Annotated in this window: 45 protein-coding genes and 1 pseudogene (1 of these 46 running past the window's edge); 10 read left to right on the top strand and 36 right to left on the bottom strand. The window is 72.5% G+C overall.

Features of this window, described 5'->3' with window-relative positions; all coding sequences use genetic code 11:
- A pseudogene (locus ACIRQY_RS26375) lies at positions 1-102 on the top strand (ATP-binding protein); the annotation flags it as partial.
- A gap of 172 nt (positions 103-274) precedes the next feature.
- Here the strand turns inward: ACIRQY_RS26375 and ACIRQY_RS26380 are convergent.
- From ACIRQY_RS26380 to ACIRQY_RS26395, 4 genes are all read right to left on the bottom strand, one after another.
- Positions 275-478: an acyl-CoA carboxylase subunit epsilon gene (locus ACIRQY_RS26380; RefSeq protein WP_351788685.1), complete on the bottom strand. Its 204-nt coding sequence runs from the start codon at positions 476-478 to the stop codon at positions 275-277.
- A gap of 14 nt (positions 479-492) precedes the next feature.
- Positions 493-2,076 carry an acyl-CoA carboxylase subunit beta gene (locus tag ACIRQY_RS26385; RefSeq protein WP_351788683.1) on the bottom strand — a complete coding sequence of 528 codons (1,584 nt, stop codon included), beginning with the start codon at positions 2,074-2,076 and terminating at the stop codon, positions 493-495.
- Between the two features lie 311 nt (positions 2,077-2,387).
- A complete protein-coding gene (locus ACIRQY_RS26390) occupies positions 2,388-6,245 on the bottom strand; it encodes an endo-alpha-N-acetylgalactosaminidase family protein (RefSeq protein WP_403929994.1) in 3,858 nt (1,285 codons plus the stop codon).
- 153 nt (positions 6,246-6,398) lie between these two features.
- A complete protein-coding gene (locus tag ACIRQY_RS26395; RefSeq protein ID WP_403929996.1) occupies positions 6,399-6,908 on the bottom strand; it encodes a hypothetical protein in 510 nt (169 codons plus the stop codon).
- Positions 6,909-7,184: 276 nt separating this feature from the next.
- Here ACIRQY_RS26395 and ACIRQY_RS26400 point away from each other — a divergent pair, with 276 nt between their 5' ends.
- The gene (locus tag ACIRQY_RS26400) at positions 7,185-7,793 is read left to right on the top strand and encodes a YceI family protein (RefSeq protein ID WP_403929999.1); all 609 of its coding nucleotides are present in this window, start codon (positions 7,185-7,187) and stop codon (positions 7,791-7,793) included.
- A 478-nt stretch (positions 7,794-8,271) separates the two neighbouring features.
- On the opposite strand, the gene ACIRQY_RS26405 is transcribed toward ACIRQY_RS26400, so the two are convergent.
- On the bottom strand, positions 8,272-9,423 hold the full coding sequence (locus tag ACIRQY_RS26405; RefSeq protein WP_403930002.1) for a serine hydrolase domain-containing protein: 1,152 nt from the start codon (positions 9,421-9,423) through the stop codon (positions 8,272-8,274).
- A gap of 219 nt (positions 9,424-9,642) precedes the next feature.
- Between ACIRQY_RS26405 and dnaN the strand changes: the two genes are divergently transcribed.
- Positions 9,643-10,746, top strand: coding sequence for a DNA polymerase III subunit beta (gene dnaN / locus ACIRQY_RS26410; RefSeq protein WP_403930005.1), 1,104 nt, complete (start codon positions 9,643-9,645; stop codon positions 10,744-10,746).
- A 66-nt stretch (positions 10,747-10,812) separates the two neighbouring features.
- Here dnaN and ACIRQY_RS26415 read toward each other — a convergent pair whose 3' ends face one another.
- The 11 genes from ACIRQY_RS26415 to ACIRQY_RS26465 all read right to left on the bottom strand — a co-directional run bounded on the left by ACIRQY_RS26415 (position 10,813) and on the right by ACIRQY_RS26465 (position 24,214).
- Positions 10,813-12,174, bottom strand: coding sequence for a hypothetical protein (locus ACIRQY_RS26415; protein WP_403930008.1), 1,362 nt, complete (start codon positions 12,172-12,174; stop codon positions 10,813-10,815).
- Positions 12,175-12,264: 90 nt separating this feature from the next.
- On the bottom strand, positions 12,265-13,881 hold the full coding sequence (gene cimA / locus ACIRQY_RS26420) for a citramalate synthase (protein WP_403930011.1): 1,617 nt from the start codon (positions 13,879-13,881) through the stop codon (positions 12,265-12,267).
- A 281-nt stretch (positions 13,882-14,162) separates the two neighbouring features.
- Complete coding sequence (locus ACIRQY_RS26425; RefSeq protein WP_403930014.1) at positions 14,163-15,491, bottom strand: MFS transporter; 1,329 nt, start codon at positions 15,489-15,491, stop codon at positions 14,163-14,165.
- Between the two features lie 66 nt (positions 15,492-15,557).
- Positions 15,558-16,112: a TetR/AcrR family transcriptional regulator gene (locus ACIRQY_RS26430; RefSeq protein ID WP_351788696.1), complete on the bottom strand. Its 555-nt coding sequence runs from the start codon at positions 16,110-16,112 to the stop codon at positions 15,558-15,560.
- A gap of 187 nt (positions 16,113-16,299) precedes the next feature.
- Complete coding sequence (locus tag ACIRQY_RS26435) at positions 16,300-17,316, bottom strand: agmatine/peptidylarginine deiminase (protein ID WP_403930017.1); 1,017 nt, start codon at positions 17,314-17,316, stop codon at positions 16,300-16,302.
- A 192-nt stretch (positions 17,317-17,508) separates the two neighbouring features.
- On the bottom strand, positions 17,509-19,191 hold the full coding sequence (locus ACIRQY_RS26440) for an urease subunit alpha (protein WP_403930019.1): 1,683 nt from the start codon (positions 19,189-19,191) through the stop codon (positions 17,509-17,511).
- Positions 19,191-19,877, bottom strand: coding sequence for an urease subunit gamma (ureA, locus tag ACIRQY_RS26445; RefSeq protein ID WP_403930022.1), 687 nt, complete (start codon positions 19,875-19,877; stop codon positions 19,191-19,193). Before ureA ends, ACIRQY_RS26440 begins: the two co-directional genes overlap by 1 nt.
- A 315-nt stretch (positions 19,878-20,192) precedes the next feature.
- A complete protein-coding gene (locus ACIRQY_RS26450) occupies positions 20,193-21,284 on the bottom strand; it encodes a branched-chain amino acid aminotransferase (protein WP_351788649.1) in 1,092 nt (363 codons plus the stop codon).
- 256 nt (positions 21,285-21,540) lie between these two features.
- On the bottom strand, positions 21,541-22,581 hold the full coding sequence (locus ACIRQY_RS26455) for a 3-isopropylmalate dehydrogenase (RefSeq protein ID WP_351788646.1): 1,041 nt from the start codon (positions 22,579-22,581) through the stop codon (positions 21,541-21,543).
- Positions 22,582-22,879: 298 nt separating this feature from the next.
- Positions 22,880-23,011 (bottom strand): hypothetical protein, encoded by a 132-nt coding sequence (locus ACIRQY_RS26460; protein WP_351788643.1) that lies wholly within the window; start codon positions 23,009-23,011, stop codon positions 22,880-22,882.
- A 318-nt stretch (positions 23,012-23,329) separates the two neighbouring features.
- Entirely contained in the window at positions 23,330-24,214 is an 885-nt protein-coding gene (locus ACIRQY_RS26465; protein WP_403930026.1) for a LysR family transcriptional regulator, read from the bottom strand.
- Positions 24,215-24,314: 100 nt separating this feature from the next.
- On the opposite strand from ACIRQY_RS26465, the gene ACIRQY_RS26470 reads away from it, so the two are divergent.
- On the top strand, positions 24,315-25,319 hold the full coding sequence (locus ACIRQY_RS26470; RefSeq protein WP_403930028.1) for a zinc-binding dehydrogenase: 1,005 nt from the start codon (positions 24,315-24,317) through the stop codon (positions 25,317-25,319).
- A 74-nt stretch (positions 25,320-25,393) separates the two neighbouring features.
- On the opposite strand, the gene ACIRQY_RS26475 is transcribed toward ACIRQY_RS26470, so the two are convergent.
- The 3 genes from ACIRQY_RS26475 to ACIRQY_RS26485 form a co-directional block, all read right to left on the bottom strand.
- Positions 25,394-25,933 carry a GNAT family N-acetyltransferase gene (locus tag ACIRQY_RS26475; protein ID WP_403930031.1) on the bottom strand — a complete coding sequence of 180 codons (540 nt, stop codon included), beginning with the start codon at positions 25,931-25,933 and terminating at the stop codon, positions 25,394-25,396.
- A gap of 217 nt (positions 25,934-26,150) precedes the next feature.
- Positions 26,151-27,791 carry an L-glutamate gamma-semialdehyde dehydrogenase gene (gene pruA / locus ACIRQY_RS26480; RefSeq protein ID WP_403930033.1) on the bottom strand — a complete coding sequence of 547 codons (1,641 nt, stop codon included), beginning with the start codon at positions 27,789-27,791 and terminating at the stop codon, positions 26,151-26,153.
- A gap of 32 nt (positions 27,792-27,823) precedes the next feature.
- Complete coding sequence (locus tag ACIRQY_RS26485; RefSeq protein WP_403930036.1) at positions 27,824-28,750, bottom strand: proline dehydrogenase family protein; 927 nt, start codon at positions 28,748-28,750, stop codon at positions 27,824-27,826.
- Positions 28,751-28,946: 196 nt separating this feature from the next.
- Here ACIRQY_RS26485 and ACIRQY_RS26490 point away from each other — a divergent pair, with 196 nt between their 5' ends.
- On the top strand, positions 28,947-30,059 hold the full coding sequence (locus tag ACIRQY_RS26490; RefSeq protein ID WP_403930039.1) for a PucR family transcriptional regulator: 1,113 nt from the start codon (positions 28,947-28,949) through the stop codon (positions 30,057-30,059).
- A gap of 37 nt (positions 30,060-30,096) precedes the next feature.
- On the opposite strand, the gene ACIRQY_RS26495 is transcribed toward ACIRQY_RS26490, so the two are convergent.
- From ACIRQY_RS26495 to ACIRQY_RS26525, 7 genes are all read right to left on the bottom strand, one after another.
- Positions 30,097-30,246, bottom strand: a complete 150-nt coding sequence (locus ACIRQY_RS26495; RefSeq protein WP_351788625.1) for a hypothetical protein — start codon at positions 30,244-30,246, stop codon at positions 30,097-30,099.
- Positions 30,247-30,477: 231 nt separating this feature from the next.
- On the bottom strand, positions 30,478-32,067 hold the full coding sequence (gene serA, locus ACIRQY_RS26500; RefSeq protein ID WP_351788623.1) for a phosphoglycerate dehydrogenase: 1,590 nt from the start codon (positions 32,065-32,067) through the stop codon (positions 30,478-30,480).
- Positions 32,068-32,305: 238 nt separating this feature from the next.
- Positions 32,306-33,307: a ketol-acid reductoisomerase gene (ilvC, locus tag ACIRQY_RS26505; RefSeq protein ID WP_351788620.1), complete on the bottom strand. Its 1,002-nt coding sequence runs from the start codon at positions 33,305-33,307 to the stop codon at positions 32,306-32,308.
- A gap of 120 nt (positions 33,308-33,427) precedes the next feature.
- Positions 33,428-33,955, bottom strand: a complete 528-nt coding sequence (gene ilvN, locus ACIRQY_RS26510; protein WP_148006298.1) for an acetolactate synthase small subunit — start codon at positions 33,953-33,955, stop codon at positions 33,428-33,430.
- Between the two features lie 41 nt (positions 33,956-33,996).
- A complete protein-coding gene (locus ACIRQY_RS26515) occupies positions 33,997-35,847 on the bottom strand; it encodes an acetolactate synthase large subunit (RefSeq protein ID WP_351788616.1) in 1,851 nt (616 codons plus the stop codon).
- Between the two features lie 228 nt (positions 35,848-36,075).
- The gene (locus tag ACIRQY_RS26520) at positions 36,076-38,916 is read right to left on the bottom strand and encodes a putative bifunctional diguanylate cyclase/phosphodiesterase (protein WP_403930217.1); all 2,841 of its coding nucleotides are present in this window, start codon (positions 38,914-38,916) and stop codon (positions 36,076-36,078) included.
- A 993-nt stretch (positions 38,917-39,909) separates the two neighbouring features.
- Complete coding sequence (locus tag ACIRQY_RS26525) at positions 39,910-40,875, bottom strand: 2-hydroxyacid dehydrogenase (RefSeq protein WP_403930044.1); 966 nt, start codon at positions 40,873-40,875, stop codon at positions 39,910-39,912.
- Positions 40,876-40,950: 75 nt separating this feature from the next.
- On the opposite strand from ACIRQY_RS26525, the gene ACIRQY_RS26530 reads away from it, so the two are divergent.
- The 3 genes from ACIRQY_RS26530 (at position 40,951) to ACIRQY_RS26540 (ending at position 43,772) form a co-directional block, all read left to right on the top strand.
- Positions 40,951-41,964 (top strand): aldo/keto reductase, encoded by a 1,014-nt coding sequence (locus tag ACIRQY_RS26530; RefSeq protein WP_351788611.1) that lies wholly within the window; start codon positions 40,951-40,953, stop codon positions 41,962-41,964.
- Positions 41,965-42,282: 318 nt separating this feature from the next.
- Complete coding sequence (locus ACIRQY_RS26535; RefSeq protein ID WP_403930047.1) at positions 42,283-43,437, top strand: PQQ-dependent sugar dehydrogenase; 1,155 nt, start codon at positions 42,283-42,285, stop codon at positions 43,435-43,437.
- A gap of 26 nt (positions 43,438-43,463) precedes the next feature.
- Positions 43,464-43,772 (top strand): DUF6191 domain-containing protein, encoded by a 309-nt coding sequence (locus ACIRQY_RS26540; protein WP_403930219.1) that lies wholly within the window; start codon positions 43,464-43,466, stop codon positions 43,770-43,772.
- On the opposite strand, the gene ACIRQY_RS26545 is transcribed toward ACIRQY_RS26540, so the two are convergent.
- Positions 43,656-46,709: an AAA family ATPase gene (locus tag ACIRQY_RS26545; protein ID WP_403930049.1), complete on the bottom strand. Its 3,054-nt coding sequence runs from the start codon at positions 46,707-46,709 to the stop codon at positions 43,656-43,658. The two genes, ACIRQY_RS26540 and ACIRQY_RS26545, sit on opposite strands and share 117 nt — an antisense overlap.
- 7 nt (positions 46,710-46,716) lie before the next feature.
- A complete protein-coding gene (locus ACIRQY_RS26550; protein ID WP_403930052.1) occupies positions 46,717-46,908 on the bottom strand; it encodes a hypothetical protein in 192 nt (63 codons plus the stop codon).
- Between the two features lie 365 nt (positions 46,909-47,273).
- Here ACIRQY_RS26550 and ACIRQY_RS26555 point away from each other — a divergent pair, with 365 nt between their 5' ends.
- Positions 47,274-47,660, top strand: coding sequence for a VOC family protein (locus ACIRQY_RS26555; protein ID WP_403930055.1), 387 nt, complete (start codon positions 47,274-47,276; stop codon positions 47,658-47,660).
- 202 nt (positions 47,661-47,862) lie between these two features.
- Here the strand turns inward: ACIRQY_RS26555 and ACIRQY_RS26560 are convergent, their stop codons facing one another.
- The 8 genes from ACIRQY_RS26560 to ACIRQY_RS26595 all read right to left on the bottom strand — a co-directional run bounded on the left by ACIRQY_RS26560 (position 47,863) and on the right by ACIRQY_RS26595 (position 57,008).
- The gene (locus ACIRQY_RS26560; RefSeq protein WP_403930057.1) at positions 47,863-48,456 is read right to left on the bottom strand and encodes a hypothetical protein; all 594 of its coding nucleotides are present in this window, start codon (positions 48,454-48,456) and stop codon (positions 47,863-47,865) included.
- A 10-nt stretch (positions 48,457-48,466) separates the two neighbouring features.
- Positions 48,467-48,604, bottom strand: a complete 138-nt coding sequence (locus tag ACIRQY_RS26565) for a hypothetical protein (protein ID WP_403930060.1) — start codon at positions 48,602-48,604, stop codon at positions 48,467-48,469.
- Positions 48,601-50,919, bottom strand: coding sequence for an MMPL family transporter (locus ACIRQY_RS26570; protein WP_403930062.1), 2,319 nt, complete (start codon positions 50,917-50,919; stop codon positions 48,601-48,603). Before ACIRQY_RS26570 ends, ACIRQY_RS26565 begins: the two co-directional genes overlap by 4 nt.
- 300 nt (positions 50,920-51,219) lie before the next feature.
- The gene (locus ACIRQY_RS26575) at positions 51,220-53,310 is read right to left on the bottom strand and encodes a phosphocholine-specific phospholipase C (protein ID WP_403930065.1); all 2,091 of its coding nucleotides are present in this window, start codon (positions 53,308-53,310) and stop codon (positions 51,220-51,222) included.
- Between the two features lie 316 nt (positions 53,311-53,626).
- On the bottom strand, positions 53,627-54,193 hold the full coding sequence (locus ACIRQY_RS26580) for an SMI1/KNR4 family protein (RefSeq protein ID WP_403930068.1): 567 nt from the start codon (positions 54,191-54,193) through the stop codon (positions 53,627-53,629).
- 296 nt (positions 54,194-54,489) lie between these two features.
- Positions 54,490-55,125, bottom strand: a complete 636-nt coding sequence (locus ACIRQY_RS26585) for a hypothetical protein (protein ID WP_403930071.1) — start codon at positions 55,123-55,125, stop codon at positions 54,490-54,492.
- The gene (locus ACIRQY_RS26590) at positions 55,122-56,417 is read right to left on the bottom strand and encodes an AAA family ATPase (RefSeq protein ID WP_403930074.1); all 1,296 of its coding nucleotides are present in this window, start codon (positions 56,415-56,417) and stop codon (positions 55,122-55,124) included. Before ACIRQY_RS26590 ends, ACIRQY_RS26585 begins: the two co-directional genes overlap by 4 nt.
- Before the next feature lie 186 nt (positions 56,418-56,603).
- Positions 56,604-57,008: an ATP-binding protein gene (locus ACIRQY_RS26595; RefSeq protein WP_351788584.1), complete on the bottom strand. Its 405-nt coding sequence runs from the start codon at positions 57,006-57,008 to the stop codon at positions 56,604-56,606.
- Between the two features lie 113 nt (positions 57,009-57,121).
- Here ACIRQY_RS26595 and ACIRQY_RS26600 point away from each other — a divergent pair, with 113 nt between their 5' ends.
- A protein-coding gene (locus ACIRQY_RS26600) for a helix-turn-helix transcriptional regulator (RefSeq protein WP_351788581.1) crosses the window boundary here: on the top strand, positions 57,122-57,671 show its 5' portion. 278 nt of this gene lie beyond the right edge of the window; 550 of the gene's 828 nt are visible here — the first part of the coding sequence; its start codon is at positions 57,122-57,124; the stop codon falls past the right edge of the window.

Here is a 57,671-nt window from a genome sequence, read left to right on the forward strand (position 1 = left end):
CCCGACACCCCCATCATCACCACCGACGCCCGCCACCGCGGCGACGCCAAGAGCGCCCTCATCACCCTCGTCGAACACGCCCTCATGGCACGACTGCGGTAACGCGGTCCCCGACGCGCCGAAGGCCGCGTTCCCCCACTCGGGGGAACGCGGCCTTCGGTGTCCGTCGTGCCCCACGGCCAGGGGAACGCGAAAGGGCCGGGTCCTGGTGGTCACCGGGGCCCGGCCCTTCGTCGTACGGGGTCCGTACGGCCCGTGAAGGGGTCCGTACGGGTCAGCGCCAGCTGTGCGGGGCGCGGAAGCCGTGCTCGCGCTCCAGGCGGCGCCAGCCGGCCGCGGTGCTGTCCCGGTGGCCCTCGGCGGGGGTTTCGTCGGCGCGGGTGGCGGCCCGGGCGAGCAGCACCGCGGTGATCGCGGCGAGCTCCTCGGGGTCGGCTTGGCCCTTCTCGACACGGAGAAGGTTGGCGGGGGTGCTCACGTGGATGACTCCTCCTACTGAGGCGGGTTGCCGTGCTTGCGGGACGGCAGGTCGGCGTGCTTGGTCCGCAGCATCGAGAGGGACCTGATGAGCACCTGGCGGGTGTCGGCCGGGTCGATGACGTCGTCGACGAGGCCGCGTTCCGCCGCGTAGTACGGGTGCATCAGCTCGGCCTTGTACTCCTTGACCATCCGCATGCGCATGGCCTCGGAGTCGTCCGCCTCGGCGATCTGCTTGCGGAAGATCACGTTGGCGGCGCCCTCGGCACCCATGACCGCGATTTCGTTGGTGGGCCAGGCGTACGTCAGGTCGGCACCGATGGACTGGGAGTCCATGACGATGTAAGCACCGCCGTACGCCTTCCGCAGGATGAGCGAGATCCGGGGCACCGTCGCGTTGCAGTACGCGTAGAGCAGCTTCGCGCCGTGCCGGATGATTCCACCGTGCTCCTGGTCGACGCCGGGAAGGAAGCCGGGTACGTCCAGAAGGGTGATGATCGGGATGTTGAACGCATCGCACATCTGTACGAAGCGGGCCGCCTTCTCGGAGGCCTCGATGTCCAGGACACCGGCCAGCGTCTGCGGCTGGTTGGCGACGATGCCGACGACCTGGCCGTCGAGGCGGGCCAGGGCGCAGATGATGTTGCGGGCCCAGCGCTCGTGGATCTCCAGGTAGTCGCCGTCGTCGACGAGCTCCTCGATGACCTTGTGCATGTCGTACGGGCGGTTGCCGTCGGCGGGCACGAGGTCGAGGAGGACCTCGGAGCGGCGGTCGGCCGGGTCCTCGCTGGGCACGGCCGGGGGGTTCTCGCGGTTGTTCTGCGGGAGCATCGACAGGAGGTAGCGCACCTCGGCGATGCAGGTCTCCTCGTCGTCGTAGGCGAAGTGGGAGACTCCGGAGACGCCCGCGTGGACGTCGGCGCCGCCGAGTCCGTTCTGGGTGATCTCCTCGCCGGTGACCGCCTTGACGACGTCGGGTCCGGTGATGAACATCTGCGAGGTCTCGCGGACCATGAACACGAAGTCCGTGAGCGCCGGGCTGTAGGCCGCGCCACCGGCACAGGGGCCGAGCATCACGGAGATCTGCGGGATGACGCCCGAGGCCCGGGTGTTGCGCTGGAAGATGCCGCCGTACCCGGCGAGGGCGGAGACGCCCTCCTGGATGCGGGCGCCCGCGCCGTCGTTCAGGGAGACCAGCGGGGCACCGGCCGCGATGGCCATGTCCATGATCTTGTGGATCTTCGTGGCGTGCGCCTCGCCGAGCGCGCCGCCGAAGATGCGGAAGTCGTGCGCGTAGACGAAGACCGTCCGGCCCTCCACCGTGCCCCAGCCGGTGATGACACCGTCGGTGTACGGCTTCCTGGCCTCCAGTCCGAATCCTTGTGCGCGGTGCCTGCGCAGCTGCTCGACCTCGTTGAAGGAACCCGGGTCGACGAGCAGCTCGATGCGCTCGCGCGCCGTCAGCTTGCCCTTCGCGTGCTGCGCCTCGGTCGCTCGCTCGCTCGGCCCCGCGAGTGCCTGCTCGCGCAGCACACGCAGTTCGGCCACCCGGCCTCGGGCGTCAACGGGCTCGCTCGGGATCTGGTCCACAACGGTCATGTCTCGACCCTACGAAGCCGGACAAGAAATCTCCGCCGTCGAGTCCGTACAGTCTCGCGTGTCGAATCCTGGTGGGGCTGGACAGAACTACCCCCCTACCGGTCCGAGTCAACAGTCGGGCACCCCCCGCGTTTGTAGGGTCTCCATAATCGCCCGGTGAAGCGGGGCGCGACTGCGGGTGGTGCCCCGCGCACCCGGCGTGATCCGTCGGCGGGTGCGCGGGGCGGGGTCGGGGGCCGTTCGGGGCCCGGACAGGGGGTCCTTTCGGGGGCCCGTCCGGGCGGTCCTTTCGGGGGCCCGTCCGGGGACGGTCAGCCGCCGCAGTGGAAGCGGGCGTTCCCCCAGTCCGCGTGGTCGTTGCCGTTGCCGTCGCCGCCGTCGTCGACCACCAGGTCCACGTAGGAGGCTCCGGTGACGTCGGCGGTCAGGGACCAGGCCGGGTCCGTGGCCCGCAGGACCGGGGACTTCGCCTTCTGCGTACCGTCCGCGAGCACCGTGAACCGGACGCTGCCCCGGCTGGTCTGGACGTCGTCGACGCCGACCTCGGCGGTGAGGGAGGCGCAGCGGCCGCCCAGGTAGTAGCGGACCGTGGCGGGGGCGTGGCTGCCCAGGCCCTTGGCGTAGGTCACTCCCCCGATCCGCAGCGGGGAGCCGTCGCCGGTGCCGGTCTCGCCGTTGGAGAGGTCGCGCTCGACGGGGCCCCAGCCGTTGGTGGCGGAGGTCCAGTCGTGGTCGCTGGCCCAGGTGTCGGCGGTGGGCGGCGGGGGCAGGGTGCGGACGGTGGTGGCGGCGGTGAGCCCGCGCCCGTCCCCGCCGAGGGTGTAGGTCAGGGAGGCGGTCAGCGGGTAGGGCCGGTAGGCGGCGTCCACGGGCGGTGTCACCTGCCAGGTCGCGGTGGTCCTCCCACCGGCCGGGACGGTGCCGAGGGCGACCGGTGCGGCCGGTTCGGCGGTCCACCCGGCGGGCAGGGCCAGGGTGGCGGTGGCGTCGGCGACGGCGCCCGTCTCGTCGTTGCCGAAGGTGGCGGTGATCCGGTTCGGGCGGCCGGGCTCCAGGGTCTCGGGCGCGGTGACGGTGAGCGTGCCGCAGGCGGCGCGTTCGGGGGCCGGTCCGAGGTCGGTGACGGTGAAGTCGTCGAGGACGAAGTCGGCGCCGTCGGGTGCGTCGGCGCGCTTGCGCAGGCCGGTCCAGGTGTCGCCACAGCCCGCGGTGACGGTCTCGGAGAACCGTGCGTCGGTGCGCTGCTGTCCGATCGGGGTCCTGCGGGTCTCGACCGGGGTGCCGTCGGCGCGGTCGTAGCCGGTGATCCACTCGTAGGCGCCCGCGTGGCTGGACTGGTAGGCGTACTCGACGCGGTAGCGGTGGCCGTCCTTCATGGGCACGGTCCAGGGGGCGGTGCGGTAGACGAGTCCGCTGTTCTCGTCGTGGGACTTGAGGCTCTCGGCGCCGCCGAGGACGTCGTCGGTCGGCTTTCCGTTCCAGCCCGCCTGGGTGTAGGGGGCGTTCAGCTGGGCGATGTGGGTGCGCGGGTCGGTGGTGCCGCCCGAGTCGCCCTTGAGGAAGGGGCCCCAGCCCTGGTCGACGGCCTCGAAGTCCTCGTACACGAGGGTTCCGGGCTTGGTGGCGGGGTCGTTGGCGACGATCCGGACGTCGTCGACGCGGACGGTGGCGGCGCTGCCGCCCGCGGCCTCGATCCTGAGCGGGGTGCTGCCGCCCCGGGGTGCGGTGAAGGTGACCTTGGCGCGCTGGAAGCGGGTGCCGTTCCAGTCGGAGGCGGCGACCCGGTCCTGGAGCGCGGAGCGTTCGACGGTGACGGAGCGGCCGCCGATGGAGAGGGTGGTGGGGCGGGTGGCGCCGGGGGCGACCTCGATCAGGGCCGAGGCGGTGTAGCGGGCGCCGGGGGTGAGGCGGGTGATCCGCTGGCCGAGGGAGGCGGTGGCGGTGCCGGAGAGCTTCGCGCTGTTGCGGCCCTTGGCGTCGGTGTCGCGGGTGACGGTGCCGGTCCTGGTCCAGTCGGTGAGTCCGGCGTCGTTGAAGCCGGGGTCCGCGACGGGGGTGCCCTGGCCCCAGCGGGGCGCGGGCTGCGCCGGGGCGCGGTCCGGGTGGAGGACGTAGGGCTGTCCGGCGGCGGCGTCGAGGGTGATCTTCCCGGCGGCGGGCCGGACGGTGCCGGTCTTCACCCGCCCGTTGTCGGTGAGCTTGTAGACCGTGTACGAGCGGGGGCCCTCGGGGACGGCCCAACTGCTCGTGCCGCCGGTCTTGTTGTAGTGGTAGAGCTTCTCGCCGTCGTCCCAGGGGAGCAGGTAGGCGTCGCCGTCGAGAACCTTGCGGCCGTGGTCGTAGAAGGTGCGCCGGCCGTCCTCGACGGTGCCGCGGACGTCTCCGGTGAAGGTGATGTCGTCGCCGTTCCAGCGGGTGATCTTCTGCTGCTGGAGGTACTTGGCGGGCAGGTTGCGCTGCCAGATGTTGGCGGTGAAGGCGTTCCAGTCGGTCTCGCCGGTCCAGCCCTCGAAGTCGACGAGGGCGGTCTGGCCGAGGACCGGGTGGTTGTTCCAGACGTCCTTCTCGCCGTTGCGGATGAAGCGGACGATCTGCGAGTTGAGGCCCTTGTTGGTGGCGCCGCCGTAGTCGAGGTCGTTGGCCCAGTGGGACCAGAGGGAGGCCCGTTCGAACTTCTCGGACCACTCGGTGGCGATGTTCCAGCCCTGCGCCTGGACGGCCCGCACGGTCTCGTCTGCGATCCAGCCGTGGGTGTAATAAACGTCCACGTAGAGGGTGGAGAGGTTGCGGTCGGTCTCGTCGCGCAGCTGCTGGAAGCGGCGGGCGAGGTCACCGCTGTTGAGGTCGCGGCGCTGGTCGATGTAGTAGCTCTGGTTGAGCCAGTTCCAGCCGGGCTTGGTCTTGTCGACGAGGGTCTCGCTGAAGTTCTTCGCCTCGGGGTACGACTCGGTGGCGTTGACGTGGACCCCGAAGTCCGCGCCCCACTCGCGGCCCTTCCTGAGGAGGGTGTTGAGGTCCTTCAGGCCGCCCGCGCGCTTGTTGTAGTTGCCGCCGTAGTCCGGGTGGGCGGAGTCGTGGCCCTCGGAGCCGTACCCCTTGAGCAGGGCGAACTGGCCGAGGCCGTCGGTGGCGAGCGAGATCCGCTTGACGTCGTCGAGGGTGCGCAGGAAGGGGTGGGTGGCCTGCGAGGCGAAGTTGAACGGGATGTGGGCGACGACCCGGTCCGGGGTCCGGTCACTGCCGGGGGCCTTGGTGCCGATGGTGCGGAAGGCGACGGCTCCGTCCTGCCAGTCGGTGGCGCCGTCGCCGTTGGCGTCGGGGGTGACGACGACCTTCGCCCAGGGCAGGGCGTCGCCGGTCGCGGGCTTCGGGGCGCCCTCGCCCCGGTAGGTCCACTGGCCGGACCAGACGCCGACGCGGGTCTCGGTGCCCGCCTTGCGCGCCTGGTGCCAGAAGCGTGCGCCGTCGCGGGCGGAGGATCCGGTGGGCTTGTCGTAGCTGGAGTTGGACTCGACGGCGGCGGCGAGGCGGCCGGTGCTGACGATCGCGTAGCTCGCGCCGACCGGGGCGGTGTCGGCGGCGGTCCCCTCGGTGACCTGCGCGAAGACGTCGGCGGTACGGGTGGAGTCGGGGTCCAGCCGGGTGAAGGCGGTGGCCGCCCCGGCGTCCGACGAGCCGACGGAGACCAGGTCGTGGCCGGGTATGTCGAGGGTGCCGACCCGGAAGGCCTCGGTGTCGCGGACGGCGGTGACCTTGAAGGTGGTGGTCCGCCCCTCGACGCTCAGGCGCGCGTCGATCTCGACGCCCGGCAGTTCGGGGAAGGTCAGGGTGTACGTGGCGGAGGAGGCCCGCAGCACGGGGGCGGCCTTGGCGCGGACCTCGCGGGCCGTGCCGTTGAGGACGATCCGGGTCACCGGGGCCGTACTGCCCAGGAGCCGGGCGCCGGTCGCGCGGTCGGTGTACGACAGGACGCGGGGGAAGTCCTCGGCGACGGCGACGGAGAGCCGGGACGAGGTGAGGACGGGGGTGGCCGCCGTGACGGCCCCGGCGGCCGGGACCGGGCTCGCCGGGCCCTCCGCGAGGGCGGGCCCGGCCAGGGCGAACACGGCGGACGAGGCGGTGGCGAGCGCACAGGCCGCACGGACTCTTCGCGAGTGGGGGAGGGACATGCGCTCTAGTTGGCCCCGCCCGCGCGGCACCGTCAACGAGATGGTGCCGAGCGGAGGCCGCCAGTCCAAGCATCCCCGTCGGTTAGTCCAAGTGGGGTCCGGAGGGAGCGACTCGGGACGGAGCCCGGAGGGCGCCGCCCTGGGCGGCGTGGGTCAGCAGCCGCCGCAGTTGTAGAAGGTCACGTCCCAGTGGTTGCCCTCGTCGGCGTAGACGTTGCCCGCGCCGGACTTCCACTGCGGGGCTCCGTCCGCGCGCACCCCGATGTAGCTGAAGGTGTTCTTCACGTAGTTGGTGACGCAGGTGGCCTTGCCGAAGTCGAGCTTGTAGCCGTTCCAGTGGGAGTACGTGCCGCTGGCATGGCCGGTCTCGGTGCCGCCGGTGATGTTGAGGGCGCAGCCGCTGGCGCTCCTGAGGGTCTGGGCGCCCTGGGCGGTGGCCAGGTTGAGCTGGTCGAAGGACGTACAGGTGGCGACGTTCCGGTTGGAGCAGTTGCCGGAGGAGGACCAGGTGATCCCCCAGGAGCTGAACATCGAGGTCGCGGTGGCGTGGCTGATCTTGCCGGCCGCGTGGGCCTCGCCCGTGGCGGCGAGGACGCCGACGCCGGGCGCGAAGAGCGCGCCGAGGACGAGGCCGAGGGCGGTGAGGACGGAGCGGAGCTTCATCGGGATGTGCCTCCTGCTGGTGACCGTGATGGCTGGGGACGGCGGTGCAGGTGGTGCCGGGGGCCCTCGCGGGGCGGGGGCCGCAGGGAGATGGTGCCGCAGCTCTACGCGCGTCCGGAAGGGGTCCCGCGCACCCCCTTTCGGGTGAACCGCGTCCCGGGATGTTGAAAGTTGAACGGGATGGGGTTACAGTCATTCTCGTTGAAGGTTCAACAAGCGAGTCCGACAAGCGCCGATCTGATCGGCACCGGAACACCGATCAAGGAGCAGTCAGTCATGGGTCTCTTCCACCGCAAGAGCAACGAGTCCACCGCCACCGCCACCCTCCCCGTGGACCCGGCGCTCGCCGCCCTGACCGGCGACTACACGATCGACCCGGCGCACAGCAGCATCGGGTTCACCGTCCGGCACGCGATGGTCACCAACGTCCGGGGCACCTTCGCCGAGCACGAGGGCTCGCTGAAGCTGGACGGTTCGGACCCCGGCGCCTCCACCGCCTCGATCGACGTGCGGATCGCCTCCGTCGACACCGGCATCGGCGACCGCGACGGCCACCTGCGGAGCGGCGACTTCTTCGACGCCGAGCAGTTCCCGCTGATGACCTTCCGCTCGACCACCGCCGAGCAGCTGGGCGGCGACACGTACCGGATCACCGGCGACCTGACGATCAAGGACGTCACCAAGCCGCTCTCCATCGACCTGGAGTTCAACGGCTCCGCCACCGACGTCTACGGCAACGAGCGCGTCGGCTTCGAGGGCTCCGCCGAGATCCTCCGCTCCGCCTGGGGCCTGACGTGGAACGCGGCCCTGGAGACCGGCGGCGTGATGGTCAGCGACAAGGTCAAGCTGAACTTCGACATCTCCGCGATCAAGAACGGCGGCTGACCGGGAGGATCCGGCGCCCGGACGGGGCTGGCCCGGCTGGCTCTCCGGCCGCCCATCCAGCCCTCCCTCTGGCCCTCTCGGGTCGGACTCCGACCGGACCCGGACCGGATTCCTACCGCCTTGATCACCCCGGCCGTATCGGCCACCCCCGGTGTCTCGGCCGCCCCCCGCCGTCTCGGCTGGACCCGTCGCCGGTTCACCGCACGAGCGCGCCCGCCCTCCGCAGCAGCGGAAGGCGGGCGCTCGGCGTTTCCCAAGGGCCAAGGGCTGGGGGCTGGGGGCTCGGGGCGGGGTGGCCGGGGGCTCTTGGCCGGGTGGGAGGGTTCCGGACTCGGCAGCCCCTGAGCCCCCGGGGGCGGCGGCTTCCTGACGGGACCGGCCCCAAGGACATGCCTCCGGGGAGGGAGGCCCCTCCGGGGAGGGACATGCCTCCGGAGGGCGCCCTCCGGAGGCTCGCCTGCCGGGCGGCTCGCTCCCGTCAGTCCCGGGTGGCCGCCGCCGTGGCGACCGCCGTGACCAGCCGGGCGTTCTCGGGGGCGCCGGGCCCCCCGGCGAAGGCGAAGCGGCGCCGGGTGTAGCTGTACGCGAGACCGGACGCCGGGTCCGCGAACGCCTGCGAGCCGGGCGCGCCGCTGTGGCCGACAGCCGTGGGGCCGAGCTCCGGATAGCGCGAGGCGAGCGGGACGAAGCCGAGGCCGAAGACGTTGTCGTTGCCCGTCACCAGATCCGTACCGGAGGAGTGGACCCGGGCGAACTCGGCCAGGACGTCCGGCTTCAGGAGCGGACCGCGCCCGTCGAGTTCACCGGCGACCGCCGCGTACATCCGGGAGAGACCGCGCGCGGAGCCGACACCACCGCCCGAGAGCGGTCCCAGCTCCCGGACCCTACGGGAGTTCCCGTAGGCGACGAGGTCGAACGACGGATCGGCCCTGATGTTGAACGCGAGGGCCGTCAGGCTGTCCGGGTCGATCGGGTGCTCCGCGAGGAACGCCTGCTCGGCGGGGGTGGGCAGGGCGGGCAGGGCCGTGCGGAAGCGGGGTTCGAGCGCCTCGGGCAGCCCCAGGTGGTAGTCCAGGGCGTACGGCGCCCGGACGCGCTCCTCGAACAGATCCCGCAGGGTCCGTCCGGTGGCCCGCAGGACCACCTCCCCGACGAGGGCGCCGATCACGAGGGCGTGGTAGCCGTGGCCCGCGCCCGGCTCCCAGGCGGGCCGTCGGCCGGCGAGGCGCGCGGCGACCAACCGGTCGTCGGCCAGTTCGTCGAGGGTGAAGCCCTCTTCGGCGCCGATCACACCGGACCGGTGGGCGAGCAGCTGGCGCAGGGTCAGCGACTCCTTGCCCCCTGCGGCGAACTCCGGCCACCAGGAGGCGACCTCACGGTCGAGTTCGAGCGTGCCGTCCTGGACGAGGAGGGCGGTGACCAGGGCCATCGCGCCCTTGGAGGAGGAGTAGAGGGCGAGGAGCGAGTCGCCGTCCACTCCGTCCCCGCCCCAGAGGTCCACCACGAGGCGGCCCCGGTGGTGGACGGCGAGCTGGGCGCCGCCGTCCCGCGCCTCGTCCGCCACGACTGTGGCGAACTCCTCCCGTACGGCCTCGAATCCGGGCTCGACCGTGCCGTGGACGTCGCTCATCACACTGCTCCCCTGTACGTCGTCGTCTGTGCGTCGGGTACGTCCGCGCATGCCTGCGAGAGGTGGAACGATCAAGGGCGGGCGCCTCTTCCCGGATCGGCGTCCCGGATACGTCCTGGGACACCCGCCCGACCGGCCGAACCGGCTGCACGAGGACGTATCCGCAGGCCAGCGGCGTGGTCAGCGGCATTGTCAGTGGCGGCGGTTAGCGTCGGCGGCATGGAATTCCGTATCGACACCGGTGTGTTCACCGACGCCGTGGCCTGGGCCGCGCGCGTCCTCCCGGCCCGTTCTCCCCTGCCCGTGCTCGGTGGGCTGCTCCTGGAGGCGGCGGACGGACGGCTGCGGGTCTCCGGCCTCGACCACGACGCCTCGGCCCGGATCGAGGTGGTGGCCGACACCGGCGTCGAGGGGCGGGCCCTGGTCCTCGGGCGGCGGCTGCTCGACATCTGCAAGGTGCTCCCCCGGGGGCGGGCCGAACTGGCCGTGGAGGGCTCGCGGCTCTCCGTGACGTCCGGCGACGCCCGCTTCGGGCTCTCCCTGCTGCCGCTGGAGGACCATCCCGCCCCGCCCGCACTGCCCGAGGTGCGCGGTGTGGTCGACGGCGACGCCTTCGCCGCCGCGGTCGGCCAGGTCGCGGTGGCGGCGGGCCGGGACGACTCGCTGCCGGTCCTGACCGGGATACGGCTCGCGCTGGACGGCCCGGTCATGACGCTGGCCGCCACCGACCGCTACCGGTACGCCGTTCGCACCCTGGAGTGGCGGCCGGGGCCCGGCGCGCCCGCCGCCGGGACCGATGTGGTCGTCCCGGCCCGACGGCTGACCGAGATCGCCCGCTCCCTCACGGGCGGCGGCCCCGCGACGCTGGCCCTCGACGAGGGCTCGATCGGCTTCGAGAGCGCCGGGCTGCGCACCACCACCCGACTGCTCGACGGACGGCTGCCCCGCCACGACAAGCTCTTCGCCCTGGACGCCCCCGCCCTCGCCACCACCGGACGGGTCCCGCTCACCGAGGCGGTCAGAAGGGTCGCGGTCGTCGCCGAGGGCGACAGCCCTGTCCAGCTGACCTTCACCCCCACGTCGGTCGCGCTCCGGGCGGGCTACGAGGACGACGTGGCCTCCCAGCGGCTCCCGGCCGTCCTCACCGGCCACGACGATCTGACGATGGCCTTCAACCCGGCCTATCTGCTGGACGCCCTGACCACCCTGGACACCGAGGAGGTCCACTTCCACCTCCTGGGCCCCGGCCAACGAGCCCTCCTCACCAACGGCCCGACCCCCACCCACCGCCACCTCCTGATGTCGGTGAGACCGCTGGTCTGAACGGCGCCAGGACCCACGGGGGCCCGTCCCTTCCGGGCCCGGCCTGAAAGGCCCGGAAAGGACGGTCTAGAACCCGCCCCCGCCGTCGAAGCCGCCGCCTCCGCCGATGTCGCCGCCTCCGAAGCCTCCGCCGTCGCCGCCGAAGCCGTCGCCGCCGAAGTCGGACGGGGAGAAGTCGCCGCCCGAGAAGTCGCCGCCCTGGAAGTCCGTGCCGCCGTACTCGGCGGCGTAGGCCGGGGTGGCGAGCATCGAGCCGAGGAGGGTGCCGGTCAGGAGGACGGGGAGGACGCCGCCGCCGAAGTAGCCGCCCGCCCAGGGGCCGTACGCGGGGCCGGCCTCCCAGTAGGGGCGGCGGCCGCCGTCCGTCTCGACCTCACGGGCCAGCGGGGCGCGGCCGTCGTCGAGGCGGGCCGCGTCGGCGGCGCAGACGGGGACTTCGCGGGCGGCGCCGCCGGACGGGGTCCAGGCGCGGTCCGTCACGGAGGGGCCGTGGCGCGGGTCGAAGAAGCAGGGGGCGCGGCGCTCGGGCGGTGGCCGGTGCTCGCGGCGGGCGGCGAGGACGGCGAGGGAGTAGCGGCCGTCCTCCAGTGCCTGGGTGACGCCCCGGACGTCGTGCGGCCGGGTGGCGGCGGCCATCAGGGACTTCGCCCGGTCGTAGGAGTCGAGGGCGCGTTCGTAGTCGCCGCGCATGGCGTCGTCGGCACCGGCTTCGGCGGGGTGGAAGTCGAGCCGTTCCAGTTCCTCGCCGAAGGCGGTGATGTCCTCGTCGACGACGACACGGAGCTTGTCGAGGGCGGCCCGCCGCTCGGCCTCCTCGCGCAGCCGTCGGCGCCGGACGACCGCGTAGGCGCCCGCGCCGCCCGCGACGACGACTCCGCCGAGGACGGCGAGCCCGGCGACCGGCACCCCGGAGTCCCCGCCGGAGCCGGTGGCGCCCCAGCCCGCGGGGGCGGAACCGCGCATCGCGGGCAGGGCCTGGGTGACGAAGTCGTCGAGCTCGGTGGCCGCGTCGACGCCGGGGGCGCGCACGGCGGTGACCAGGTTGCGTACCGCCCTCGGGGCGAGGACGGAGGCGTCGGCGCCCGCGTCGAAGCCGGTACCGAGACGGACGGCGTACAGGCCGGTGATGCCGGTCCGGGTCCGCAGGTTCGCGAGGAGGCCGTCCGCCGGGAACCGCGCGTCCGCCGGGAGGACCGCCACGAACAGCGGCTTGTCCGCGTCCTTGATCTTCTTCGCCAGGGCGTCGGCGTCGGCCTTCGGCAACTGGTCGGCGGCGCCCGGATCGACGTACACCGGGCCCCGCTTCAGCGCGGCGGCCACGTCGGGGACGCCCGTGGTCCCGGCCCCCGCGACGGGAGCCAGGACCAGGAGCAGCAGCAGGGTCAGCCCCGCGAGGGCCGACGGTACGGTGAGCGGCCTGGTCCTCATGGTTCGACGCTACCCGAACAGCATCGAACAGGACATGGCGGACGTCCCGCCCTTCTCCGGCGTCGCTTCCCTCCCGTCGCCCCTCCCCCGTTACTCGGCCGGTTCGATCCCCGCCCTGAGCAGCCCGTAGGTGAAGGCGTCCTCCAGGGCCTGCCAGGAGGCGGCGATCACGTTCTCGGCGACGCCGACCGTGGACCACTCGGTGTTGCCGTCGCTGGTGGTGACCAGGACCCGGGTGGTGGACTCGGTGCCGTGGCGGCCCTCCAGGATGCGGACCTTGTAGTCGGTCAGCTCGAACTTGGCCAGCTGCGGGTAGATCCGCTCCAGGGCGACCCGCATCGCCCGGTCGAGGGCGTTGACCGGGCCGTTGCCCTCGGCGGTGGCGACGATCCGCTCGCCCTTGGCCCAGAGCTTCACGGTGGCCTCGTTGGCGTGGGTGCCGTCGGGGCGGTTCTCGACGATCGCGCGCCAGGACTCCGTACGGAAGTAGCGGCGGGCGCGGCCCTCGGCCTCGGCGCGCAGGAGCAGCTCGAAGGAGGCGTCGGCGGCCTCGTACGTGTAGCCCTTGAGTTCGCGTTCCTTGACCCGTGCGACGACCCGGCCGACGAGCTCGCGGTCGCCGCCGAGGTCGACGCCGAGCTCCTTGCCCTTGAGCTCGATGGAGGCGCGGCCCGCCATGTCGGAGACCAGCATCCGCATGGTGTTGCCGACCCGCTCGGGGTCGATGTGCTGGTAGAGGTCGGGGTCGATCTTGATGGCGGAGGCGTGGAGTCCGGCCTTGTGGGCGAAGGCGGAGACGCCGACGTACGGCTGGTGGGTGGAGGGGGTGAGGTTGACGACCTCGGCGATGGCGTGCGAGATCCGGGTCATCTCGGCGAGGGCGCCGTCGGGCAGCACCTTCCTGCCGTACTTGATCTCCAGGGCGGCGACGACGGGGAACAGGTTGGCGTTGCCGACGCGCTCGCCGTAGCCGTTGGCGGTGCACTGGACGTGGGTGGCCCCGGCGTCGACGGCGGCGAGGGTGTTGGCGACGGCGCAGCCGGTGTCGTCCTGGGCGTGGATGCCGAGACGGGCGCCGGTGTCGGCGAGGACGGTGGCGACGACGGCCTGGATCTGGGCGGGGAGCATCCCGCCGTTGGTGTCGCAGAGGACGACGACGTCGGCGCCCGCCTCGTGCGCGGCGCGGACGACGGCCTTGGCGTAGTCGGGGTTGGCCTTGTAGCCGTCGAAGAAGTGCTCGCAGTCGACGAAGACGCGGCGGCCCTGGGAGCGCAGGTGAGAGACGGTGTCGCGGACCATCTCCAGGTTCTCTTCGAGGGTGGTGCGCAGGGCCAGTTCGACGTGCCGGTCGTGGGACTTGGCGACCAGGGTGACGACCGGGGCGCCGGAGTCGAGGAGGGCCTTGACCTGGGGGTCCTCGGCGGCCTTGCCGCCCGCCCTGCGGGTGGCTCCGAAGGCGACGAGCTGCGCGTTCTGGAACGCGATCTCCTGTCGGGCGCGGGCGAAGAACTCCGTGTCGCGCGGGTTGGCACCGGGCCAGCCGCCCTCGATGAAGCCGACGCCGAACTCGTCGAGGTGGCGGGCGATGGTCAGCTTGTCCGCGACGGTGAGGTTGATGCCTTCACGCTGCGCCCCGTCGCGCAGCGTCGTGTCGAAGACGTGGAAGCTGTCGTCGAGGGGCGATTCCCCGGCGTTCTCCGTGGTCATGGCTGTGATGGCTCCTGTCGGATGTGGCTCCGGTAGGTCTGGATCCACTTGCCCCCATTCTCACGCGCCGTCCGTCTCCGGCCGGGGTGGGGCCGGAAAACGAAAAAACCCCTCGCGGGTGCGAGAGGTCTGCGCGCGGGTCTGGGGCACGGTGTCCACTGCCGCGGGGGTCGTGCCGCGGTCAGTGGCCACTGCGGACCGGCGCGCCGCTGCCGATAATCATCGTGGTAGCAAGCACGCCGGAAGTCTGACACAGCCCGCGCCCGGGGGCGACGGCGGTCTCACGATACGGGCAGCTCGTCCCGCTTCCGGCCGGGCTCGGCCGCGTCGCCCTTCCCGACCCGCCCCAGGTCGATGTCGCGGGTCTCCCGCATCGTGAGGTAGACGATCAGCGAGACGGCCGCGCAGCCCGCCACGTACCAGAAGAAGCCCGATTCGATGCCCGCGTCCTTGAACCAGAGGGCCACGTACTCGGCGGTGCCGCCGAAGAGGGCGTTGGCGACGGCGTACGGCAGGGCGACGCCGAGGGCGCGGATGCCGGTGGGGAACAGTTCGGCCTTCACACAGGCGTTGATCGAGGTGTAGCCGGTGACGACGACCAGGGCGAGGAGGGAGAGGCCGAGGGCGGGCCAGAAGGAGCCCGCCTGCTTCATGAGGGTCATGATCGGGACGGTGAGGAGGGTGGAGCCGACCGCGAAGGTGATGAGGAGGGGACGGCGGCCGATCCGGTCGGACAGCCGTCCGGCGAGCGGCTGGAGGCAGGCGAAGACGGTGAGGGCGCAGAGGGAGACCAGGGTGGCGGTCTGCTTGGGGAGTCCGGCGGAGTTCGAGAGGTACTTGGTGAGGTAGGTGGTGTACGTGTAGTAGGCCACCGTGCCGCCCATGGTGAGGGCGACGACGAGGAACGCCTCGCGCCGGTGGGCCCAGAGGGCGGTGAGGGTGCCCTTGCGGTCGTCGGCGACGACGTCGTCGGAGGTCTCCGCGTACACCTCGGTCTCCAGCATGGTGCGCCGCAGGTAGAAGACGACGGCCGCGCCGAGGGCGCCGATGACGAAGGGGATGCGCCAGCCCCAGCCGTGCAGGGCCTCGCTGCTCAGGGTGTGCTGGAGGACGAGCAGCAGCCCGAGGCCGAGGATCTGTCCTGCGGTCATCGAGACGTACTGGAAGCTGGAGGCGAAGCCCCGGTGGCCGGGGGCGGAGGCTTCGGTGAGGTAGGTGGCGCTGGCGGCGTACTCGCCGCCGACGGAGAGCCCCTGGAGGAGCCGGGCGACCAGGAGGACGGCGGCGCCGCCGTACCCGGCGACGGCGTAGGTGGGGGCGACGGCGATGAGGAGCGCGGAGGCCGACATCAGGGTGACGGTGAGGGTGAGGGCGGTCTTGCGGCCCTTGCGGTCGGCGACCCGGCCCAGGAGCCAGCCGCCGACGGGCCGCATGAAGAAGCCGACGGCGAAGATGCCCGCGGTGTTCATGAGTTTGGCGGTGTCGTTGCCCTCGGGGAAGAACGCTCCCGCGAAGTAGGTGGCGAAGCTCGCGTAGACGAACCAGTCGAACCACTCGACCATGTTGCCCGCGGAACCGACCCAGATCTTCTTCCAGTGCTCTCGTCCCATGGGCAGGAACCGTGCCGGAGAGGGCGCGGGGACAACAAGGGCGCGGCCCGCAACGATCCTGTGTACTTACGTGCCTTGCGGTCGCGCGAGCAGTTCCTGCTCGATGAACTCCCTTACGTGGCACAGGACTTGCTCCCGCCCCGTACCGGGGAGGCCGACGGCGACATGGACGCTGAAGCCGTCGAGGAGGGCCCTGGTACGGGTGGCGAGGCGGTCGGCGTCGACCGGCCGGAACTCGCCGCGCGAGACCCCTTCGGCGAGGAGCGCGACGAGGTCCCGGTGCCAGGCCCCCTCGATGGCCGCCTGGCGCGCGCGGGCGTCGGCGTCGGCGTTCTGCGAGCGGTTCCAGACCTCCAGCCAGAGGGTCCAGTGCGGGTCGCGCGGGCCCTTGGGCAGGTACACGTCGACATAGCCGTCGAGCCGTTCCCGGACGGTCCCCGGCCGGGACAGCAGGGCGCCTCGCTCGGCCCCGAGCCGCCCCTCGCTCCACTCCAGGGTCTGGAGCAGCAGCTCGTCCTTGGTGCGGAAGTAGTAGAGGAGGTGGCCGCTGCTCATCCCGACCTGCCGCCCCAGCCCGGCCATGGTGAGCCCGTCGAGCCCGCGCGCCGCGATGGTGTCCATGGCGGCGGCGAGGACGTCCTCGCGGGGCGGGGCGGCCTGGTTGCGCCTGCGGGAAGGGCTGCTGCTCTGACTCACTCGTACGTTCTACAGGATGGGGGCGACGGGGCTCCGGACCGCTCTCCCGGCCGGGGCACGGCCCGGCCCGCCGCCGCCCACGCCCCCGGCGATCCCGTCGCCCGCCCAGGCCTCACGGCTTCGGCTGCTGCTGGGTGATGCAGTGGATGCCGCCGCCGGCCGCGAAGATCGTACGGGCGTCGACGAGGACGACCTCACGGTCGGGGAAGAGCTCGCGGAAGATCCCGGCGGCGACCTCGTCGTGGGGGTCGTCGAAGGCGCAGAGGATCACGGCGCCGTTGCACAGGTAGTGGTTGATGTACGAGTAGTCGACCCAGTCGCCCTCCTCGTCCTTGAGGACGGTCGGGGCGGGGACCTCGACGACCTCCAGCGGGCGCCCCCGCGCGTCGGTCCGGCCGCGCAGCAGCTCCACGTAGGTGCGGGAGCGCTCGAAGTCGGGGTGGGCGGGGTCCTGCTGGCTGTGTACGAGGACCGTGCCGGGGCGGGCGAAGGCGGCGACGATGTCGACGTGGCCCTGGGTGCCGTACAGGCCGTAGTCGGCGGCGAGGCCGTGCGGGAGCCAGATCGCCTCGGTGGTGCCGAGCCGGGCGTGGATCTCCGCCTCGACCTGTGCGCGGGTCCACTCGGGGTTGCGGCCGGGGCCCAGCTGGACGGTGTCGGTCAGCAGGACCGTGCCCTCGCCGTCGACGTGGATCGCGCCGCCCTCGTTGACCAGGGGGCTGCGGTGGACGGGGACGCCCACCGCGTCCGCGACCTGGCGGCCGATCTTCGAGTCGTGCTCCCAGCGGGCCCAGTCCTGGGCGCCCCAGCCGTTGAACACCCAGTCGACGGCGGCGAGCGCGGTGCCGTCCGTGACGAAGGTCGGGCCGATGTCCCGCATCCAGGCGTCGTCGAGTTCCCGCTCGACCAGCTCGATCTCCGGGCCGAGGAGGGCGCGGGCGCCCTCGGCGTCACCGGGGGCGACGACCATCGTGACCGGCTCGAAGCGGCGGACGGCGCGGGCCACCGAGGCCCAGGCCGTACGGGCCCCGGCCAGCTCCTCGTCGTCGGTGAAGGTGGGGTTGGGGCCGGGCCAGGCCATCCAGGTGCGCTCGTGCGGCGTCCACTCGGCGGGCATGCGGTACGTCATGGTGCGGGTCCTCACGGGGTCGGCGGAACGGCGGAAGAGGGGGCCTCCGGAAGGGGGAAGCCGGAGGCCGGGGGGCTGGGGGCCGAGGTTGAAGCCTGGGTCTCGGGGGAAGGCCGGGCCTCCTGGGACCCCCGAGGCACCCGGGACGCGCGAAGCGCCCAAGCCCCCGAAGTCCCCGGGCAAGCTGTGGCCTCAGAGGAAGTAGAGGCGGTTCAGCGAGACGGAGTCGACCGCCTCGGAGCGGATCGGGGCGCCGTCCAGGGAGACGAGGCCGGTGCGGTCGTCGACCTGGACGTCACCGACCCGGGAGTTGAACCGCAGGTCGGCGGGGCCGATGCCCCGGGTGCCGCGCACGGCGACCCGGCGCCGGCGGGTCGGCATCAGGTCGGAACCGAGGTCGACGGCCGCCTGGGCGACGAACGCGACCGAGATGTCGGCGGGGGTGGCGCCGTGCGCGCCGAACTGCGGTCCGAGGACGAGGGGTTCGCAGGTGTCGGTGGCCGCGTTGGGGTCGCCGACGACGCCGAACGCGGGGAAGCCGGACTTCAGTACAAGCTGCGGCTTGGCGCCGAAGAACTGCGGCTTCCACAGCACGATGTCGGCCATCTTGCCGACCTCGATGGAGCCGATCTCATGGGCGAGGCCATGGGCGATGGCCGGATTGATCGTGAGCTTGGCGACGTACCGCAGCACCCGCCCGTTGTCGTCACCCGGCCCGTCACCCTCCATCGGACCCAGCTCGGCCTTCATCTTCCCCGCCATGGCGAAGGTCCGCCGGACCGTCTCCCCCGCCCGACCCATCCCCTGCGCGTCCGAGGACGTGATCCCGATGGCGCCGAGGTCGTGCAGGACGTCCTCGGCACCCATCGTCCCGGCCCTGATCCGGTCACGGGCCATCGCCGCGTCCCCCGGCAGATCCGTCTTCAGGTCGTGGACGGAGACGATCATGCCGTAGTGCTCGGCGACGGCGTCCCGCCCGAAGGGCAGCGTGGGATTCGTCGACGAACCGATGACGTTCGCCACCCCCGCCATCTTCAGCACGTTCGGCACATGCCCACCCCCACACCCCTCGATGTGGAAGGCATGGATCGTCCGCCCCTCCAGAACCGCCAGGGTGTCCTCCACCGACAGGCACTCGTTCAGCCCGTCACTGTGCAGCGCCACCTGCACATCGTGCTCCTCCGCCACCCGCAACGCCGTGTCCAGCGCCCGCGTGTGCGCCCCCATGTCCTCATGAACCTTGAACCCCGACGCCCCGCCCTCCGCCAGCGCCTCCACCAACGGAGCCCCGTCCGACGACGAACCCCGCGCCAGGAAACCGATGTTCACCGGCCACGCGTCGAACGCCCCGAACGCATGCCGCAACGCCCACGGCGAGTTCACCCCCACGCCCCAGACGGGGCCGAACTCCTGGCCGATGATCGTGGTGACACCGCTGGCGAGGGACGCCTCCATGATCCGGGGCGACAGCAGATGCACATGGGTGTCCACCGCCCCGGCCGTGGCGATGAGGCCCTCGCCGGAGACGATCGAGGTGCCGGTGCCGACGACGACGTCCACACCGTCGAGCGTGTCGGGGTTCCCGGCCCGCCCGATCGCGTGGATACGGCCCTCACGGATACCGATCGACACCTTCCGGATGCCCTGCACCGCGTCGATCACCAGCACATTGCTGATGACGACGTCACAGGTCTCCCGGACCGCCGCCGCCTTCAGATGCAGCCCGTCCCGGGCGGTCTTCCCGAACCCGGCCAGGAACTCGTCCCCCGGCTTCTGCGCGTCCGACTCCACCCGCACGACGAGCCCGGAGTCACCCAGGACCACGCGGTCACCGGCGCGGGGGCCATGCACGGATGCGTATTCGTACGGGTCCATCAGTCGTCCTCGATTCCCAGGTAGCCGCACGCGCGCGCCCTGCGCAGGGCTTCTTCCTTCGCGCCGGGCGCGTCCAGCGGTCCGTCGACCAGGCCCGCGAAGCCGATGGCGACCCGGGCGCCGCCGATCGGCACGAGCCCGACCTCGGCGGCGCCGCCCGGGTCGAAGCGGAAGGAGGCCCCGGCGGGGATGGCGAGCCGCATCCCGTAGGCGGCGGCGCGGTCGAAGTCGAGGCGCGGGTTGACCTCGAAGAAGTGGAAGTGCGAGGTGACGCTCACCGGCACGGTCGCTGTGTTCCGCACAGGGAGGGTGAGCGCGGGCTCCGCCTCCGGGTGGCCGGGGCCGGGGCGCAGCGCGCCGGGCGCGTCCGGGCCGAGTCCGCCGCCGCCGATGGGGTCGGAGACGACGGCGAGCCGGGTGCCGTCGTCGAAGACGGCCTCGACGTGGATCTCCGTGACGACGTCGGCGACCCCGGGCAGCACGTCGTCGGGGCCGAGGACCGCGCGGGCGGCCTCGACGGCCTCGGCGAGCCGTCGGCCGTCACGGGCCGCCTCGCAGACCGTGTCCGCGATGAGCGCGGTGGCCTCGGGGACGTTGAGCCGCAGCCCCCGGGCCCGGCGGGCACGGGCGAGCTCGGCGGCGCCGAAGAGCAGCAACCGGTCGCGTTCCGTGGGGGTCAGTCGCACGCCCCGAACACCTCCTGCACTGGGGGACACATTTGAGTGTCACTCTAAATGCTGCGGTCGGGTGTTCCAAGGACCGACGCGAGGTCGGGGGGAAGGTCACATTGAACAGTGCTCTAAATCTGTCGTACGACTCCGACGGCGTCGGCCCCGTACTACTGCGGGACCGCACGGGGCCGGGGCCGTACGGCGACGGAGGGGTGTCGCCCCCGGTACCGCCTCGGGCGTACGGGCCCGGCGGGCCCCGGCCCCGTACGCACAGGGCCCCCGGGACGGTGTGCGTACCGTCCCGGGGGCCCTGTCGGAGAAGAGGTGGGGCTACTTGCCCAGCTCGTGCATCCAGCCGTGCTTGTCCTCGGCCTTGCCGGTCTGGACGGCGAGCAGCGCCTCGCGCAGCTTCATGGTGATCTCACCGGGCTCGCCGCCCGACTGCTGCCACTCGCCGCGCTCGGACTTGACCGTGCCGACCGGGGTGATCACGGCGGCGGTGCCGCAGGCGAAGACCTCGGTGAGGGTGCCGTTCGCGGAGTCGGCCTGCCACTGGTCGATGGAGACGCGGCCCTCCTCCGGCTCCAGACCGAGGTCGGCGGCCAGCTTCAGCAGCGAGTCACGGGTGATGCCCGCGAGCAGCGAACCGGTGAGGACGGGGGTGACCAGCTTGTTCCCGTACACGAAGTACAGGTTCATGCCGCCCAGCTCCTCGACCCACTTGTGCTCCACGGCGTCGAGGTAGGCGACCTGGTCGCAGCCCTTCTCGGCGGCCTCGGCCTGCGCGAGCAGGGAGGCCGCGTAGTTGCCGCCGGTCTTGGCGTCGCCGACGCCGCCGGGGACGGCGCGGACGCGGTTCTCCGAGAGCCAGATGGAGACCGGCTTCACACCGCCGGGGAAGTACGGGCCCGCCGGGGAGGCGATGACGACGAAGAGGTACTCGTTCGCCGGGCGGACACCGAGGCCGACCTCGGTGGCGATCATGAAGGGGCGCAGGTAGAGCGAGGCCTCGCCACCGTGCTCCGGGACCCATTCCTTGTCCTGCTGGACGAGGACGTCACAGGCCTCGACGAAGGTCTCCACGGGCAGCTCGGGCATGGCGAGGCGGCGGGCGGAGGCGGCGAAGCGGTGCGCGTTGGCGTCCGGGCGGAAGCTGGCGACCGAACCGTCGGGGCGGCGGTACGCCTTGAGGCCCTCGAAGATCTCCTGCGCGTAGTGCAGGACGTTGGTGGCCGGGTCCAGGGCGAGCGGGCCGTACGGGACGAGCTGGGCGTCGTGCCAGCCCTGGCCCTCGGTCCACCGGATGGTGACCATGTGGTCGGTGAAGTGGCGGCCGAATCCCGGGTTGGCCAGGATCGCCTCGCGCTCCGCGGCGGACAGCGGGCTGGAGGTGGGCTTGAGCTCGATCGTGGGCGTCGTCATGAGTGCGTGTCCTTCACCGGTTGTCTGGGCTGGACCGCGCGCACGCCGTCGTCGGGGCTGGCTCTTCCCGGCGAGGTGGACGTCCGGACATGCCCGTATGCCGCGGCCCCACGTTCGATTATCGCTCGTGAGGGCCGGTGCGTGAAACGGGTGTGCGCGGTCCGGGTTCGATGGGGTGCCGCCCGGTGGCCGCGCAGGACACAGCCGCCGGGCGCTGGGCGACCCGGCGGCTGCTGTTGGTGTCAGTAGGCGCGGGTCAGCTCGCTACTCGCGCGGCGAGCGCGTCGCCGATCTCGTCCGTGGTGCGGACGCTGTCGCCGCGCTCGGTGAGGTCGGCGGCGACCGCCTCCTCGACGCGGACGGCCTCGGTCTCGTGGCCGAGGTGGCGCAGCAGGAGGGCGACGGAGAGGACGGTGGCCGTGGGGTCGGCCTTGCCCTGGCCCGCGATGTCCGGCGCGGAGCCGTGGACCGGCTCGAACATGGACGGGAAGGCGCCGCTCGGGTTGATGTTGCCCGAGGCGGCGACGCCGATGCCGCCGGAGACGGCCGCGGCGAGGTCGGTGATGATGTCGCCGAAGAGGTTGTCGGTGACGATCACGTCGAAGCGGGCCGGGTCGGTGACGAGGAAGATCGTCGCGGCGTCGACGTGCAGGTAGTCGGTGGTGACCTCGGGGAACTCGGCGGCGACCCGCTGGAAGACGTTCGTCCAGAGGTGGCCCGCGAAGGTCAGCACGTTGTTCTTGTGGACCAGCGTGAGCTTCTTGCGCGGGCGGGCCTGGGCGCGGGCGAAGGCGTCCCGGACGACCCGCTCGACACCGAAGGCGGTGTTGACCGAGACCTCGGTGGCGACCTCGTGCGGGGTGTCCTTGCGGATGGTGCCGCCGTTGCCGGTGTACGGGCCCTCGGTGCCCTCGCGGACCACGACGAAGTCGATCGCGGGCTGTCCGGCGAGCGGGGTGGCGACGCCGGGGAGCAGCTTCGAGGGGCGCAGGTTCACATGGTGGTCGAAGGCGAAGCGGAGCTTCAGCAGGAAGCCGCGCTCCAGGACGCCGGAGGGCACCGACGGGTCGCCGATGGCACCGAGCAGGATGGCGTCGTGCTTCTTGAGGGAGGCGAGGTCGGCGTCTGTGAGGGTCTCACCGGTGGCGTGGTAGCGCTTGGCGCCGAAGTCGTACTCCTCGGTCTCCAGCTTCACGTCCTGGGGAAGGACGGCCGCGAGGACCTTGAGGCCCTCGGCCACGACCTCCTGGCCGATGCCGTCGCCGGGAATGACTGCGAGATTGATGCTGTGAGACATGTCGGCACCCTACTCTTCGTCCCATCGTCTGACACGGAACGTCCATCATGTGGACCAGCGGGCGGGCGTGCGGACAGGCAGGTGGCCGGGTGGACGGCCGGGCGACCGAACCGGCCGGACGGACCGGACGAACCGGCCGCCCGGCTCTCCGGCGGCCGGCCCGGATGACCGACTCGGACGACCGGCTCGGCCCTGCGGCCGGACCCGGGCGCCCGGCCGGTGACCGATCGGGCGCGCCGCCGGGGGCGTGGCGCCCGGGGTGCGCCCAGCGGGCGCGCCGAGCGGTCAGGCCGGGCGGTCAGTGGCCGGTGGAGCCGCCGTTGTCACGCCGGTCGAGGGCGCGCTGGAGGGCGGCGGCGGCGTTCTGCCGGGCGTCGTCGCTGGGGCGGGTGGCGGAGTGGCGGACACGGCGGGTGGTCTGAGCGGCCATGGGGATCGACTCCTTGAGATCGGTGGTGACCCGGACGGGATCAGCGGTGATCCGGACGTGCGGAGATCAGGGACGGTCCGGACGCGCGGGGAGCGGAGACCGGTGAGGGTCCGCGCGCGAGGCATCCGTGGTGACCGGGGGCGCCGGAAGGGGCGGGGAGCGCCGCCGCAGGGGTTGCCTGCACAGGGCGTCGCGCTCTCGACCGCCATTCGCTGATGGAGCGAGACGTTCGGCTCCTACAAAGCTAGGGCAGCTCTCCGCATCTGTCTCCACAATTACTCGGACTTCCTACTATCTGAGACGGCCGGGTACCGGGAGTCACCCCGCGGCGGCCCGCAGCTCGCGGATGAGGGCCCGCACGGCGAGGGAGGAGGCCAGCTCAGGGGTGGTGACATAGCCCACGGAACGGGTCGGGCGCGCCGGGCCGAGATCAGTGATCTCGACCGAGGGCGGTGCTCCGAACAGGGACAGTTCCGGCATCACGGCCATGCCGAAACCGGTGCTCACCATCGAGAGCACCGCTCCGTCGTCCTCCGCCTCCACCGTCGCCGGAGGCAGCCACTCCTGCCCCGCCCACCAGTCACGGGTGTACGAGGTGCAGTTCTCCGTCCAGTCGATCAGCGGGAGCGACCGGGGCGACCGGTGGCCCACGGGATGCACCAGCGCGTACCCCTCCTCCAGGAGGACGCCCCCGACCAGTTCCGGCGGCACCGGTGACGTCGTCCCGAGCGTCGCGATCCCGAGGTCCGCCCGCCCGTCCAGCACCTCACCGGCCGTGCCGCGCCCCACCTCCCGTACGATCCGCACCTCCGGCACGATCCCCGGGTGCCGCTCCGTCAGCCGCCCCAGGGCGCGCGGCAGCAGGTGCAGGGCGGCGCTCCGGAAGGCCGCGATCCGCAGCGGTCCGGCCGGGACGGCGTCGGCGGGGCCGCCCGCCGGGACCCCGCGCACCTCGGCGCCCATGACGTCGAGGAGCCGCAGGACGCGCCGGGCGTGCGCGAGGGCCCGCTCCCCCGCCGCCGTGGGCGTGGCGCCGGTGCGGCCCCGGTCGAAGAGGACGGCCCCGAGCTTGCGCTCACTGCCGCGCACCGAGTGCGAGACGGCGGACTGCGTCATGCCGAGGGCGACGGCGGCGGCGGAGAAACCCCGCTCCCGGCCGACGGCCACCAGGACCCGCAGTTCCTGCGGCGCCAGATCGGTCATGCTGCCCTCACCTCGGTGTATGAGCCGTTCTCATGGATGGCCCGGTGCCATCGACGCTACCCCCTGCCCGGCCCGCCGTTCCCCTCCTACGGTCGGCACCATGACCTACGACACCATGATCACCGTCCGGCAGAACGCCCGCCCCGACGGTTTCCCCGCCCCCGGTCTCTTCGACTTCGTCGAGTCCCCGGTCCCCGCCCCCGGGCCGGGCACCGCGCTCGTGGAGAACCTCCAGTGGTCGGTGGACCCGTACCACCGGGAGGCGATGGACTCCGACGAACTGTGGGCCCTGGACTCCCCCATGGAGGGCCGCACCCTCGGCCGGGTGCTCGACTCCCGCGACCCGGCGCTGCGCACCGGCGACCTGGTGCTGCACCGCAAGGGCTGGCGCACCCATTCCCTGGTGACGCCCGCCGAGGCGCGCCGGGTCCCGGACCTCGGCCCGGGTGTCCCGCTCGCCGCCCACCTCAGCCTGCTCGGCGGTACGGGCCTGTCGGCCTATGTGGGCCTGACCCGGATCGCCCGGCTCCAGCCGGGCGAGGACCTGTTCGTGTCCGCGGCGGCGGGCGGGGTCGGCACGGCGGCGGGACGGCTGGCGCGGGTGCTCGGCGCGGGACGGCTGGTGGGCAGCGCGGGTTCGGCGCGCAAGGTGGCGTACCTGACGGAGGAGGCGGGGTTCGACGCGGCCTTCGACTATCACGCGGGTCCGGTGACGGAGCTGCTCGCGCGGGCGGCCCCGGACGGTGTCGACGTGGCCCTGGAGGGGGTGGGCGGCGAGCACCTGGAGGCGGCGATCGACGCGCTGCGCGAGTACGGCCGGATCGCCTGGGTCGGCGCGGTGGGCCAGTACCACTCGCTCTCCGCCCCGCCGCCCGCCCCGCGCAACCTCTTCGACGTGGTCGGCAAGAGCATCCGCCTCGAAGGCTTCCTGGTCAGCAACCACCAGGACGCCCTGGAGGAGCTGTACGACCTCGCCGTCCCCCGGCTGCGCAGCGGGGAACTGCCGCTGGACGTGACGACCGTGGCGGGCTTCGAGCACATCGTGGACGCGTTCCTGGGGATGCTGCGCGGCGAGAACACCGGGAAGATGCTCGTCACCCGGTAGCCGTCCCGCCCGCGTCGCGTCCCTGTCCGGGACCGTCGACGGGCTCCGCGAGCGCCTCGCGGAGCCCGGGACCCTCACATCACGTCGCCGTCGCGCCAGTCGAAGGCGAGCGGGGAGTCAGGACCGGGCAGGGTGCGGCCCGCCGCGGGACGCAGGAAGACGCAGCCCTCCTCGTCGGCGAGCCGGACGGGCCCGCCGGGGCCCAGCGCTTCGATCCGCCCGGGCCACAGCCGCCAGCCGCGCGCCCGGTAGAGCGCGGCGCCCTCGTCGGAGGCGCCGAGCGCCCCGAAGAGGTACGCCCCGTCGATGACCCGCTCCAGCTCGGCCATCACGGCCCCGCCGAGCCCCCGCCGCCGCAGGTCCGCCCGGACGGCGACCCCTTCGACGTACCCGACGCGGTACGACCGCCCCCCGTGCACGGCCCGCCGCTGCACGACGGCCCCGTGGGCGGCGATCCCCCGCTCGTCCTCGGCCCAGGCGTGCACGCCCCCGAGGGTGTGGTCCCAGTCGTCGTCGGAGAAGGTCCCGTCGAAGGCGTCGTCGAGCAGCACCCGGACGGCCCGGAGCCGCTCGGCCCCGACCTCATGGGTGGGGGCGGTCCTCACGATCGTCATGACAGCAGCGTCCCACAGCGACCACCCGCCCCTCCCGGGGTTTTCCGACCGCCCGCACGGGCTCCGCGCGCACGGCGGTCCGGTCCGGATTCCCACACGGCGGGTGCCCGCCGCGGCCTGCGGCCGGACCCCGGAATGAAGACCGCCCCCGTCCCCGGTTGGGGGACCGGGGAGGGGGGCGGTGTCAGGGGGCCGTCGGAGGGGCGGCCGGTGGGGCTTAGCCCATGTGGGGGTAGCCGTACTCGGTCGGCGGGACCAGCGTCTCCTTGATGGCGCGGGTCAGCGTCCAGCGCATCAGGTTCTGCGGGGCGCCCGCCTTGTCGTTGGTGCCCGAGGCACGGCCGCCGCCGAAGGGCTGCTGGCCGACGACGGCGCCGGTCGACTTGTCGTTGATGTAGAAGTTGCCCGCGGCGAAGCGGAGCTTCTCCATCGTGTGCGCGGTGGCCGCGCGGTCGCCGGAGATGACCGCGCCGGTGAGGGCGTAGTCCGAGACCGACTCCATCTGGGTCAGCATCTCGTCGTACTTCTCGGGGGAGCTGTCGTCGTACACGTGGATCGCGAGGATCGGGCCGAAGTACTCGGCCTTGAAGACCTCGTTCTCCGGGTCGGCGCACTCGATGACGGTCGGGCGGACGAAGTAGCCCACCGAGTCGTCGTAGGTGCCACCGGCGACGATCGTGCAGCTCGGGTCGGCCGCGGCACGGTCGATCGCGGCCTTGTTCTTGGCGAAGGAACGCTCGTCGATGACGGCGCCGACGAAGTTCGACAGATCGGTGACGTCACCCATGGTGATGCCGTCGACCTCGGCCGCGAACTCCTCCTTGAAGCCGTCGTTCCAGATGGACGCCGGGACGTAGGCGCGCGAGGACGCGGAGCACTTCTGGCCCTGGAACTCGAAGGAGCCACGGGTCAGCGCGGTCTTCAGGATCGCGCGGTCGGCGCTGGGGTGCGCGACGACGAAGTCCTTGCCGCCGGTCTCGCCGACGATCCGCGGGTACGAGCGGTACTTCTCGATGTTCGTGCCGACGGTCTTCCACAGGTGCTGGAAGGTCCGGGTCGAACCGGTGAAGTGGATGCCCGCCAGGTCGCGGTGGTTCAGGGCCACCTCGGAGACGGCGATGCCGTCGCCGGTCACCAGGTTGATGACGCCCTTCGGCAGCCCGGCCTCCTCCAGGAGCTCCATGAGGAGCACGGCGGAGTGGGTCTGCGTCGGGGACGGCTTCCAGACCACCACGTTGCCCATGAGGGCGGGGGCGGTGGGCAGGTTGCCCGCGATGGCCGTGAAGTTGAACGGCGTGATCGCGTAGACGAAGCCTTCGAGCGGGCGGTGGTCCAGCCGGTTCCACACGCCCGGCGAGTTGGCCGGGGGCTGCTCGGCCAGGATCTGGCGGGCGTACGCCACGTTGAAGCGCCAGAAGTCGACGAGCTCGCACGGGGTGTCGATCTCGGCCTGCTGGGCCGTCTTCGACTGGCCGAGCATGGTGGACGCGGCCAGCGTCTCGCGCCACGGTCCCGCCAGCAGTTCGGCGGCGCGCAGGATGATCGCGGCACGGTCGTCGAAGGACATCGCGCGCCAGGCGGGAGCGGCGGCCAGGGCCGCGTCGATCGCGTCCTGGGCGTCCTGCTCGGTGGCGCCCCGGAAGGTGCCGATGACGGCCTTGTGGTTGTGCGGCTGGACGACCTGGAACTCCTCGCCGCCACCGAGGCGCTTCACGCCGCCGATGGTCATCGGCAGCTCGCGCGGGTTCTCGGCCAGCTCCTTGAGCTGGGCCTCCAGACGGGCGCGCTCGGGAGAGCCGGGGGCGTAGCTGTGCACCGGCTCGTTGACCGGAGCGGGGACCTGGGTGACAGCGTCCATGAGTCGCTTAACTCCTTCTGAGGGGTGTGGGCTCAGCCCTTGGTGAGGATGGACCGGACGAAGAAGAGCAGGTTGGCCGGCTTCTCCGCGAGGCGGCGCATGAAGTAGCCGTACCAGTCGGTGCCGTAGGCGGTGTACACGCGCATGCGGTGTCCCTCGGCGGCGAGGCGCTGCTGCTCCTCGCTGCGGATGCCGTACAGCATCTGGAACTCGTACTCGTCCAGCTTGCGGCCCGCGCGGCGGGCCAGCTCCTGGCCGACGGCGATCAGGCGCGGGTCGTGCGAGCCGATCATCGGGTAGCCCTCGCCGTCCATCAGGATCTTCATGATCCGGACGTACGCCTTGTCGATCTCGGGCTTGTCCTGGATGGCGACGGAGACGGGCTCCTTGTAGGCGCCCTTCACTATCCGGACGCGGGAGCCGTTCTCGGCGAGGCGGCGGGCATCGTCCTCGGTGCGGAACAGGTACGCCTGGATGACGCAGCCGGTCTGCGGGAAGTCCTTCCGCAGCTCCTCGTGGATGGCGAACATCGAGTCGAGGGTGGTGTGGTCCTCGGCGTCCAGGGTGACCGTGGTGCCGATCTCGGCGGCTGCCTCGACGACCGGACGGACGTTGGCGAGCGCCAGCTCGTGGCCGCCCTCCAGGGACTGCCCGAACATCGACAGCTTGACGGACATCTCGGCGCGCTCGCCGAGGCCCAGCTCCTTGAGGCGTCCGACGAGCTCCAGGTAGGCGTCCCGCGCGGCGTGGGACTGCTCGACGGTGGTGATGTCCTCACCGACGACGTCGAGGGTGACCTCGAGGCCGCGGTCGCTCAGCTCCTGGACGATCGGGACGACGTCACCGACCGACTCACCGGCGATGAAGCGGGCGACGACCTGCTTGGTCCCGGGGGCGGCCGACACGAAACGGCGCATCTTGTCGCTGCGCGACGCGGCGAGGATCACGGGACCCAGCACGGGCACCTCCAGAGGGCAGGGGGAGAACGGGGCCGTCACCGGACCGGAAGGGGGTTCGGACCGGGAACAGCACGGATGACCACCGTGAAACCTATGGATCGCTCCGATCGTCCGCCATCTACAGCTGTCACGCATCCGTGGCCCGCCTCTCAGACATCTGTCTGAACGGCGGGGGAAGGGGTGCGAGAATGGGCCCGTGAAGGGCGATTACCAGGAACTGGTGGACGAGATCTCGGGGCTGCTCGGCGCCCCCGCGACACTGGAGAACCGCGATTTCGGCCTGATCGCCTTCGGCGCGCACGACAGCGACGACGACAGCGCCATGGACCCGGTCAGGACCCGCTCGATCCTCACCCGCAAGTCGACCCCCGCGGTCCGCGCCTGGTTCGAGGGCTTCGGCATCACCCGGGCGACCGGACCGGTCCGCATCCCCGCCGCCCCCGACGCGGGCGTCTTCCGGGACCGGGTGTGCCTCCCGGTACGCCATCGGGGTGTCGTCCTCGGTTACGTCTGGCTGCTCGACGCCGAGCCGGGCCCCTCGTCCGAACGGCTCACCGCCGCCATGGAGGTCGCCGCCCGGATCGGCGAGCTGCTCGCGGACGAGGAGCGCGCGGGCGCGGACCTCTCGCGCGAGTTCGCGGCGGCCCTGACCGCCGGGCGGGGCTGGCAGCACGAGACGGCCGTCGCGGCCCTGCGGGCGGCCCTGGGGCCCAGCGCGGACGGGCTGCACACCGTGGTCTGCGTCACCCCCTGGCGGGGCGAGGCCCCCTCGGTCCGGACGGTGGCCGGGGCGGCGGCGGTCACCGCGCTCCCGGAGGCGGAGTCCCTCGCCGTCCTCGTCCGGCTCCGCACCTCCGAGGACCTCACCCCGGCCCGCGCGGCGGCGGACCGGCTGCGCGGCGCCGCGACCGCCGGTGTCGCGACGCCCCGCCGGGGTCTCGCGGAGCTTCCGGCCGCCTGGCGCGAGGCCAGCACCTCGGCCCGTGCCGCGACCGCCCAGCCGTCGCTGGGCCCGGTGGCGGAGTGGGCCCGGATCGGCCCGTACCGCCTCCTGGCCGCGCTCTACCACCCGGAGGTCGATCCGGTCGTCGCCCCGCTGCTGGCCCCCGCGCACAGCGAACTGGCCCGCACCGCCGAGGTGTTCCTCGACAGCGCGGGCCAGGCGGGCCGCGCGGCGGCGGCCCTGGGCATCCACCGGCAGACCCTCTACTACCGCCTCTCCCGGGTCGAACAGCTCACGGGCCTGGACCTGGACGACGGCGAGGACCGCCTCCTCCTCCACATGTCCCTGAAGTCGGCCAAGCTGTAGCCGCCCCGAGGCGGTCGAGGGCGGGGAGGGGTCGGGGTCAGGCCCCGACCAGCTCCGCCTTGTTCATGGCGACCGTCTGCGGCGCCGGGCCGCCCGTGGTCATCTTGGCGAGCTGAGCCGCGCCGCCGATGAGCAGTCCGGCGGCGAAGAAGGCGGCGAGGATCCTGGTGGTACGGCGCTTGGGCACGGGGCCTCCTGAGAAGGTGCGGTCGGTCGTCGTCCCGTCATGACAGCAGGGCCGGGACGGCGGAAGCGACAGCTCCGGCCGTCTGTGACCGTTCTACGACGAAGACGGCCGACGGAGCGCCGGTCCGGGGAAGGTCCTCCCCCGTCCCGTGACAGCGCCGTACCCGGCGGCCGGACGCTCGTACGGGACGAGGGTCCGGCCACCGGGTACGGGTGGTGTGCGCGCTCGGGCTCAGATCAGGTTGACCGAGCGGGCCGAGGCGGCGCCGATCTCCGAGGCGATCTCCGCGAGCACCGTCGCGGGGAGCGAGTCGTCCACGGTGAGCACGACGAGCGCCTCGCCGCCCTCCTCCGCGCGGGAGACCTGCATCCCCGCGATGTTCAGACCGGCCTCGCCGAGGATGCGGCCGACCGTGCCGACGACACCCGGGCGGTCCTCGTAGCGCAGCACGACCATGTGGTCGGCGAGCGCCAGGTCCACGTCGTACTCGCCGACCGCGACGATCTTCTGGAGGTGCTTGGGACCGGCCAGGGTGCCGGAGACCGACACCTCCTCGCCGTTCGCCAGCGTGCCGCGCACGGTGACCACGTTGCGGTGGTCGGGCGACTCGGAGCTGGTCGTCAGACGCACCTCGACACCGCGCTCCTGTGCGAACAGCGGGGCGTTGACGTACGACACGGTCTCGTCGACCACGTCCTCGAACACGCCCTTGAGCGCGGAGAGTTCGAGCACCTTCACATCGTGCTGGGTGATCTCGCCGTACACCTCGACGTCGAGGCGGGCCGCGACCTCGCCCGCGAGGGCGGTGAAGATCCGGCCGAGCTTCTCGGCGAGTGGCAGACCCGGCTTCACGTCCTCCGCGATGACCCCGCCCTGGACGTTGACCGCGTCCGGGACCAGCTCGCCGGCGAGCGCCAGGCGCACCGACTTGGCGACGGCGATGCCCGCCTTCTCCTGGGCCTCGTCCGTGGACGCGCCGAGGTGGGGGGTGCAGACGACCTGGTCGAGCTCGAACAGCGGGGAGTCCGTGCAGGGCTCCTTCGCGTACACGTCGAGGCCCGCACCGGCGACCCGGCCCTCCTTGAGCGCCGAGTACAGCGCCGCCTCGTCCACGATCCCGCCGCGCGCGGCGTTGACGATGCGGACGGAGGGCTTGACCTTGTGCAGCGCCTCGTCGCCGATGAGACCGAGGGTCTCCGGGGTCTTCGGCAGGTGGACGGTGATGAAGTCGGCGACCTCCAGGAGCTCGTCCAGGGCCAGCAGCTTCACCCCCATCTGGGCGGCGCGGGCGGGCTGCACATAGGGGTCGTACGCCACGATCTTCATGCCGAAGGCCGACATGCGCTGGGCGACGAGGACGCCGATGCGGCCGAGGCCGACGACACCGAGGGTCTTCTCGCTCAGCTCGACGCCGGTGTACTTGTTGCGCTTCCACTCGCCGTTCTTCAGCGCGGTGTTGGCCTGCGGGATGTTGCGCGCGGTGGCGACGAGGAGGCCACAGGCCAGCTCGGCGGCGGTGACGATGTTCGACGTCGGGGCGTTGACGACCATCACACCGGCCTTGGTGGCGGCGGAGACGTCCACGTTGTCCAGACCGACTCCGGCGCGGGCGACGACCCGCAGCTTCCCGGCGGCGGCGATGGCCTCGGCGTCCACCTTGGTCGCGGAACGGACCAGGATCGCGTCCACGTCGGCGATGGCGGGGATCAGCTCGGCGCGGTCGGCGCCGTTGCAGTGCCGGATCTCGAAGTCCGGGCCCAGCGCGTCGACGGTGGCGGGCGACAGCTCTTCAGCGATGAGTACGACAGGTTTCGAGCTCACGTGAGTCCTCACAGATCCAGTGCGGACGGCCGTCCCGACGGCCGCAGGCGGTGGAGGGGGCTTGCCGCGTGAAAGCGCACGACGCTGTGGGCCTGAACGCGAATGTTGTTGAGCAGTGTAGTGCTGTGGCGATGCCGTGCATGTGCCGCGTTGGAAGGATCACCCGTCCGTGGTTGGACGGGGTGTCCAAGGGTGTGGCACGGGGCCGGACACCTGGTCCGGCCCCGTCCCGGAAGGCTTACGCCTCCTCGTCGTTCACCCAGCTCATGAGCTTGCGCAGCTCCTTGCCGGTGGTCTCCAGGAGGTGGTTGGCGTCCTGGGTCTTGTACTCGTTGTACTTCTTCAGACCGCCGTGGTACTCGGCCATCCACTCCTTGGCGAAGGTGCCGTCCTGGATCTCCGCGAGGACCTTCTTCATCTCCGCCTTGGTGGCGTCGGTGATGATCCGCGGGCCGGTGACGTAGTCGCCCCACTCGGCGGTCTCGGAGACCGACCAGCGCATCTTCTCCAGACCGCCCTCGTACATGAGGTCCACGATGAGCTTCAGCTCGTGCAGGCACTCGAAGTAGGCGATCTCCGGCTGGTAACCGGCCTCGGTCAGGGTCTCGAAGCCCGCCTTGACCAGCGCCGCGGTACCACCGCAGAGCACGGCCTGCTCACCGAACAGGTCGGTCTCGGTCTCCTCGGTGAAGGTCGTCTTGATGACGCCGGCGCGGGTGCCGCCGATGCCCTTGGCGTACGACAGCGCCAGGTCGAAGGCCTTGCCGGTGGCGTCCTGCTCGACGGCGGCGATGCACGGGACGCCGCGGCCCTCCTCGTACTGGCGGCGGACCAGGTGGCCCGGGCCCTTCGGGGCGACCAGGGCGACGTCGATGCCCTCGGGCACCTTGATGAAGCCGTAGCGGACGTTGAGGCCGTGACCGAAGAAGAGCGCGTCGCCCTCCTTCAGGTTGTCCTTGATGGACTCCTCGAAGACCTGGGCCTGGATCGGGTCCGGGGTCAGGATCATGATGAGGTCGGCCTCGGCCGCGGCCTCGGCCACGGAGACGACGCGCAGGCCCTGCTCCTCGGCCTTGGCCTTGGACTTCGAGCCCTCCTGGAGGCCGACGCGGACGTCGACGCCGGAGTCACGGAGCGACAGCGCGTGGGCGTGGCCCTGGCTGCCGTAGCCGATCACCGCGACCTTGCGGCCCTGGATGATGGACAGGTCGGCGTCGTCGTCGTAGAACAGCTCGGCCACTGGGTATCTCCTTGAAGTGCTGGTGTTGCGTCCCACCGTACGGCGGGGAGCGGGAGGAAAGTTTTCGGGTCTCGTCAGTCGGACCGCCGGACGGACCGGTGGTTGACCGCCGACGGGTTGTCAGGCGCTGCGGTCGAGGGCCCGCAGGGACCGGTCCGTGATGGACCGGGAGCCGCGCCCTATGGCGATCGTGCCGGACTGCACGAGCTCCTTGATGCCGAACTGCTCCAGCATCTTGAGCATCGCTTCGAGCTTGTCGCTCGAACCGGTGGCCTCGATGGTGACGGCCTCGGGCGAGACGTCCACGGTCTTGGCGCGGAACAGCTGGACGATCTCGACGATCTGGGAGCGGGTCTCGTTGTCGGCGCGGACCTTCACCAGGACGAGCTCGCGCTGGATCGCGGCGCTGGGCTCGAGTTCGACGATCTTCAGGACGTTGACCAGCTTGTTGAGCTGCTTGGTCACCTGCTCCAGGGGCAGGTCCTCGACACTCACCACGATGGTGATGCGGGAGATGTCGGGGTGCTCGGTGACGCCGACGGCGAGGGAGTCGATGTTGAAGCCGCGGCGGGAGAACAGGGCGGCGATCCGGGCGAGGATGCCGGGGGTGTTCTCGACGAGAACGGAGAGCGTGTGCTTGGTGGACATGGTGTGGGTCTCTTCCTTTTCGCTCTGCTGCGTTCCGCGCTTCAGTCGTCTTCGCCGTCGCCGAAGTCGGGACGGACGCCCCGGGCGGCCATGACCTCGTCGTTGGAGGTGCCGGCGGCGACCATCGGCCACACCTGGGCGTCCTCGTGGACGATGAAGTCGACCACGACCGGGCGGTCGTTGATGGCGTTGGCCTCGGCGATGACCTTGTCCAGGTCGGCCGGGTCCTCACAGCGCAGGGCCACACAGCCCATGGCCTCGGAGAGCTTGACGAAGTCGGGGACGCGGGTGCCCTTGTTCGCCTGGATGTCGTCCGGGCCGGAGTGCAGGACGGTGTTGGAGTAGCGCTGGTTGTAGAAGAGGGTCTGCCACTGGCGGACCATCCCGAGGGCGCCGTTGTTGATGATGGCGACCTTGATCGGGATGTTGTTCAGGGCGCAGGTGGTGAGTTCCTGGTTGGTCATCTGGAAGCAGCCGTCGCCGTCGATGGCCCAGACCGGGCGGTCCGGCAGACCGGCCTTGGCGCCCATCGCGGCGGGGACCGCGTACCCCATGGTCCCGGCGCCGCCGGAGTTCAGCCAGGTGGCGGGCCGCTCGTAGTCGATGAAGTGGGCGGCCCACATCTGGTGCTGGCCGACGCCCGCCGCGAAGATCGTGTCGTCGGGGGCGAGCTGCCCGATGCGCTGGATGACCTGCTGCGGCGAGAGGCTGCCGTCCTCCGGCAGGTCGTAGCCGAGCGGGTAGGTCTCGCGCCAGCGGCTCAGGTCGCTCCACCAGGCGGTGTAGTCGCCCTTGTTGCCCTCGGCGTGCTCGGCCTGGACGGCCTGGACCAGGTCGGCGATGACCTCGCGGGCGTCACCGACGATCGGGACGTCGGCGGTGCGGTTCTTGCCGATCTCGGCCGGGTCGATGTCCGCGTGGACGATCTTGGCGTACGGGGCGAAGCTGTCGAGCTTGCCGGTGACCCGGTCGTCGAAGCGGGCGCCGAGGGCGACGATCAGGTCGGCCTTCTGGAGCGCGGTGACGGCGGTGACCGAACCGTGCATGCCGGGCATTCCGACGTGCAGCGGGTGGCTGTCGGGGAAGGAGCCCAGGGCCATCAGGGTGGTGGTGACGGGGGCGCCGGTCAGCTCGGCGAGGATCTTCAGCTCGGCGGTCGCACCGGCCTTGATGACACCGCCGCCGACGTACAGGACGGGGCGCTTGGCGGCGCTGATCAGCTTGGCCGCCTCGCGGATCTGCTTGGCGTGCGGCTTGGTCACCGGGCGGTAGCCGGGCAGGTCGGTCTGCGGCGGCCAGCTGAAGGTGGTCTTCGCCTGGAGGGCGTCCTTGGCGATGTCGACCAGGACCGGGCCGGGACGGCCGGTGGAGGCGATGTGGAAGGCCTCGGCGATCGTCCGGGGGATGTCCTCGGCCTTGGTGACCAGGAAGTTGTGCTTGGTGATCGGCATCGTGATGCCGCAGATGTCCGCCTCCTGGAAGGCGTCCGTGCCGATCGCCTTGGAGGCGACCTGGCCGGTGATCGCGACGAGCGGGACCGAGTCCATGTGCGCGTCGGCGATCGGGGTGACGAGGTTGGTGGCACCGGGGCCCGAGGTCGCCATGCAGACCCCGACCTTGCCGGTGGCCTGGGCGTAGCCGGTGGCCGCGTGGCCCGCGCCCTGCTCGTGGCGCACCAGGATGTGGCGGACCCGCCGGGAGTCCATCATCGGGTCGTACGCGGGCAGGATCGCGCCGCCGGGGATGCCGAAGACGGTGTCGGCGCCCACTTCCTCGAGAGAACGGATGAGGGACTGCGCACCCGTGACGTGCTCGACGGTGGTGGCGGGCGTCGCGCCGTGGCGGGGCCGCGGCTGCGGATGGTGCCCGGTGGCCTGGTCGGTCATCAGCATCTCTTCTCGAAGCAGAGGGTTTTCGCGAGGTGTTTTGCCAGGGTTCGCACCGGCTTCGGAGGGAGTCGGTGCAACAAAAAACCCCTCGTGCCGGGAGGCAAGCGAGGGGAGCGCGTCGGGTGCGTTCTAAGCGGGCCTGGGAGGGGCCCCGCTTCAGCCGACGCGCTGTCCAAGTACGAGAATTCGGGTGCGCATGGCACTGACCCTCCCTCTCAGGCCTCGTCACTGTCAAGTGGGTGGGACGGGCGTCTCATCATGTGAGCGGTTGGAGGGTCGGTTTCCGGCACGTGCCGGAACCGCTCCGGGGAGGGGGTACTCGTCCCGTACGAGGGCCCTGCGCAGCCGGTACTCGTCGAGCGGGCCGGAGAAGGCCGCGCCCTGGGCATGGCCGCATCCCATCGCCCGCAGGGCGACCACCTGCTCCGGTTCGTCGACTCCCTCGGCCACGGTCTGGAGGCCGAGTTCCCCGGCGATACGGAGGACTCCGCGGGTGATCTTGCGGAGCCGTGGTGATTCGACGAGCCCTTCGACGAGCCCGCGGTCGAGCTTCAGTATGTCGACGGGGAGGCGCCGGAGCGCGTTGATGGCGACGTGTCCGCTGCCGAATCCGTCGAGCGCGATCCGTACGCCGAGGCGGCGCAGGCTCACCAGGCGCTGTTCCAGCTCGTCCAGGGAGATCCGGGGGTCGCTGTCGGCGAGCTCGATGATCAGTGAGCCGGACGGCAGTCCGTGCCGGGTGAGCAGGGACTCGACGGAGCCGAGGGGCAGCGAGCGGTCGAGGAGGCGGCGGGCGGGGAGCCGGATGGAGACGGGCGCGCGATGGCCGATTCCGGCCCGCTCGGCGGCCTGCTCGACCGCTTCCTCCAGGAGCCAGCGGCCCAGCTCGGCGGTCCGCTCGCCGTCGTCGGTGACCCGGAGGTACTCGGCGGGGGTGAAGAGGATGCCCTGGGCGGAGCGCCAGCGGGCCTGGGCGCTGACGGCGGAGATCCGGCCGGTGGCGAGGTCGACGACCGGCTGGTGGAGCAGGGCGAACTCGCCGTCGTGGAGGGCGGTGCGCAGCCGGGCGGCGAGTTCGGTGCGGCGGACGACCTCGGCCTGCATCTGGGGCGCGTACAGCTCGACGCGGTCCTTGCCCGCGGCCTTGGCCCGGTACATGGCGAGGTCGGCGTTGCGCAGGAGGTCGCCCGCGGCGATGCCGGGCTCGGCGAAGGCGACCCCGATGGAGGCGGCGACCCGGACCTCGTTGTCGCCGTCGACGCGGTAGGGCCGGGAGAGGGTGAGGCGGAGCCGGTCGGCGATCTCCCGGACCTGGCTCTCGCGGGCGGCCCGGTCGCGTCCGCCGTCGCCGAGGATGAGGGCGGCGAACTCGTCGCCGCCGAGCCGGGCGGCGGTGTCCCCGGCGCGTACGGAGTCCTGGAGGCGGCGGGCGGCCTGGACGAGGAGGTCGTCGCCCGCCTGGTGGCCGAGCCGGTCGTTGACGCCCTTGAAGCCGTCGAGGTCGACGAAGAGGACGGCGGTGCCGGGGTCGGAGGCGCGGCGCCCGCCGAGGGCCTGCCGGACCCGCCGGGTGAACAGGGCGCGGTTGGGCAGGTCGGTGAGCGGGTCGTGCTCGGCGTTGTGCTGGAGCTGGGCCTGGAGCCGGACGCGCTCGGTGACGTCCCGGCTGTTGAAGATCAGGCCGCCCTGGTGCCGGTTGACGGTGGACTCGACGTTGAGCCAGTCGTCCCGGCCGGAGCGGAAGCGGCACTCGATCCGGGTGGTGGGTTCCTCGGCGGGTGAGACGGCGAGGAAGCGGCGCACCTCGTGGACGACGGCGCCGAGGTCCTCGGGGTGGATCAGCGAGGACAGTTCGGAGCCGGTCAGTTCCTCGGCGTCGCGGCCGTAGACGCCGGAGGCGGCGGGGCTGACGTAGCGGAGGGTCCCGGAGGGCGCGGCGATCATGATGACGTCGCTGGAGCCCTGCACGAGGGACCGGAAGTGGTTCTCCTTCTGGGCCAGCTCGTGGGTGAGGGCGATGTTGTCGAGGAGCATGATGCCCTGCCGTACGACGAGGGCGAGGACCACGGTGCAGCCGGTGAGGACGACGAAGCGGTCGAGCCGACGGCCCTCGACCACGTTGTACAGGAGGCTGAGGGTGCAGACGGCGGCGGCGAGGTACGGGGTGAGCGCGGCGAGGGAACCGGCGACCGGGCGGCTGTGCAGCCGGGGGGTCCGGGCGGGGGCCTCGGCGCCCGGGAGGCGGCGCGCGCCCCAGGGGGCGTAGGCGAGGAGCAGGGAGCCCGCGAACCAGCCCGCGTCGAGGAGCTGTCCGGAGACGTAGCTCTGGCGGAGCAGCGGTGAGGTGAACAGGGCGTCGCACAGGACGGTGAGGGCGAGGGCGGCGATGGCGGTGTTGGTCGCGGAGCGGTTGGCCTGCGAGCGCCGGAAGTGCAGGACCAGGACCATGCTGACGAGGACGATGTCGAGCAGCGGGTAGGCGAGCGACAGGGCGGCCTGGGTGACCGGTTCGTTCTGGAAGTGGGCCGTGCGCGCGAGGGCCAGGCTCCAGGACAGGGTGAGGAGCGAGCCCCCGATGAGCCAGGCGTCGAGGCCGAGGCAGACCCAGCCGGCCCGGGTGACGGGTTTCTTGGCGAGGACGAGGAGTCCGACGATCGCGGGGGGTGCGAAGAGCAGGAAGCACAGGTCGGCGACGGACGTGGTCGGGACGGGGGTGCGGAGCACCACCTCGTACCAGCCCCAGACGGCGTTTCCCGCGGAGGCCATGAACGAGGAGAAGGCGAAGAGCAGCCAGGCGGGGCGGTCCTCGCCGTGGTGGGCGCGGGCGTAGAGGAAGCAGGAGACGGCGGCGGTCAGGGCGGCGGCGCTGAGTCCGAAGTCACCCATGAAGAGTGCGAGTTCCGGGGAGCCCCAGCCGAGGGAGGCGCCGGTCGTGTAGCCCGCGCAGATCAGCCCGAGGGCGATCTGGGCGAGGATGCCGCCGATGCCGGGGCTCGCGGGGGCCGGCCGACCGGGGGCGGTTCCCCCGGTGTCGGCCGGGGGGCGCGCGAGCACCGCCCCGGGCGCGGTCACCGGGGCCTCCGGCGCCGCGCCTCCGCAGGCGGCCGCCTCGTGCGGGCGGGCGGGTGGCTCGCCGGGGACGCAGACGGCGTGACCGTCGCAGTCGTGGGGACCCGCCGGGTCCCGTACGAGCGGATCGTCCGCCGGGACGGGGGCTCCGCACACCGCGCAGCCGGTGCCGCCGCCGTGGCCCGCGTGGGTCGCGTGGCTCGCACCGCCGTCCGCGAGGTCGTGGGGCGCGCGGCCGTCCGCGAGGTCGTGGTCGGCGTCGCCATGGTCCGGGACACCACCAGCCGGGACGTCGCGGTCCGGGACGCCACCAGCCGGGGCGTCGCGGTCCGGGAGGTCGTGGTCCGGCGCTTCACGGTCGGGGGCGTCGCGGTCCGAGGCGTCGCGGTCCAGGGCGTCGCGGGCCGGGGCGTCTTCGTCGCCGGTGCGGTCCGCCGCGCGGTCCTCACCGGCGACACGGCCCTCGCGTGCCTCGTCGTCACCGCTGCCCGCGCGGCCCTCGCCGCCGTCGGGAGCGGCCCGGACCGGGCCGCCTTCGCGGTCTCCGCCGCTCGCGCGGCCGGTGCCTTCGCCGTCGCCCGCGCGGCCGGAGTAGGCCTCGTGGCCCGCGCTCCCGGTGCCGTCGCCCCGGCGGGGGCCTTCGCTCTCCGTCGCTCCGGCGGGGCCGGGGGCGGGGCGGGACGCGCGATGGGGCGCGGCCTGGTCCGGCACGGTGGGTACGAGGCGGTCGGTGAGGCGCGGAGGGACCTCCGACGGCGGCGTCGCCGCGTCGGATCGTCGCTCCTCCGGCCGTGCCTCACCCTTCGCCCCCCTCGGAATCTGCTGTCCCGTCACGTCACTCCCCAGCGTCAGCCCGTACTCGACGCAGTCCCCGATCCGGGACGATACACCAGGACCGTCACTCAGGGACAGGGTTCCTCTACGCTGCGTGACTGACGTGGGCTGTTGCACGGCGCGTGTCGGGCGTACGGATCACCCGGACGGCCCTGTCCCCGCTCAGCCGGTGGTGAGCAGCACGTTCACCGGCTCCTCGCCCGCCACGAACCGCCGCAGCTGCCCGGCGATCAGCCGCTTGGCCCTCGGCATGAAGGCGGAGGTGGAACCGCCCACATGGGGACTGATCAGGACGCCCGGGGCGTGCCACAGGGGGTGTCCGGCCGGGAGCGGTTCCGGGTCGGTGACATCGAGCGCGGCCGTGATCCGCCCGCTCTCCGCCTCCTTGAGCAGGGCCGCCGTGTCGACGACCGGGCCCCTGGCCACGTTCACGAGGAGCGCGCCGTCCTTCATCCGCGCCAGGAAGTCCGCGTCGGCGAGATGCCTGGTCTCGGGAGTGAGCGGGGTGGACAGGATCACGACGTCCGCCTCGGGGAGCAGCGCGGGCAGTTCGGACAGGGCGTGGACCGGCCCGCGCACGGTGGTGCGCGCGGAGCGTGCGACGCGTGCTACCCGCGCGCACTCGAAGGCCGCGAGCCGGTCCTCGATGGCGGCGCCGATCGATCCGTATCCCACGATCAGGACGGACTTGTCGGCGAGGGCGGGGTAGAAGCCGGCCCGCCACTCCTCGGCGTCCTGGCCGCGCACGAAGCCGGGGATGCCGCGCAGCGAGGCCAGGACCAGGGCGAGGGCGAGTTCGGCGGTGCTGGCCTCGTGGACGCCCTTGGCGTTGCAGAGGGCGACGCCCGGCGGCAGGGAGCCGATGCCGGGGGTGACGTGGTCGATGCCCGCCGAGAGGGTCTGCACCACCCGGAGCGAGGTCATCGCGGCCAGCGGCCGTACGGCGATCTCGGAGCCCTTCATGTACGGGACGACGTAGAAGACGCAGCGCGCCGGATCGGCGGGGAACTCCGGTCCGCCGTCCCAGAAAAGGTAGTTGAGGCCCGACGCGCCCGGCTCGGGGAGTCCCTCTGTCTCGGCCGCCGGAACGGGAAGCCACACGTCAGCGGTCGTGTCTTCGAATCTCATGAGCGGGAGGCTATGCGAAGAATCCCGGACGGCATTGGTTACTTTGGGGGACGGCACAGGGAGGGGTACCGGCAGGTGGAGCGCAGGACTATCGGGGCGACGGCGCTCGACGTGGGTGCGGTCGGCCTGGGGTGTATGCCGATGAGCTGGGCCTACGACCGTTCGCAGCAGCGGGGGGACCGCTCGCTGCGGACCGTGCACGCGGCCCTGGACGCCGGGGTGAGTCTGCTCGACACCGCCGACATGTACGGGCCGTTCACCAACGAACTGCTGGTGGGGCGGGTGTTGAGGGAGCGCAGGGCGGAGGCCTTCGTCTCGACGAAGTGCGGTCTGCTCGTCGGCGACCAGCACGTCGTCGCCAACGGAAGGCCCGGGTACGTGCGCCGGGCGTGCGACGCCTCGCTGCGGCGGCTCCAGACCGATGTCATTGACCTCTACCAGCTTCACAGGGCGGACCCCGAGGTGCCGGTCGAGGAGACCTGGGGTGCGATGGCGGAGCTGGTGACCGCCGGGAAGGTGCGGGCGCTGGGGCTGTGCGCGGTCGGCGCCCGCTGGACCCGCCGGGGCACCACGGGCGCGGGGCGGGACGGCTATGAGGGAACGATCCGCCAGCTGGAACGCGTCCAGCAGGTGTTCCCGGTGGCGGCGGTGGAGGCGGAGCTGTCCGTGTGGTCGCAGGAGGCGCTGGCGCGGCTGCTGCCGTGGTGCGTGGCCCGGGGTGTCGGTTTCCTGGCGGCGATGCCGCTGGGGAGCGGCTATCTGACCGGGACGCTGACCACCGGAGGCGGCTTCGAGCCCGACGATCCCCGGGCGCGGCACCCCCGGTTCACCGCCGAGATGATGGCGGCGAACCAGCCGATCGTGGTGGGGCTGCGGCGGGTGGCCGCCCGGCACGGCGCGGAGGTCACCCCCGCGCAGGTGGCGCTCGCCTGGGTGCTGGGCCGGGGGCGGCACGTGGTGCCGGTGCCGGGGGCGAAGCGGGAGCGGTGGGCGGTGGAGAACGCGGGGGCGGCGCGGCTGCGGCTGACCCCGGAGGACCTCGCGGAGATCGCGGCGCTCCCGGCGCCCCGGGGTTCCTGGGACTACTGAGCTCCACGGTGGCCGCCGGGGCCTGCTCGACCTGGGGGGGGACCCGCATAGGACCGTACGCGGGGCTCTCCGGCGCCCACGGGCGGCGGTCCGGCTCCCGCGGGCGGCGGCGCTCCGGGACGGAGGGCGGCGGCGGTCCGGTCGTCGGCGTCCGTCGGGTGTCCGTCCGCCCCGCCACCGGCTTCGGCGTCCGTCCGGTCGGCGCGGGGGCGTGGCCCTCGCCGTGCGAAGTCCCGGGCCCGGGCGGGAACTCTGGCGGGCCCCGGGAGGTATCTAGAGGCGAGGGACACCGCCCGACCCGTCGAAGGGGACCCCGCCGTGAGACGTCCTGCTGTGCTGAAGGCCCTGTGGGGCGCCGCCGTGCTCGCCCTGGTCGCGGGCTGCTCCCCGGGCTCCTCCGGGGACCCGGAGGAACGGCCGGGCTCGGCCCCGCCGTCCGCCACCTCCCCGTCCGGGTCCGTCTCCCCGTCCGGGTCCGTCTCCCCTCCGTCGGCGGCGGGGAGCGGCCGGGTGACGGTGGCGGGCACGCTCACCGGGGACCTGAAGTCGCCCTGGGGCCTCGCCCGCCTGCCGGACGGTGATCTGCTGGTCTCCTCGCGCGACGAGCGGACGGTCACCCGGGTCGACGGGCGGACCGGGGTCAGGACCCCGCTCGGCGAGGTGCCCGGGGTGGTGCCCGGCGGTGAGGGCGGGCTCCTCGGTCTCGCCGTGAAGGACGCCTGGGTGTACGCGTACTTCACGGCGGAGTCCGACAACCGGATCGTCCGGATGCGGTACGGGGGCGCGGCGGGCGATCGGCTCGGGACGCCGGAGCCGGTGCTCACCGGCATCCCCAAGGGGGTGACGCACGACGGCGGGCGGATCGCGTTCGGGCCGGACGGGATGCTGTACGCGGGGACGGGCGAGACCGGCCGGACGGGGCTGTCCCAGGACCGGGCGTCGCTCGGCGGGAAGATCCTGCGGGTCACCCCGGAGGGCCGTCCCGCGCCGGGCAACCCCTTCGCCGGGTCGGCGGTCTGGTCGTACGGGCACCGCAATGTGCAGGGGCTGGCCTGGGACGCGGACGGGCGCCTGTGGGCGTCCGAGTTCGGGCAGAACACCTGGGACGAGCTGAACCTGGTGGAGCCGGGGAAGAACTACGGCTGGCCGGTGGTCGAGGGACGGGCGGGACGGAAGGGCTTCGTGGACCCGGTGGCCCAGTGGCCGACCTCGGAGGCGTCGCCGAGCGGCATCGCGTACGCCCGGGGCGCGATCTGGATGGCGGGGCTCAGGGGCGAGCGGCTGTGGCGCGTCCCGGTCTCCGGTACGGAACTCTCCGGGGAGCCCCGGGCGTTCCTCACCGGGGAGTACGGCCGGCTGCGCACGGTCCTCGCGACGGGCGACGGGCGGCTCCTGCTGATGACGAACCAGACCGACGGCCGGGGCACCCCGAAGTCCGGGGACGACCGGCTGATCCGGCTCGACGTGGGCTGAGGGAGGCGGTGACCGTGTTCGGCCCGATGGCGGAGCTGTTCGCACCCGGACGCAGGCACACCACGGAGGAGCTGCGCAGACAGGCGCTGACCCGGGAGGACCCGGGGGACGCCGACCCGTCGCGCGGCCCGATAGACCTGAGGTCGGGCCGGGTCACGATACGGCTGCCGGGCGGGCCGGAGAGTCCGGTCGAGGGGCCCGCCGGGGAGGTGGAGGCGTCAGAGGGACCCGTCGAGGAGGTGGAGACGGTGGGCGAGGGCGGCGGCCTCACCGCGTCCGGCGACACCGAGCTTGGCGAGGATGTTGGAGACGTGGACGCTGGCCGTCTTCGGTGAGATGAACAGTTCCCCGGCGATCTGCCGGTTGGTGCGACCCGCCGCGACCAGGCGCAGCACGTCCTGTTCGCGGGGGGTGAGGCCGAAGGCGTCCCCTTCGGGTTCGGCGGTGACGGGCGCCTTCTCCTCGGTGAGGGAGAGCCGGGCGCGGGCGGCGAGCAGCTCCACCTCCTCGCGGAGCGGGCGGGCGCCGAGGGCGCGGGCGGTGGCGCGGGCCTCGCGGAGCAGGGCGGCGGCCTCCTCCCGACGGCCGCCCTCGACGAGCAGTGCGTCGGCGAGGCGGTGGCGGGCGCGGGCCAGTTCGGCGGGCCGTTCGAGGGCTTCGTAGGCGGCGGCGGTCTCGGCCGGGTGGGCGGCGGACGCGCGTCCTTCGGCGCGGGCGAGTTCCCCGGAGACCTCCAGGGCGTGGGCGGCCCAGACGGGGGCGGGGGCGGCGAGTGCGCGGACGCAGCGGCGGACGGCGTCGAGCGCTTCGGGGCGGCCCTCGTCGGCGGCGGGCAGTCCCCTGCTGTCGGCCTCGGCGGTGACGGCGGAGAGGACGAGGGGCCAGCCGTAGCGGTGGGTGCCGGGCGGGAATCCGGCCCGCTCGGCGTCGGCGAGCAGGGTACGGACGTCCCCGAGGCGGCCCTCGGCGGCGGCGACGGAAATGTCGATCTGGACCATCGGCAGGGTGTACTGCGGGATGGGGTCGCGGCTGCCGTAGACGACGCGGGCTTCGGTGAGGTGGCCCCGGGCGGCGTCGAGTTCGCCCCGGGCGACGGCGAGGTGGGCCAGCCGGAGGGAGGCCGAGCCGCGCGGTTTGGTGCTGGTCGCGGAGCGCAGCAGCCGCTCGGCGGCGTCCCTGGCCTCGTCCCAGTGCCCGAGGGAGTAGAGGGATTCGGCCCGGTTGGCCTCGATCCAGCCGACGCTGTCGACGAGTCCGTACGCGCGGGCGAGGCGGATGCCCCGGTCGGCGACCTCGACGGCGTCCCGGGAGCGGCCGAGGGACTCCAGGGAGGAGGAGAGGTTGATGTGGGCGCGGGCGGTCTCGTTGAACTGGCCGAGGGACTCGGTGCGTTCGCGGACCTCGTGCAGTTCGGCGAGTCCGGCCTCGACGTCCCCCGCGGAGACCTTGAGGGTGCCGAGGGTGAGCCGGGCGTTGAGCTCGATGGACTCGGCCTTGACGTGGCGGGCGTACTCGACGGCCCGTTCGGCGGCGGCGAGGGCCCCGGGTCCCGGGTCGCGGAGCATTCCCCAGCCCGCGGCGCCGACGAGGACGACGGCGTGGACGGCGGAGGGCGGCAGGCCCTTGACGAGTTCCTGGGCGCGGGCGATCTCCTCCCAGCCGTCGCCCCGGCCGAGGTTGGACTGGAGCCGGGCCTTCTCGGTCCAGAACCAGGCGGCGCGCAGGGGGTCCTTCTCGTCGGCGTCGTCCAGGAGGCGCAGGGCCGTCCTGCCGATCTTCAGGGCGCGTTCGCGGTCGCCGCTGAGCCGGGCGGCGACGGCCGCCTCGGCCAGCAGGTCGAGATGGCCGAGCGCGGTGGTCTCGGGGTCGCAGCCGCAGGGCGGGTAGGCCTCGGCGTAGTCCATCGGCCGCAGGGAGCGGCGGGTCTCCTCGGGGGCCTCCTCCCAGAGTTCCATGGCGCGTTCGAGGAGGCGGAGCTGTTCGGCGTAGGCGTGCCGCTTGCGGGTCTCCACGGAAGCGCGGAGGACGGCGGGGAGCGCCTTGGCCGTGTCGTGGGCGTGGTACCAGTACGTGGCGAGGCGGGGGGCGCGTTCGTCGGGGCGGACCAGCGAGGGGTCGGCCTCCAGGGCTTCGGCGTAGCGCCGGTTGAGGCGGGAGCGTTCGCCGGGCAGCAGGTCGTCGCTGACGGCCTCGCGGACCAGGGAGTGGCGGAAGCGGTAGCCGTCGCCGTCGGGGACGGCGAGCAGCAGGTTGGCGCCGACGGCGGCCCTGAGCGCCTCGATGAGTTCGTCCTCGGTGAGCCGGGCGACGGCGGCGAGGAGTCCGTACTCGACGGTGGAGCCGCCCTCGGCGACGATCCTGGCGACCCGCTGGGCGTCCTCGGGGAGCGCCTCGACCCGGACGAGCAGGAGGTCGCGCAGGGAGGCGCTGAGCTGCCCGGCGGCGCAGCCCGCCTCGTGGGAGACGACGAGTTCCTCGACGAAGAAGGCGTTGCCGTCGGAGCGTTCGAAGACCTCTTCGACGAGGGCGGGGTCGGGTTCGGCGGCGAGGATGCCGGTGAGCTGGCGGTGGACCTCGGCGCGGGTGAAGCGGGCGAGTTCGATGCGGCGGATGGTGCGGAGCCGGTCGAGTTCGGCGAGGAGGGGGCGCAGGGGGTGACGGCGGTGGATGTCGTCGGCGCGGTAGCTGGCGACGACCACGATCCGGCCGCCGCGCAGGGTCCGCAGCAGATAGGTGAGGAGGTGCCGGGTGGAGGCGTCGGCCCAGTGCAGGTCCTCCAGGACGAGGACGAGGGTGCGGTCGGCGGCGAGCCGTTCCAGGAGCCGTACGGTCAGCTCGAAGAGGCGGGCGGTGGAGTCCTCGTCGGAGGTGTCGTGGCCGCCGGGGTCGCCCAGTTCGGGCAGGAGGCGGGCGAGTTCGCCCTGCTGTCCGTCGGCGGCCTCGGCGAGTTCGGCGGGCAGGTGGCGGTGGAGCGAGCGCAGCGCGGTGGAGAAGGGGGCGAACGGCAGTCCGTCGGCGCCGAGTTCGACGCAGCCGCCGACGGCGACGACCGCGCCGCGGTCACGGGCCGTGTCGAGGAACTCCTCGATGAGCCGGGTCTTGCCGACGCCCGCCTCACCGCCCACGAGCAGGGCCTGGGGCTCTCCCGCGGTCGCGCGGGAGAGTGCCTCGGTGAGGGCGGTGAGTTCGCCGGCGCGGCCGACGAAGACGGGGCTGACTGACCTGGTCTCCACGGCGCCGAGCATCGCACAGGCGTCCCTGCCGTCGTTCATACGGGGGTCACGCGGCCCGGACGAAACGGCCCCGGCCCCCGGCGCTCACCCGCCCCCCGGATTTCCGGCCCCCGCTGCGGCGCCCGAAGTGGCGGGGGCTCCGGGTGTCCGTGCGGGCGGCCTCCTGGGCCAGTCGCTCGGCGTCGGCCTCACGGACGAGCCGGGCGTGGTCCATCAGGTGGATCTCGTACTCGAACATCTTCTGCTCCCCGGTGACTCGGTGTCGGTGTCGCCCTCTGGCGATGCCTCCACTGTCGTCGCCCAGGGGACACGGCCACATCGGGCGAGTGCCGCATCCGGGGGGTACGGGGGGCCTTAGGCGGTTCCCCGGGGGTCCTTAGGGAACCGGGAGGGGTGCTCAGGACCGGGGGTGCTCGGGCCCGGGGTACTCAGGACCGGGGTACTCGGGCCGGGGTGCTCGGGCCGGGAATGGGTGCTCGGGAAGCGGACCGGGACCCGGCGCTCAGGCCCCGGTGCTCAGCCCCGTACTCGGGACCGGACCGGGACCGGCGGCTCAGGGCCCGGTGCCAGGCTCTGACGTCGGCACTCGTAGACTGCGCGGTCATGACACAACGATGGCCCTTCATCCACCACGTCACCTTCATCGCCTCGGACCTTGAGGCGAGCACCCGCTTCTACACCGCCGCGCTCAAGCCTCTCGGTGTTGTCGGGGAAGCGGCTGACGGCGGGACGGAGTTCTGGGAAGAGGAGCTGGACACTCCTTCCTTCGGTCTGTACCCCGCGGGCGACGCCACGGTGACCCGGGGCGCACACATCGCGTTCACCGCACGCGACCGAGCCTCGGTCGACGCCTTCTACGAGGCCGCCCTGACCGCTGGTGGCACGTCCCGGTACGAACCCCGGCTGTGGCCTGAATACCGCGCCTATTGCGCGTTCGTGGACGACCCAGACGGCAACAACATCGAAGCCGTGTACAAGGAGCAGGCGTAGGTCAGTTGGGCGTGACCCTCGGCTTGTGCTTGTTCCCCGGCTTCGAACGGCGTCTCGTGCTTGATCGCCCAGTAGGAGGTTCGCCTGATGTGGGCACAGCCTTTGGCTGATCCTGTGCTCCGACCAAGGATGCACTGACCAGACAAAGGCTGTGGGGGGGGGACGAGTCGGTGCTCAAGGCCCGGTACTCAAGGCCCGGTACTCAGGACCCCGCCGTCGGGAGGCCGAAGAACAGGTCGAAGTAGATGCCGACCGAGATGAGCACCCCGATCGCGCCGAGCACGGCACCCGCGACGGCGACCGCGCGGACCCAGGTGGGGCGGGACGGGAGGATCAGCACGAGGACGGCGACGAACAGGGCGACGAAGGCGAAGACGCCGTTCACCAGGGCGGTGCTGTGCCAGGCGTCCCCGTAGATCTCGGAGATCTGCTGGGCGGGGGTGCCGGACCCGGAGGTCTTGATCTGGCCGAGCAGCGTCTCGCGTTCGGCGACGATCCTGGCGCCCCAGCTGCCGGTGAGGGCGACGACTCCGAGGGCGGCGGAGACCACGGCGGCGGCGGCACCGCCGATGCCGGAGGAGACGGGGGCGAGGGCGTCCTCGTCCGAGTCCTCACCCAGGTCCTCGGCCAGGTCCTCGGCCCCACCGTCGGTGTCGGCCGAAGGCCCGGTGCCCGCCCCGGCGTCGCCCTTGCCCGTACCGCCGTCGGCCGCGTCGGCCCCGGGGGTGGTCGTCCCGGCCTCGTCCACGGCCTCGGGGGCGTCGGTGGCCTTCTCGGTGGTCGTCTTGGTGTCCATGCGGCGCACGCTAAGCGGCGCACATGAGAAGACCCTTAAGACGGCCTCGGCGGAGCCGGGGCCTGAAGGCCCGGAACTCCTTCGCGGCGCGCCGCTCCAGCGCGAGCGCGAGCGCCACCCGGACCTCGGTGTCACCGGGCGAGGTCACCGGGCGACGTCGTGGACATCGCCCTTCTCCCCCGTCGCGGCCGGAACAGACACCGGAACTGACACCGAACCCGACGCCTGAACAGACACCGAACCCGACGCCGGAACAGACGCCGGAACCGTCTCGCGTGGCGCCGGGATCTTCGCGCGGCTGTCCGCCGCCTCGCGGCACTCGGGCGGTTCGATGCTGATCCGGGGCAGGAGGCGGTCGAGCCACTTCGGGAGCCACCAGTTCGCCCCGCCGAGGAGGTGCATCAGCGCGGGGACGAGGAGGGTCCGCAGCACGAAGGCGTCGAGGGCGACGGCCGCCGCGAGCGCGATGCCGAACATCGCGATGACCCGGTCGCCGGAGAGCACGAAGGCGAGGAAGACCGAGATCATGATCACGGCCGCGGAGTTGATCACCCGGCCGGTCTCGGCGAGGCCCACCCGGACCGCCCGCCGGTTGTCACCGGTCTCCAGCCACTCCTCGTACATCCGGCTGACCAGGAAGACCTGGTAGTCCATGGAGAGCCCGAAGAGCACCGAGACCATGATCACCGGCAGGAAGGGTTCGATCGGTCCCGCGCTGCCCAGGCCGAGGAGTTCGCTCCCCCAGCCCCATTGGAAGATCGCCACGACGATCCCGAAGGCGGCGGCGACGGCCGCGACGTTCATGGCGGCGGCCTTGAGCGGGATGCCGATCGAGCGGAAGGCGAGCAGGAGCAGGAGACAGCCCAGCGCGATGACGACGCCGACGAAGAGCGGCAGCTTGCCGACGATGATCTCGGCGAAGTCGTCGTACGAGGCGGTGACCCCGCCGACGTTCACCTCAAGGGAGGTGCCCGCCTCCGCCTTCGGCAGGACGTCGGCCCTGAGCCGGTCGACCAGGTCGCTGGTCTGCCGGGACTGCGGTGAGGAGTCCGGTACGACGGTGAGGACGGCGGTGTCGCCGGAGCCGTTGTAGGTGACGGGGGAGACCGACGCGACCCCCCTGGTGTCGGCGAGCACGGCGGGCAGCCGGTCCAGGGCGAGCCGGTCGTCGGCGCCGTCGAGCCCGGCGACCAGGGTGAGCGGGCCGTTGACGCCCGGCCCGAAGCCCTCGGCGAGCAGGTCGTACGCCTTCCGGGTGGTCGCGGTGGCCGGGTTGTTCCCCTGGTCGGAGGTGCCGAGGTGGAGCGAGAGGGTGGGCAGCGCGAGGACGGCCATGACGACGGCGGCCACGGCCCCCAGGAGCTTGGGGTGGCGCTCGACGAAGGCGGACCAGCGGGCGGCGAAGCCGGTGGGGGCCTCGGGCCGGGGCCCGTGCTCGGCGAGGTCGCGCCGCTCGCGGCGGGACAGCGCCCGCATCCCGATGAACGACAACAGCGCCGGGAGGAAGGTGACGGAGGCGGCGACCGTGAGGACGACGGTGAGGGAGGCGGCGACGGCGACGCCGTTGAGGAAGCTGAGCCGCAGGATCAGCATCCCGAGCAGCGCGATGCAGACGGTCGCCCCGGCGAAGACCACGGCGCGGCCGGTGGTGGCGACGGCGGTCTCGGCCGCCTCCGCGACGGAGAGCCCGCGTTTCAGCCCTCTGCGGTGCCGGGTCACGATGAACAGGGCGTAGTCGATGCCGACGCCGAGGCCGACGAGCATGCCGAGCATCGGCGCGAAGTCGGCGACGGTCATCAGGTGCCCGAGGAGCACGATCCCCGAGTAGGCGATGCCGACGCTGACGAGCGCGGTCGCGATGGGGAGCGCGGAGGCGGCGAGCGAGCCGAAGGCCAGGAAGAGGACGACGGCGGCGACGGCGACGCCGACGGCCTCGGCGATGTGTCCGCCGGGGGCCTCGGTGAGGGCGACCGCGGTGCCGCCGAGTTCGACGGAGAGCCCGGCCGGTTCGTCGGCCGCCGCCTTCGCCGTGTCGACGAGGGCGCGTGCCTGGGCCTCGGGGATGTCGTCGGCCTGCTCGTGGAAGGTGACGACCGCGTAGGCGGTGTGCCCGTCCTCGCTGATCTGCCCCGGGGCGCCGCCGTACGGGGAGGTGACGGCGGCGATGCCGGGCAGTGCGGCGACCTCGTCGAGCATCGCGGTCATCCGCCGCTCCACGGCGTCGGCGCGGACGCTGCCCCGGTCGCTGTGCCAGACGACGGTGCCGCTGTCGCCGCCGAGGCCCTGGAAGCCCCGGTCGAGGAGGGCGGTGGCCCGGCCGGACTCGGTGCCCGGGACCTCGTAGTCGTTGGAGTACGCGTTCCCGGCCACGATCGCCGAGGTGCCGACCCCGCCGAGGGCGAGGAGCCACAGCAGGACGGCGACGAGGCGGTGCCGGATGCACCACCGTGCGATGGCTGCCACAGGACGTGCTCCCTGAGTGGTTCGTGGATCTTTCACGGGAACAGCCCGAGAAGAACGCATGAGCTACGTGGGGCAACTGTGGCAGGCAAACGTGATCGTTTGCCCCTTTCGTGTCGATGCTCACAGGGGTGCGCGGGGGCTCGGGACCGAGGTCCCGGCGCACGCGCGGGGGTGCCCGGGGAGCCGGGGCCGAGGTCCCGGCCCCGGGGGCGGACCGAGGTCCCGCCGCCCGGGGTGCGAGGGCCCGCCGCCCGGGACGCGGGGGCCCGCCGCCCGGGGCGTGAGGCTCACCGCGGGCGGTCAGCCGGAGACGCTGTCCCGCCCGTTCTCGATGTGGCCCATCAGCCTGCGGCGGAAGCCGCCGGGGGCGGTCACCTCCAGGTCGTACCAGCCGTGCGCGTCGGCGGCCGAGTGGACGAAGGTACGGGTCCGGCCCGGCCTCACGGTGACCGTACGGGTCCAGTCGGCCAGGTCGGCCTCGTCCACGTACCCCAGCGGCCTGACCCGGAAGGTGACGGCGGACCGGCCGGTGTTCCGCACGGTGAGGTGCAGGTCGCGGTCGTGGTGGTCGATGCGGGAGACCAGCTCGGCGCCCCCGGCGGCCGGGCCCTCGAACTCGCGCCGGAAGCCGTTGGGGCCGGTGACCGTGAAGCGGTAGCGGTCGCCGGGGACGGGGACGGTCCACTCCCCCGTGCCCCTGACGTCCCGGTGCTGCGGCAGGGCGAACTCGCCCGCGTACGGGTAGAGCGCGAAGTGCGCGCTGGCCCTGCCCCTGTTGCTGAGCGCCACCGAGACCGAGCCGGGCGTGACGCTCGCGGAGGCGTCCGGCTGGTACGGCAGCGGGCGGGCGCGCCGGACCCCGGGCTCCTGGACCGGCATCTTCTGCACGGCCGGGGGCTGCGGGCGCCAGCGGCCCGTGAAGGGCGGCACCGGGCCCGGCGGGTCCACGTCGGGCTGCCTGCGGGCCCGCCGGAAGTCGAAGGCGGAGGTGAGGTCGCCGGTGACGGTCCGGCGCCAGGAGGTGATGTTGGGCTCCCGGACGCCGGTCAGCCCCTCCAGGAAGCGGATCACGGAGGTGTGGTCGAAGGTCTCGGAGCAGACGTAGCCGCCGACCGACCAGGGGGAGACGACGAGCAGCGGGACCCGGATGCCGAGACCGGTGGGCTGGCCCTTCCAGCGCTCCTCCGTGGTGCCCTCCGGCGGGACCGGCGGCGGCACGTGGTCGAAGAAACCGTCGTTCTCGTCGTAGTTGATCAGGACGACGGTGTGGCGCCACACGTCCGGGTGCGCCCCCAGGGCGTCGAGCACCTTGTAGACGAGGCTCGCGGAGGCGACCGGCGAGGAGGCGCCGGGGTGCTCGGAGTCGATCGCGGAGGGCACCAGGTAGGAGACCTCGGGGAGGGTGCCCGCGGCGACGTCGGCGCGGAAGGCGTCGGCGAGGGTGCCGCTCTCGACCCGGCGCAGCCCGCGCTCGAAGAGGGAGCGCTCGGCCCTGGTGAGCCCGGCGACGCCCTTCTCCAGGAGCCCGAGGAGCCGGGTGCGCTCGGCGGCGTCGTCGGTGTCGCGGACGGCGGCGTAGAAGGACTCCATGAAGGTGTGCCCGCCGGTCCCGGCGAGGGCCTTGCGGGCGATCTTCTTGAAGGTGGTGAAGAACTCGATGTTGTTGTCGGTGAAGTTCTCCCACTCGGTGTACGTCTTCCAGCTCCGCCCGGCGGCTTCGAGGCGCTCGGCGTAGGTGGGCCAGCCGTAGCCGGGGTGGGTGTCCTCGGCGTAGGCGGCGTTGGTGACGGCGCGGCTGCCGTCGGCCTCGAAGCCGGTCCAGCCGGACCAGAGGTGGTTGCGGTTGGGGCTCGTCGAGGTGTGGACGGAGGAGTGGTAGGCGTCGCAGACGGTGAAGGTGTCGGCGAGCTCGTAGTGCAGGGGGATGTCCCGGCGGTCGTAGTACGCCATGGTGGCGGCGGTCTTGGCCGAGACCCAGCCGTCCATCCAGCCGCCGCGCCAGGCCTTGGCGCCGCCGCCCCAGGAGTGGTCGAGGTCCCCGATGTACTGGAGGTCCTTGCGCTGCGCCTCGGCGGCGTCGCGGATCGGGAAGGGCAGCACGGTACGGCCGGGGGCGGCGGGCTGCTCGAAGACCGGCTTGCCGGAGGGAAGCTCGACGGCGTTGCGGTCGCCGAAGCCCCGGACGCCCCTGAGGGTGCCGAAGTAGTGATCGAAGGAACGATTCTCCTGCATCAGGATCACCACATGGCGGACCGCCGACAGGCCCCCGGCCGGGGGTCCGGCGGCCATCGCGGCCTGCAACGACGGCGGCAGCAGCGAACCAGCCGCGGCGGCACCGAGGGCGCCGCCGCCCAGAGCGAAGAGCCTTCTGCGGGACATCTCGGATGACAAGACCGACCTCCAGTCGACGGCCAACGGTTCGCCTTCGAGCCATTGGTTGGTACGCCGGGGACGGTAGTGAGACGGGATGACGGGGAGAAGACCCGACGGGGGCCCGGGGGTGAACGTCCAAGACGACGTGACGGGAATCCAGGCGATTTCCGGCCAGGTACGGGCCGGAGGCGGACCGCCGGGCACGGGCCGAGCACGAGTCACGTACGGACCCGGTGCGAACCGAGTACGAGTCACGTACGGGCCGGGCACGCCTCCCCTACAGGCCTGCCACCGGCCGGGGCGCGGGCCCGCCACCAGCCGAAGCGCGGGCCCGCTAGCCAGGGCCTGTCTGACCATTCCCGTCGTCGCCCGCAGCTTCCCGCACCATGGCGGCGAAGTCGTGGCAAGGCTCGGGGTCTTCACCGCTGCCGGGCCACCACCCATACGCGGTCCACTCGCCGTTTCCCCCGACGCTGTCGGCGTGCAGCAGCCAGTAGCAGCCACTGCCGCCGTTGTCGTCGCCGATCAGCAGGCAGCGCTTGAGTACGGCGAGACGGTCCACGAAGTGGTCGACGTCCGACCATGCTTCGACGAGGTCGGCGCACAGGTCGGCGAACCAGCCGATGTCCCCGACCGGGAGCAGGTCGACGGACCCGATGTTCTCCCAGCCGTCGCTGACCCGGAGGAAGTTTCGGTACGAGGGAGGAAGCCTCACCCCGAGCCGCTCCTCGGCGGCCACGATCGCTTCCTCGCCGGCCGGTTCGGCACCGGCCCACCCGGCCTCCAGCCGCTCCTCGCTGATGACCTGCCGATGCTCCTCGATGGCCTTACGGACCTCGTCCGATGTGATGTGCCTGGCGTTGTAGCCGTTGAGGAACGTGCGCCATTCCGCGACCGTCACGGGCGAAGGGGTCATCATACCTGAACTCCGGTGATGTGTACGGTGGGTCTCGAACAGCCTCACACGACCCACCGACAATCGAGGCGTGTGCTGACCCGGCGGCGACCTGGCCCGCGAAACCGCCGCTCGGGACGCGGCGCGGCCTCGGCGGATCCTGCGACGGGTACGGCTTGGCTCGCGGCGATCCCCCCGAGGGCGCGGCCTGCGGGCAGACGCTTCACGGGTCGGCCAGGGAAGTCGCGAGGAGCCGGCTCTCCTGCTCGACACAGCTCCGACCACGACCCGCCGGACGGAACCTAGAGGAACTGAGCCCCTCTCAGCGCCCGCTCGGTGTCGTCGCACCACGCCTGGTACGAGGGGACCTGGGCGAGCACCGCCAGATCCGTCCGCCGTACGAGCAGTTCGGCGGAGTCGCGCAGCACCTCCGCTCCCCCGGGCCCGGTCAGCTTCTTCCAGACCTGTTTGGCGTCCAGCTTCGGCTTCGCGCCCTTGAGCGCCACCCTCCCCTCCACGGCGGACGGCTTCCCGTACGGATAGTCGGCGAGCGGCCCGACCACGGACTCCAGTGCCTTACGGTCCGCCAGCATCCACGACTCGGTCTCCAGCACCGGGACGAGCGGGACGGAGACCCCCGCGCGCGGGGCGAGCGCGCGGCGCGCGTCCAGCTCGGCGATCAGCTTGAGCCGGGCGTCGACCGCGTCGAGGTCACCGTGCACGAAGACGATGTCGCAGTCGCGGGCCAGCTCTTCGGCGGCGGCCAGCACCCGATCCGGCTTGTCGTTGGACCGCACGTCCGACACCTCGCAGCGCAGTACGTCGACCGTCCCCGCGCTGTGCTCCAGGAGCGTCGCTTCGAGCTGTCTCTCGACCAGGCTCCGCAGATAGGGGCCGTCGCTGCCCTCGACCAGCAGCCCCGGCAGCAGCGTCCTCATGCCCCGCCCCTGTTCAGCCTGCGCAGCAGCCGCTCCACCTGCTCCGGCGAGACCGTCTCGCCGGGCTCCCGGTCCGGGTCGAAGGCCCGCAGCGGCCGGGCGACCGTGGTGCGGGAGACCGTGCCGTCCCCGGGATCGACCCGGTCCGCCTGCTCCAGGAAGACGAGGCTGCCGGAGAGGTCGTCGCGCAGTGCGGCGAGGAGGGCCGGGGAATGGGTGGTGGCGACGAACTGCCGGTACACGAGGGCGTCCGGGACGATCCCGGTCCCCCGGCGCAGTCTGCGGACGAGGTCGGCGACGTGGTCCGGGTTCATCCCGTTCTCCACCTCCTCCACGCACAGGGTTCCGGCCCACAGCGGGTCCCGCGCCGCGGCGAGCAGCGCGATCATCCGCAGGGTGCCGTCCGACAGCGACGGCGCCGAGAGCCATCCCGTATGGGTGAAGGCGACCTCGAAGTCGATCTCCTCCCGGCGCTCGTCGAAGACCGTCCGCACGTCCTCGACCCCCTCGACGAGCGCGGCGAGATCGGCGACGAACCGGCGCCACTCGGCGGGCTGCCCCTCGACGCGCTGGAGGACCTCCGCGAGATTGCGGCCGTCCGGGGTCAGGCGTCCGGCGACGAAGGCCGGGGTGGGCTGCCGCAGCGCGGCCGGTTCGAGGACGAAGGGGGGCCAGGACGCGCACTCCCGGGCCGCCAGGATCCGCAGTTCCGTGTCGGACTGACGCAGCAGGACGTGCTGCGCGTCCTCTTGGAGGGCCGCCAGCTCCTCGGCGGAGAAGACCGCGCCCAGCGGCCCGTGGAACGGCACGTACTCCCCCGCGCCATCCCTCTCGGCGGCCAGGAACTCCGCGCGCGCCCGCCGGACGGCCTTCCGGTCCTCCTCGGTGAGGCCCACCCGGTCCATCCAGTCCTCGTCCTTCAGGGAGCTGACCCACACCCCGCTGCCGCGCGCCGTCGAGACCCGCCGCGAGGGGGCCCGGCCGACCCGCAGCCGGATGCGGATCGGCAGCGGCCCGAAGCGCGAGGCCACCAGGGCGCCCACCGTGATCGTCAGCTCCCCGACGACGGACCCGCCCGCGCTCCGGCGGAAAAACCGTGCCGGGGTCAGCCGGGGATCCGAGCGGACCGTCTCCTCGAAGCCCCGGTCCGCCGTCCCGGCGACGAGCCGGAGGGCGTCGAACAGATTCGACTTCCCCGCCCCGTTCGCCCCCAGCATGATCAGCGTCGGCGGCACGTCGAGGCTGAAGCGGCGGAACGACTTGAACCCGTCGATCCGGATCTGGGTGATCATTCTGGGCGGTGCTCCTCTTGTCTCCGCACGTCATGGCCCCGCACGGTGGCACGGACCCTCACCCTAGCGCCGGGCGTTCCCCCGCCCCTGGGTGCGCACGCCGTACGACGGAGGACGTACGCGCATATGTACGAGCCGACGGGCCGTGACGGGAGTCGTCCGCCGCTCCTAGAGGGTGCCCCGCCCCTAGGGGGTGCCCCCGGTGTCGGTGAACTCGCACCAGACGATCTTGCCCGGGTCGCGCGGGGCCACGCCCCAGCGGTCGGCGAGGGTGGCGACGAGGAGGAGGCCCCGGCCGGACTCCCCGGAGGGCTCGCGGACGGCCGGGGTGCCGTCGCCGCTGTCGTGGACCTCGACGCGGAGGGGGCCGGGGCGCTCCAGGTAGAGGTGGAGCCGGTAGCCACGACCCGGCGGGACGCCGTGGCGGAGGGCGTTGGTGACGAGTTCGGTCACGCACAGGAGTACGTCGTCCGTACGCGCGTCCAGTCCCCAGTCGGCCAGCGCCTTGCGGGTGAAGTCGCGGGCGAGGGGCACGGATCGGCGCTCGCGGCGGTAGAACGCCTCGCGGAACAGGGGGATCTGGTCGCTCATGGCGCTCACGGTGGCGTCTCGCGCCCCACGCGCCCCAGGACACCGACCCGTACAAAATCTCTGTACGGGTCCGAGACGCGTCGAGCGGGTACGCGGCGGGGAAGGCACCGCTCATGCAACGCGGCACGAATTCCAGGAAGAAGGTCCCGTCGTGGGAAGTGGTCGGCGCCCTCGTGGCGCTCTACCGGAGACAAGCGGGGCTGACCCAGCCCCAGTTGGCCACCCAGGTGTGCGTGGCGCTGGAGACGCTGGGGTCGATCGAGCAGGGGCGGCGGGCGCTTCGGCTGGGGCTCGCGGGTGAACTGGACGGCATCCTGAACACCGGCGGCGCGCTGGCGGTGGCGGTCGGGAAGGCACCGAAGAAGGAGCGCTATCCGGCGTTCGTCCAGGAGTTCATCGAGTTGGAGGCCCAGGCACTCTGCATCTGCTCGTACCAGAACGGGGTGGTCCCGGGGCTGCTCCAGACACCGGAGTACGCCCGCGCGGTCTTCGACTGTCTGTATCCGCCGATCACCCCGCAGGAGGCGGAGGACCGGATGCTCGACCGGCTCGACCGCCAGCGGATCTTCGAGCAGACGCCGTGGCCGCCGATGATGTCCTTCCTCCTGGACGAATCCATCCTGGAACGGCCCATCGGAGGACGTGAGGTGCTGCGGGGACAGC

Source organism: Streptomyces sp. NPDC101490 (assembly GCF_044767145.1).
Taxonomy (GTDB): domain Bacteria; phylum Actinomycetota; class Actinomycetes; order Streptomycetales; family Streptomycetaceae; genus Streptomyces.

Bases quoted from the DNA above. Each gene is read 5' to 3' on its own strand.
- ACIRQY_RS26385 (WP_351788683.1), bottom strand. From the start codon at position 2,076: ATGACCGTTGTGGACCAGATCCCGAGCGAGCCCGTTGACGCCCGAGGC.
- ACIRQY_RS26390 (WP_403929994.1), bottom strand. From the start codon at position 6,245: ATGTCCCTCCCCCACTCGCGAAGAGTCCGTGCGGCCTGTGCGCTCGCC.
- ACIRQY_RS26395 (WP_403929996.1), bottom strand. From the start codon at position 6,908: ATGAAGCTCCGCTCCGTCCTCACCGCCCTCGGCCTCGTCCTCGGCGCG.
- ACIRQY_RS26400 (WP_403929999.1), top strand. From the start codon at position 7,185: ATGGGTCTCTTCCACCGCAAGAGCAACGAGTCCACCGCCACCGCCACC.
- ACIRQY_RS26405 (WP_403930002.1), bottom strand. From the start codon at position 9,423: ATGAGCGACGTCCACGGCACGGTCGAGCCCGGATTCGAGGCCGTACGG.
- dnaN (WP_403930005.1), top strand. From the start codon at position 9,643: ATGGAATTCCGTATCGACACCGGTGTGTTCACCGACGCCGTGGCCTGG.
- ACIRQY_RS26415 (WP_403930008.1), bottom strand. From the start codon at position 12,174: ATGAGGACCAGGCCGCTCACCGTACCGTCGGCCCTCGCGGGGCTGACC.
- cimA (WP_403930011.1), bottom strand. From the start codon at position 13,881: ATGACCACGGAGAACGCCGGGGAATCGCCCCTCGACGACAGCTTCCAC.
- ACIRQY_RS26425 (WP_403930014.1), bottom strand. From the start codon at position 15,491: ATGGGACGAGAGCACTGGAAGAAGATCTGGGTCGGTTCCGCGGGCAAC.
- ACIRQY_RS26430 (WP_351788696.1), bottom strand. From the start codon at position 16,112: ATGGACACCATCGCGGCGCGCGGGCTCGACGGGCTCACCATGGCCGGG.
- ACIRQY_RS26435 (WP_403930017.1), bottom strand. From the start codon at position 17,316: ATGACGTACCGCATGCCCGCCGAGTGGACGCCGCACGAGCGCACCTGG.
- ACIRQY_RS26440 (WP_403930019.1), bottom strand. From the start codon at position 19,191: ATGGACCCGTACGAATACGCATCCGTGCATGGCCCCCGCGCCGGTGAC.
- ACIRQY_RS26450 (WP_351788649.1), bottom strand. From the start codon at position 21,284: ATGACGACGCCCACGATCGAGCTCAAGCCCACCTCCAGCCCGCTGTCC.
- ACIRQY_RS26455 (WP_351788646.1), bottom strand. From the start codon at position 22,581: ATGTCTCACAGCATCAATCTCGCAGTCATTCCCGGCGACGGCATCGGC.
- ACIRQY_RS26460 (WP_351788643.1), bottom strand. From the start codon at position 23,011: ATGGCCGCTCAGACCACCCGCCGTGTCCGCCACTCCGCCACCCGCCCC.
- ACIRQY_RS26465 (WP_403930026.1), bottom strand. From the start codon at position 24,214: ATGACCGATCTGGCGCCGCAGGAACTGCGGGTCCTGGTGGCCGTCGGC.
- ACIRQY_RS26470 (WP_403930028.1), top strand. From the start codon at position 24,315: ATGACCTACGACACCATGATCACCGTCCGGCAGAACGCCCGCCCCGAC.
- ACIRQY_RS26475 (WP_403930031.1), bottom strand. From the start codon at position 25,933: ATGACGATCGTGAGGACCGCCCCCACCCATGAGGTCGGGGCCGAGCGG.
- pruA (WP_403930033.1), bottom strand. From the start codon at position 27,791: ATGGACGCTGTCACCCAGGTCCCCGCTCCGGTCAACGAGCCGGTGCAC.
- ilvN (WP_148006298.1), bottom strand. From the start codon at position 33,955: ATGTCCACCAAGCACACGCTCTCCGTTCTCGTCGAGAACACCCCCGGC.
- ACIRQY_RS26515 (WP_351788616.1), bottom strand. From the start codon at position 35,847: ATGCTGATGACCGACCAGGCCACCGGGCACCATCCGCAGCCGCGGCCC.
- ACIRQY_RS26525 (WP_403930044.1), bottom strand. From the start codon at position 40,875: ATGAGATTCGAAGACACGACCGCTGACGTGTGGCTTCCCGTTCCGGCG.
- ACIRQY_RS26540 (WP_403930219.1), top strand. From the start codon at position 43,464: ATGGCGGAGCTGTTCGCACCCGGACGCAGGCACACCACGGAGGAGCTG.
- ACIRQY_RS26545 (WP_403930049.1), bottom strand. From the start codon at position 46,709: ATGAACGACGGCAGGGACGCCTGTGCGATGCTCGGCGCCGTGGAGACC.
- ACIRQY_RS26550 (WP_403930052.1), bottom strand. From the start codon at position 46,908: ATGTTCGAGTACGAGATCCACCTGATGGACCACGCCCGGCTCGTCCGT.
- ACIRQY_RS26555 (WP_403930055.1), top strand. From the start codon at position 47,274: ATGACACAACGATGGCCCTTCATCCACCACGTCACCTTCATCGCCTCG.
- ACIRQY_RS26560 (WP_403930057.1), bottom strand. From the start codon at position 48,456: ATGGACACCAAGACGACCACCGAGAAGGCCACCGACGCCCCCGAGGCC.
- ACIRQY_RS26585 (WP_403930071.1), bottom strand. From the start codon at position 55,125: ATGAGGACGCTGCTGCCGGGGCTGCTGGTCGAGGGCAGCGACGGCCCC.
- ACIRQY_RS26590 (WP_403930074.1), bottom strand. From the start codon at position 56,417: ATGATCACCCAGATCCGGATCGACGGGTTCAAGTCGTTCCGCCGCTTC.
- ACIRQY_RS26595 (WP_351788584.1), bottom strand. From the start codon at position 57,008: ATGAGCGACCAGATCCCCCTGTTCCGCGAGGCGTTCTACCGCCGCGAG.